General features: G+C 59.7%; 52 protein-coding genes (1 of these 52 only partly in view). 23 read left to right on the top strand and 29 right to left on the bottom strand.

The genetic code is table 11. The features are described from left to right. The 6 genes from ABAC402_RS31445 to ABAC402_RS31420 all read right to left on the bottom strand — a co-directional run. On the bottom strand, positions 1 to 710 hold the 5' portion of the coding sequence (locus ABAC402_RS31445; protein ID WP_023449771.1) for a tetratricopeptide repeat protein. The gene continues 406 nt to the left of window position 1, outside the view; 710 of the gene's 1,116 nt are visible here — the first part of the coding sequence; its start codon is at positions 708 to 710; its stop codon lies beyond the left edge, outside the window. A 57-nt stretch (positions 711 to 767) separates the two neighbouring features. Further along, positions 768 to 1,571 (bottom strand): RNA methyltransferase, encoded by an 804-nt coding sequence (locus ABAC402_RS31440; protein WP_023449770.1) that lies wholly within the window; start codon positions 1,569 to 1,571, stop codon positions 768 to 770. Between the two features lie 40 nt (positions 1,572 to 1,611). Next, a complete protein-coding gene (locus ABAC402_RS31435) occupies positions 1,612 to 3,108 on the bottom strand; it encodes an NAD(P)/FAD-dependent oxidoreductase (RefSeq protein ID WP_040409951.1) in 1,497 nt (498 codons plus the stop codon). Positions 3,109 to 3,170: 62 nt separating this feature from the next. Beyond that, positions 3,171 to 3,470: a hypothetical protein gene (locus tag ABAC402_RS31430; protein ID WP_023449768.1), complete on the bottom strand. Its 300-nt coding sequence runs from the start codon at positions 3,468 to 3,470 to the stop codon at positions 3,171 to 3,173. Between the two features lie 595 nt (positions 3,471 to 4,065). Beyond that, the gene (locus ABAC402_RS31425) at positions 4,066 to 5,526 is read right to left on the bottom strand and encodes a methyl-accepting chemotaxis protein (RefSeq protein ID WP_023449767.1); all 1,461 of its coding nucleotides are present in this window, start codon (positions 5,524 to 5,526) and stop codon (positions 4,066 to 4,068) included. 3 nt (positions 5,527 to 5,529) lie between these two features. Then, positions 5,530 to 5,883, bottom strand: coding sequence for a hypothetical protein (locus ABAC402_RS31420; RefSeq protein ID WP_023449766.1), 354 nt, complete (start codon positions 5,881 to 5,883; stop codon positions 5,530 to 5,532). Between the two features lie 203 nt (positions 5,884 to 6,086). On the opposite strand from ABAC402_RS31420, the gene ABAC402_RS31415 reads away from it, so the two are divergent. After that, positions 6,087 to 7,301 carry an NADP-dependent isocitrate dehydrogenase gene (locus tag ABAC402_RS31415; RefSeq protein ID WP_023449765.1) on the top strand — a complete coding sequence of 405 codons (1,215 nt, stop codon included), beginning with the start codon at positions 6,087 to 6,089 and terminating at the stop codon, positions 7,299 to 7,301. A gap of 182 nt (positions 7,302 to 7,483) precedes the next feature. Here the strand turns inward: ABAC402_RS31415 and ABAC402_RS31410 are convergent, their stop codons facing one another. Beyond that, on the bottom strand, positions 7,484 to 8,335 hold the full coding sequence (locus tag ABAC402_RS31410; protein ID WP_023449764.1) for a hypothetical protein: 852 nt from the start codon (positions 8,333 to 8,335) through the stop codon (positions 7,484 to 7,486). A 119-nt stretch (positions 8,336 to 8,454) separates the two neighbouring features. Between ABAC402_RS31410 and ABAC402_RS31405 the strand changes: the two genes are divergently transcribed. From ABAC402_RS31405 to ABAC402_RS31380, 6 genes are all read left to right on the top strand, one after another. Next, positions 8,455 to 9,561 (top strand): SGNH/GDSL hydrolase family protein, encoded by a 1,107-nt coding sequence (locus tag ABAC402_RS31405; RefSeq protein WP_235079954.1) that lies wholly within the window; start codon positions 8,455 to 8,457, stop codon positions 9,559 to 9,561. Between the two features lie 9 nt (positions 9,562 to 9,570). Further along, a complete protein-coding gene (locus ABAC402_RS31400; RefSeq protein ID WP_023449762.1) occupies positions 9,571 to 10,638 on the top strand; it encodes a putative zinc-binding metallopeptidase in 1,068 nt (355 codons plus the stop codon). A 62-nt stretch (positions 10,639 to 10,700) separates the two neighbouring features. Continuing rightward, entirely contained in the window at positions 10,701 to 11,771 is a 1,071-nt protein-coding gene (locus ABAC402_RS31395) for an SGNH/GDSL hydrolase family protein (RefSeq protein WP_023449761.1), read from the top strand. 91 nt (positions 11,772 to 11,862) lie between these two features. After that, positions 11,863 to 12,483, top strand: coding sequence for a DUF2939 domain-containing protein (locus ABAC402_RS31390; RefSeq protein ID WP_162148523.1), 621 nt, complete (start codon positions 11,863 to 11,865; stop codon positions 12,481 to 12,483). 139 nt (positions 12,484 to 12,622) lie between these two features. Then, on the top strand, positions 12,623 to 13,546 hold the full coding sequence (locus ABAC402_RS31385) for an AEC family transporter (RefSeq protein ID WP_023449759.1): 924 nt from the start codon (positions 12,623 to 12,625) through the stop codon (positions 13,544 to 13,546). Positions 13,547 to 13,755: 209 nt separating this feature from the next. Further along, positions 13,756 to 14,337, top strand: coding sequence for a TMEM165/GDT1 family protein (locus ABAC402_RS31380; protein WP_040409950.1), 582 nt, complete (start codon positions 13,756 to 13,758; stop codon positions 14,335 to 14,337). A gap of 377 nt (positions 14,338 to 14,714) precedes the next feature. Here the strand turns inward: ABAC402_RS31380 and ABAC402_RS31375 are convergent, their stop codons facing one another. From ABAC402_RS31375 to recA, 3 genes are all read right to left on the bottom strand, one after another. Then, complete coding sequence (locus ABAC402_RS31375) at positions 14,715 to 15,500, bottom strand: glucose 1-dehydrogenase (RefSeq protein WP_023449757.1); 786 nt, start codon at positions 15,498 to 15,500, stop codon at positions 14,715 to 14,717. 84 nt (positions 15,501 to 15,584) lie between these two features. Beyond that, positions 15,585 to 18,224, bottom strand: a complete 2,640-nt coding sequence (gene alaS / locus ABAC402_RS31370) for an alanine--tRNA ligase (RefSeq protein ID WP_023449756.1) — start codon at positions 18,222 to 18,224, stop codon at positions 15,585 to 15,587. Between the two features lie 623 nt (positions 18,225 to 18,847). Next, a complete protein-coding gene (recA, locus tag ABAC402_RS31365; protein ID WP_031235633.1) occupies positions 18,848 to 19,933 on the bottom strand; it encodes a recombinase RecA in 1,086 nt (361 codons plus the stop codon). A gap of 207 nt (positions 19,934 to 20,140) precedes the next feature. On the opposite strand from recA, the gene ABAC402_RS31360 reads away from it, so the two are divergent. Beyond that, positions 20,141 to 21,484: a gluconate:H+ symporter gene (locus ABAC402_RS31360; RefSeq protein ID WP_023449754.1), complete on the top strand. Its 1,344-nt coding sequence runs from the start codon at positions 20,141 to 20,143 to the stop codon at positions 21,482 to 21,484. A gap of 3 nt (positions 21,485 to 21,487) precedes the next feature. On the opposite strand, the gene ABAC402_RS40880 is transcribed toward ABAC402_RS31360, so the two are convergent. The 3 genes from ABAC402_RS40880 to typA all read right to left on the bottom strand — a co-directional run bounded on the left by ABAC402_RS40880 (position 21,488) and on the right by typA (position 24,521). Continuing rightward, positions 21,488 to 22,132 carry a UPF0149 family protein gene (locus ABAC402_RS40880; protein ID WP_023449753.1) on the bottom strand — a complete coding sequence of 215 codons (645 nt, stop codon included), beginning with the start codon at positions 22,130 to 22,132 and terminating at the stop codon, positions 21,488 to 21,490. Continuing rightward, positions 22,133 to 22,393, bottom strand: coding sequence for a hypothetical protein (locus ABAC402_RS31350; protein WP_023449752.1), 261 nt, complete (start codon positions 22,391 to 22,393; stop codon positions 22,133 to 22,135). Positions 22,394 to 22,682: 289 nt separating this feature from the next. Next, a complete protein-coding gene (typA, locus tag ABAC402_RS31345; protein WP_023449751.1) occupies positions 22,683 to 24,521 on the bottom strand; it encodes a translational GTPase TypA in 1,839 nt (612 codons plus the stop codon). Positions 24,522 to 25,004: 483 nt separating this feature from the next. Between typA and ABAC402_RS40230 the strand changes: the two genes are divergently transcribed. Then, positions 25,005 to 25,178, top strand: coding sequence for a hypothetical protein (locus ABAC402_RS40230; protein WP_023449749.1), 174 nt, complete (start codon positions 25,005 to 25,007; stop codon positions 25,176 to 25,178). Between the two features lie 63 nt (positions 25,179 to 25,241). Further along, the gene (locus tag ABAC402_RS31330) at positions 25,242 to 25,523 is read left to right on the top strand and encodes a hypothetical protein (protein ID WP_023449748.1); all 282 of its coding nucleotides are present in this window, start codon (positions 25,242 to 25,244) and stop codon (positions 25,521 to 25,523) included. A gap of 363 nt (positions 25,524 to 25,886) precedes the next feature. Here ABAC402_RS31330 and ABAC402_RS40225 read toward each other — a convergent pair whose 3' ends face one another. Next, positions 25,887 to 26,042, bottom strand: coding sequence for a hypothetical protein (locus tag ABAC402_RS40225; RefSeq protein ID WP_023449747.1), 156 nt, complete (start codon positions 26,040 to 26,042; stop codon positions 25,887 to 25,889). A gap of 359 nt (positions 26,043 to 26,401) precedes the next feature. On the opposite strand from ABAC402_RS40225, the gene ABAC402_RS31325 reads away from it, so the two are divergent. Next, positions 26,402 to 27,799, top strand: coding sequence for a protein adenylyltransferase SelO family protein (locus ABAC402_RS31325; protein WP_040409949.1), 1,398 nt, complete (start codon positions 26,402 to 26,404; stop codon positions 27,797 to 27,799). Here the strand turns inward: ABAC402_RS31325 and ABAC402_RS31320 are convergent. From ABAC402_RS31320 to ABAC402_RS31300, 5 genes are all read right to left on the bottom strand, one after another. Next, the gene (locus ABAC402_RS31320; protein WP_023449745.1) at positions 27,787 to 28,758 is read right to left on the bottom strand and encodes a hypothetical protein; all 972 of its coding nucleotides are present in this window, start codon (positions 28,756 to 28,758) and stop codon (positions 27,787 to 27,789) included. The two genes, ABAC402_RS31325 and ABAC402_RS31320, sit on opposite strands and share 13 nt — an antisense overlap. Positions 28,759 to 28,999: 241 nt before the next feature. Continuing rightward, complete coding sequence (locus ABAC402_RS31315; RefSeq protein WP_023449744.1) at positions 29,000 to 29,296, bottom strand: type II toxin-antitoxin system ParD family antitoxin; 297 nt, start codon at positions 29,294 to 29,296, stop codon at positions 29,000 to 29,002. A gap of 36 nt (positions 29,297 to 29,332) precedes the next feature. Beyond that, positions 29,333 to 30,256, bottom strand: coding sequence for a glutaminase (locus ABAC402_RS31310; RefSeq protein WP_023449743.1), 924 nt, complete (start codon positions 30,254 to 30,256; stop codon positions 29,333 to 29,335). A gap of 37 nt (positions 30,257 to 30,293) precedes the next feature. Next, the gene (gene bla / locus ABAC402_RS31305) at positions 30,294 to 31,181 is read right to left on the bottom strand and encodes a class A beta-lactamase (RefSeq protein WP_023449742.1); all 888 of its coding nucleotides are present in this window, start codon (positions 31,179 to 31,181) and stop codon (positions 30,294 to 30,296) included. After that, positions 31,181 to 33,256 carry a S9 family peptidase gene (locus ABAC402_RS31300; protein ID WP_023449741.1) on the bottom strand — a complete coding sequence of 692 codons (2,076 nt, stop codon included), beginning with the start codon at positions 33,254 to 33,256 and terminating at the stop codon, positions 31,181 to 31,183. Before ABAC402_RS31300 ends, bla begins: the two co-directional genes overlap by 1 nt. 218 nt (positions 33,257 to 33,474) lie before the next feature. On the opposite strand from ABAC402_RS31300, the gene ABAC402_RS31295 reads away from it, so the two are divergent. The 7 genes from ABAC402_RS31295 (at position 33,475) to ABAC402_RS31270 (ending at position 38,369) form a co-directional block, all read left to right on the top strand. After that, complete coding sequence (locus tag ABAC402_RS31295) at positions 33,475 to 34,032, top strand: hypothetical protein (protein ID WP_023449740.1); 558 nt, start codon at positions 33,475 to 33,477, stop codon at positions 34,030 to 34,032. Then, positions 34,029 to 34,367 carry a hypothetical protein gene (locus ABAC402_RS40690; protein WP_023449739.1) on the top strand — a complete coding sequence of 113 codons (339 nt, stop codon included), beginning with the start codon at positions 34,029 to 34,031 and terminating at the stop codon, positions 34,365 to 34,367. The genes ABAC402_RS31295 and ABAC402_RS40690 overlap by 4 nt, the downstream gene beginning before the upstream one ends. A 129-nt stretch (positions 34,368 to 34,496) precedes the next feature. Beyond that, positions 34,497 to 34,733: a hypothetical protein gene (locus tag ABAC402_RS40685; protein WP_023449738.1), complete on the top strand. Its 237-nt coding sequence runs from the start codon at positions 34,497 to 34,499 to the stop codon at positions 34,731 to 34,733. 435 nt (positions 34,734 to 35,168) lie between these two features. Next, positions 35,169 to 35,762: an ankyrin repeat domain-containing protein gene (locus ABAC402_RS0120245; RefSeq protein ID WP_082179940.1), complete on the top strand. Its 594-nt coding sequence runs from the start codon at positions 35,169 to 35,171 to the stop codon at positions 35,760 to 35,762. A 212-nt stretch (positions 35,763 to 35,974) separates the two neighbouring features. After that, positions 35,975 to 36,706: a transposase gene (locus ABAC402_RS31285; RefSeq protein WP_023449736.1), complete on the top strand. Its 732-nt coding sequence runs from the start codon at positions 35,975 to 35,977 to the stop codon at positions 36,704 to 36,706. 1,016 nt (positions 36,707 to 37,722) lie between these two features. Continuing rightward, positions 37,723 to 37,998: a hypothetical protein gene (locus ABAC402_RS31275; RefSeq protein ID WP_023449733.1), complete on the top strand. Its 276-nt coding sequence runs from the start codon at positions 37,723 to 37,725 to the stop codon at positions 37,996 to 37,998. A gap of 47 nt (positions 37,999 to 38,045) precedes the next feature. Then, positions 38,046 to 38,369, top strand: a complete 324-nt coding sequence (locus ABAC402_RS31270) for a hypothetical protein (protein ID WP_155847384.1) — start codon at positions 38,046 to 38,048, stop codon at positions 38,367 to 38,369. Positions 38,370 to 38,466: 97 nt separating this feature from the next. Here ABAC402_RS31270 and ABAC402_RS0120235 read toward each other — a convergent pair whose 3' ends face one another. Both ABAC402_RS0120235 and ABAC402_RS31265 read right to left on the bottom strand, forming a co-directional pair. Further along, entirely contained in the window at positions 38,467 to 39,087 is a 621-nt protein-coding gene (locus ABAC402_RS0120235) for a YdeI family protein (RefSeq protein ID WP_031235627.1), read from the bottom strand. A 252-nt stretch (positions 39,088 to 39,339) separates the two neighbouring features. Continuing rightward, positions 39,340 to 41,190, bottom strand: coding sequence for an SGNH/GDSL hydrolase family protein (locus ABAC402_RS31265; RefSeq protein WP_023449730.1), 1,851 nt, complete (start codon positions 41,188 to 41,190; stop codon positions 39,340 to 39,342). Positions 41,191 to 42,017: 827 nt separating this feature from the next. Between ABAC402_RS31265 and ABAC402_RS31260 the strand changes: the two genes are divergently transcribed. Further along, a complete protein-coding gene (locus tag ABAC402_RS31260; RefSeq protein WP_023449729.1) occupies positions 42,018 to 42,500 on the top strand; it encodes a GNAT family N-acetyltransferase in 483 nt (160 codons plus the stop codon). A gap of 164 nt (positions 42,501 to 42,664) precedes the next feature. Here the strand turns inward: ABAC402_RS31260 and ABAC402_RS31255 are convergent, their stop codons facing one another. Both ABAC402_RS31255 and ABAC402_RS31250 read right to left on the bottom strand, forming a co-directional pair. Further along, entirely contained in the window at positions 42,665 to 43,117 is a 453-nt protein-coding gene (locus tag ABAC402_RS31255; RefSeq protein WP_023449728.1) for an SRPBCC family protein, read from the bottom strand. Between the two features lie 174 nt (positions 43,118 to 43,291). After that, the gene (locus ABAC402_RS31250) at positions 43,292 to 44,788 is read right to left on the bottom strand and encodes an ATP-binding protein (protein ID WP_031235626.1); all 1,497 of its coding nucleotides are present in this window, start codon (positions 44,786 to 44,788) and stop codon (positions 43,292 to 43,294) included. A gap of 178 nt (positions 44,789 to 44,966) precedes the next feature. Here ABAC402_RS31250 and ABAC402_RS31245 point away from each other — a divergent pair, with 178 nt between their 5' ends. Beyond that, on the top strand, positions 44,967 to 45,437 hold the full coding sequence (locus ABAC402_RS31245; protein ID WP_023449726.1) for a response regulator: 471 nt from the start codon (positions 44,967 to 44,969) through the stop codon (positions 45,435 to 45,437). Between the two features lie 329 nt (positions 45,438 to 45,766). On the opposite strand, the gene alkB is transcribed toward ABAC402_RS31245, so the two are convergent. From alkB to ABAC402_RS31225, 4 genes are all read right to left on the bottom strand, one after another. Next, positions 45,767 to 46,390, bottom strand: coding sequence for a DNA oxidative demethylase AlkB (gene alkB / locus ABAC402_RS31240; RefSeq protein ID WP_023449725.1), 624 nt, complete (start codon positions 46,388 to 46,390; stop codon positions 45,767 to 45,769). Continuing rightward, positions 46,380 to 47,081 carry a 2OG-Fe(II) oxygenase gene (locus ABAC402_RS31235; protein ID WP_040409946.1) on the bottom strand — a complete coding sequence of 234 codons (702 nt, stop codon included), beginning with the start codon at positions 47,079 to 47,081 and terminating at the stop codon, positions 46,380 to 46,382. The genes alkB and ABAC402_RS31235 overlap by 11 nt, the downstream gene beginning before the upstream one ends. Before the next feature lie 5 nt (positions 47,082 to 47,086). After that, entirely contained in the window at positions 47,087 to 48,145 is a 1,059-nt protein-coding gene (gene ada, locus ABAC402_RS31230) for a bifunctional DNA-binding transcriptional regulator/O6-methylguanine-DNA methyltransferase Ada (protein ID WP_023449723.1), read from the bottom strand. A gap of 459 nt (positions 48,146 to 48,604) precedes the next feature. Further along, positions 48,605 to 50,233: an ABC-F family ATP-binding cassette domain-containing protein gene (locus ABAC402_RS31225; protein ID WP_023449722.1), complete on the bottom strand. Its 1,629-nt coding sequence runs from the start codon at positions 50,231 to 50,233 to the stop codon at positions 48,605 to 48,607. Between the two features lie 845 nt (positions 50,234 to 51,078). On the opposite strand from ABAC402_RS31225, the gene ABAC402_RS31215 reads away from it, so the two are divergent. Together ABAC402_RS31215 and ABAC402_RS31210 are read left to right on the top strand one after the other, a co-directional pair. Beyond that, complete coding sequence (locus ABAC402_RS31215) at positions 51,079 to 52,278, top strand: mandelate racemase/muconate lactonizing enzyme family protein (RefSeq protein WP_023449720.1); 1,200 nt, start codon at positions 51,079 to 51,081, stop codon at positions 52,276 to 52,278. Continuing rightward, the gene (locus ABAC402_RS31210; RefSeq protein WP_023449719.1) at positions 52,278 to 53,006 is read left to right on the top strand and encodes an SDR family oxidoreductase; all 729 of its coding nucleotides are present in this window, start codon (positions 52,278 to 52,280) and stop codon (positions 53,004 to 53,006) included. The genes ABAC402_RS31215 and ABAC402_RS31210 overlap by 1 nt, the downstream gene beginning before the upstream one ends. A gap of 49 nt (positions 53,007 to 53,055) precedes the next feature. Here the strand turns inward: ABAC402_RS31210 and ABAC402_RS31205 are convergent, their stop codons facing one another. Together ABAC402_RS31205 and ABAC402_RS31200 are read right to left on the bottom strand one after the other, a co-directional pair. Next, positions 53,056 to 54,603: a glycoside hydrolase family 28 protein gene (locus ABAC402_RS31205; protein WP_162148522.1), complete on the bottom strand. Its 1,548-nt coding sequence runs from the start codon at positions 54,601 to 54,603 to the stop codon at positions 53,056 to 53,058. Between the two features lie 228 nt (positions 54,604 to 54,831). Further along, positions 54,832 to 56,241 carry a glycoside hydrolase family 28 protein gene (locus tag ABAC402_RS31200; protein ID WP_304412593.1) on the bottom strand — a complete coding sequence of 470 codons (1,410 nt, stop codon included), beginning with the start codon at positions 56,239 to 56,241 and terminating at the stop codon, positions 54,832 to 54,834. 237 nt (positions 56,242 to 56,478) lie between these two features. Here ABAC402_RS31200 and ABAC402_RS31195 point away from each other — a divergent pair, with 237 nt between their 5' ends. Further along, complete coding sequence (locus ABAC402_RS31195) at positions 56,479 to 57,186, top strand: FadR/GntR family transcriptional regulator (protein WP_031235625.1); 708 nt, start codon at positions 56,479 to 56,481, stop codon at positions 57,184 to 57,186. Positions 57,187 to 57,488 lie beyond the last annotated feature (302 nt).

The following is a 57,488-nucleotide window of genomic DNA, read 5'->3' as shown; positions in this document are numbered from 1 at the left end:
GCGTTGACATAGAGCCAGCGCGCTTCCACCAGGTCGGCAGGCCCGCCCTCGCCGCCCTCAAGCATGCCAGCATAATGAAAAAGGCCGTTTATGGAACCGTGCATGGCGGCCTGGCGGAACCACTTACGCGCAGCGTCGGGTTTGCCCTTCTGCAGAGCCATCTGGCCTAAGGCATCGATAGCATCGCCGCTGCCCTTTTCAGCCGCCTGCACGTACAAGGCGGCTGCGCCGTCTTCGTCCTTGGGACCTCTCAGCCCGCGGGCATAGTCGAAACCATCACTGAACAGGCGTGTAGGATTGTCGAGCGCCAATTTGCCGCAGTAGGTGAAGCCTTTGTTGAGGTCGACTTGGCGCCCCTGCCCAAGAATATAGGCGAGGCACATGCGCTCCCAGCCATATGTCTCGTTGCCTTCTGCCGCACGTTCATAGAGGTCGTAGGCTTGGGCCATATCCGGTTGCCGACCATCGAGAGGCTGCTCGAGACTCCGCGCATAGTCCACCATGGCACGTGGCACATAGCCAGCTCGTTTGCGCAGCTTCTTTTCCGCTTCGTCCTTTTCCTTTTCGGACTTTGCAATCGCTGCCTTGTCGATCGATGGATCTTGCGGCCCAGTATACAGGCTGCCCGTGCCGTCATAGCTTTCCTGCGCCAAAGCCGCCGGCGCGGTTACCGCCAGCGCCAGTCCCCACAGCAAGATGCGAATTTTCATGCGGCCCCCCTCCCTGTTGTGCCCGGGATCAAACCATAAAGCCCGGACCGCCGCAACTCACTCCGGGGCTTTTTCCTTGGCCAGTTTGGCCAGAACGCGGCCGCGCCCCTTGGTCAGGGCAGTGACCACGCCGCGCCAGGTACGGATCTCCTGCTCGGTCATGCGGGCGCGGTTCAGCACCACGCGCAGGTTGCGCAGCATCGACTCTTTCTTTTCCGGTGGAAAGAAAAAGCCGGCCTTTTCCAGCTCGTCTTCCAGGTGGCCGTACAGGCCATGCAGGAATTTCAGGTCCGCCGGCTGGTCCATATTCTGGGTAAAGGCCGCCTTGGGCGCATCCATGACCAGCAACCGCCACTCATAGAGTATAATGTTCACCGCCTGGGCCAGGTTCAGCGAATGAAAGTGCGGATCGACCGGGATGGTGACAATGGCGTGGCACAGTGCAATGTCGGAGGTTTCGAGCCCCGCCCGCTCGGCGCCGAACAGCAGGCCGGTCTTTTCATGGCCCTGCGCCGCAACAAAGGCGTCGGCAGCGGTCTGGCGCGGCGTGATGACCGGCAGATGGACCTCACGGTTGCGCGCCGTCGTGGCGTACACGGTCTTCAGGTCAGCAACGGCGTCAGCAACGGTGGCAAAGACCCTGGCGCCGTCCAGCGGCCAGTTGGCGCCCGATGAGGTCGCCCAGGCGCGTTCCTGGGGCCAGCCGTCGCGCGGCGCCACCAGACGAAGTTCCTGCAGGCCGAAATTGGCCATGACCCGGGCAACGGAGCCGATATTGTCGGCCAGTTGCGGCCGGTCCAGGATCACGCACGGCAGGGTCAGGTTCGGGTCGAGCGGCGGAGCGGGGCGGGCATCTTTCATGGACCGCCGCTAACATGCTCCGGCTGTCAGGTCAAAGCTCTCAGACCTCGGCAGGGGCCAGAAACGGCATAGAGTCCTCGCGGCACAGGGCGGCTACGGCCGATCGCGCCGTCAGGACGCCCGATGGCAAGCCGCCACCTGGCTGGACCCATTGCCCGGCCATGGCGAAATGCTCGAGCCCGTGGAGCGTTTGCGGTAAGCCGCTGAGCGGTGTCCGCGGCGTCGGCAGCCAGCCTTCCATGCTGCCGTTCCAGTTGCCGGTGTAGCGGATGACCGAAGCCGGGGTGGAGATATCCATAACCTCCACCGCCTGGGCCAGCCCTGGCACGCGTTTGTCGAGCACGGCGACCACCGTCTCCGCCAACCGATGCTTGACGGCCTGATAGTGGTGCGGATCTTCCCGGCGCAGCCTGTCCCAATAGCTGACATTGTAGGTTGGCAGGAACACCGTCACGGCGGTCTTGCCGGCGGGCGCAAACGTCGGGTCAAAGTGAAAAACGCGGACAGTGACCGCCGACTGGATGGTCGTCGGATCGACGGCGAGCGGCCGGTCGAGGACCAGGGTCAGCAGTCCAGGGAGGTCGGAGAGATCGCGCCCCACGCCAAGGGAGACCTGGACATAGGACGGAAAGGTCTCAAAGGACTCATAAGCCGTATCGAGGGCTTCGCTGCGATACCGCCCTCCCAGCATAGTGTTGAGTGTCGTGTGACCGTCGGCCGCCGAAAGGACAGCGTGGGCGCGCAGAGTCTCGCCGTCAGCCAGTTCGACTCCGCAGGCCGAGCCGCCCTCAACCAGAATTCTGCCGACGCTGGCATTGCAGCGGACCTTTCCCCCGAGATCGGTGAAGCGATTGTGGATGGCCTGGGTAAGGGATTTCGCACCGCCGACAGCGTAACCGGCGTTTCCGGAACCCATCCATGCCATTGAGAACAGGAGCGCCAGGACGGAGATACGTCCCGTGGCGCCGTCGTCGAAAAATCGCTGCATCAGTGGATGGCGGAAGCGCCGGCCATAGTCGGCGGAACTCATCCGCGACAGGTTCCAGAGTAACGGAAGGTCAGGCAAGATCTGGACAAACTCGCCAAGCAACTCTTGCCAGGAATCGCCCGGCTCCGGTACGGGCAAGGACTTGAGGTGCTCGATGGCTGAGACCAACTGCCGGATGGCGTCGGCATCTTCGGGCGAGGCCGCCAGCCATTCCGCCTGAAGGCGGTCGGGGTCGGTAAAGACGTTCAGTGTTTCGCCGTTCTCCGCCTCCAGCCGAACGTACAGATCGTGATTGACGAAGCTTAGACTGTCGATGTCACAGACCTCACGCCACAGGGCGTTCAGATAACCACCACGCTTCGATCCCAGCAGCCAATGCAGACAGGTCTCAAAAGTATAGCCGCCGCGCCGCCAACTGGTGGCGAGTCCGCCCGTCTCGCTGTGCTGTTCCAGGATGGTGGCATCATAACCGCAGCGCTGGGCATAGACGCCGGCGCACAGACCGGCGATCCCGCCGCCGATTATGAGGATGTTGCGATCTCGGTTCATGGTCAGGCTCCTTTTGACGACAAACCTATCGCCCACAGCAGCACGACGCGCCTTGATTCCAGTCAAGACGACGGCCATGACATCGTCGTTGGATCAAGCAACAGCCAGAGATAGCCAATCAGGGCCACGAAGAAACCAAGGCCCAAAATCTGCAAGGCCCAGATCTGAATGCGTTTTTTGCCTGCGGGATATTTGCGCCGGCACTGTTCCATGGCGTGCCAATCGCGGTTCCAACGAAAACGTCCTGCCTTGCCGTCATCTGTGTCGAGCCACAGGGCCTGCGTCATGCCCGAGGTCACAGCCATACAGACCACGAAACCGAAAAACAGCGCAAGCCCGCCAATAATCTTCGCAATGAGCATGGCTATGTGCCTCCCCTTCCGATGTTATACCAACCCACTTTGACTTTGACAGTCTTTCCGCTAGGGGACCCCTCCGTCTCGAGCCTCGCCGGCAGGCAGCGCTACGATCTTCGATCTCCGCTTGCTCGCCATGTCCCCGGTCCATACAAAGGGATGGGGAGGAGAAAAAAGAATATGTTCAATGGTTTCTTCTCCTCCCCATTTCAAATGGGGAGGTGCCGAGCAAGCGAGCCCAAAGGGCGAAGCGCGTCGAGGCGGAGGGGTCTACCTACTGTCGATGCGTCAACTTTTCGTTGATAGGTATTACAACGAACAGGCGGTGTCGCGACGCGGCTCGATGCGTGCCAACCGTCCATCGCCGATCGCGGAACATGGTCGCGCGTTCGATCAGCAAGGGATCGAAGCCATGGTTGTGACCGCTGACAGATATAATGTTTTGGCCGTAACGCGATCCGGCGCCGCCTCGGTCAACAGCAGGAGCAGAGGGTCATACCCATACCCGGCAAGTCAGAGACGTCGGTGTTAAATCGCAACCTTCCTGATGTCCCGCTGGATTACAGCAAGACACCATTATAAGCCTCACGACAAAAGGGGACTACGCTGCCTTGAGCTGATCAACGAAATTCTCAACCTCGCCCTGAAGTTCGCGCGCCATGGCCTCAAGGTCCCCGCACAGCCGCGTCATCCCACGCGAGGCTTGATCGGAGGTTCGCGCATCTTCGCCGACCCTGGCGATATGGTCAGCCATCCCGGATGTGCCGATCGCGACCTGTTGCGTCGTGGCGGCGATGTCGGCCGTGGCGGCGCTTTGTTGGTGAACGGCCTGGGAAATGGCACCGGCAGTTTGGCACACACCATCCAGAGTCGCCACAATCCGGTCGATTGAACCCTCTGTCTGGCGGGTTGAGGCCTGTATGCCATTCGTGACAGCCGCAATTTCATCGATCGCTTTCGATGTCTGCGTAGCCAGTTGCTTGACCTCGGACGCCACGACCGCAAAACCCTTGCCGGCATCCCCGGCCCGTGCGGCTTCAATCGTGGCATTCAACGCCAACAGGTTGGTCTGGCTGGCAATGGCGCGGATCAGTTCGACAACGTCACCGATTTTTTGCGCTGACAACGCCAGTTCTCTAACCGAGGCCTGCGTCGCGGCAACCTCGCCCGTCGCCTGGCTTGCGACTTCCGTCGAATGGCTGGCAAGGCTGTTGATCTCGGAGATGGAGGCCGATAGCTCCTCGGTTCCGGCGGCAACGGCGTCGATATGCCCGCGCGCTTCATCCGATGCCGTGACCATGGTCTGGGTCCGGGCCAGCGACCGGCTCATCGCTTCGGCCAGTCCGCCGGCGGCACCCGATACCTCGACGGAGAAGCCGGCAAAGCGCGTCGAAAGGGCGTTCATGCGGCGAACGAATTCTGCGCTCAGAGCTTCGCGGCGACTTAGCGCTTCGATTTCGCGGCGTCGGCCGTCTTCCTGGGCATGGGCCAGTTCGCTGGCTTTCTGACCGGCGTCGCGTGCCGCCGCCAGGGACTCATCCGAACGCGCAAAAAGACCTTCGATATGCCGGGCCAGCCAAGCCAGAAAAAGCGTTTGCACCACAATAATTATGGCATGAACAACGACCCGACCGAGTTCCGGCGCAGCCGAAGGGAACACGGCTGCAGGCATGGCGTAGTTCAACGCCAGGTGATGAACAGCGACAAAGCCGGAATAGCCCAGCAGGGCTTTCCAGTCGCACCAGCCTGCACATACGGCCAGGCAGGCAAAGAAGTACATATGCATGTCGATCTGATAGGTATGGCCGCGCAGGGCGAACACCATCAGGCTGACGAGGCCGGCGGTCGCCAGCGCCGTCACGATCCGTGTCGCCGGTCCGGTTGGGTCGCGCCACCACACATAGGTCGCTGCCACCGCCAGAACCAGCGCACCGACGGTGGCGGTCAGGTTAACACCACCGCGCCCGAACAGGCTGATGATCGGGACTAGGGCCGCATTGACCCAAAGGAACCCGATGAAGAAGCGCGAAAAGCTGAGGCGAAGCGACTGAAGACTGTCCACTGTTTATACTCCGGAAATAGGTGATCTGCACCCGGTCAAACCGCCGGCATCGATAACCAGCCATGCGCCAGAGGCATAAAGATGCGACACAAAATCGTCGTCGCCGTCCCCGGCAAACGCGATAAACGACCAACGACCTGCAGCGGTGGGCTGCCCGCCCGCGCGAATAATGGCCAAAAGCGCGTCGGGCCGGCTTGCCCAGGGAGATACAATCACCGCCATATCATTGCCCGGACGCGGCACGGCCCATGCGGCGAAACTCACGGCTGACAACAGGACACAAAACAGCGCAACCGTTACACCCCCGGGACGACCACGGCTGTGGATTTCAGGATGATATGGCAAGGCGCGCGACATACGTAACAACGTGGCTGAAACTGTTAACCCAACTCTTCATACGTCGTTCAGCATAATAAAGAATTAAGCCTGTGATCATGGCGGCGATCAGCAAGGTAACGGCATTTGCCGACAGGGAAAAATCCGTCTATAGGGGGCTCGTTCGCGGCGGCTGTGAGCCTGTGTATCCTTCCGTCAGCGCCCGTAGCGATAAGGAATTTTCAATGGCTAAAATCAAGGTGGCAAACCCGGTCGTCGACATCGACGGCGACGAAATGACCCGCATCATCTGGCAGATGATCAAGGACAAGCTGATCCATCCCTATCTCGACATCGACTTGCAGTATTTCGACCTGGGCATGGAACACCGTGACGCCACCGACGATCAGGTCACCATCGACGCCGCCAACGCCATCAAGGCCTGCGGCGTCGGCGTCAAGTGCGCCACCATCACCCCGGACGAAGCCCGTGTGAAGGAGTTCGGCCTGAAGAAGATGTGGAAGTCGCCCAACGGCACCATCCGCAACATCCTGGGCGGCGTTGTCTTCCGCGAGCCCATCATCTGCAGGAACGTCCCGCGCCTGGTTCCGGGCTGGACCCAGCCGATCGTTGTCGGCCGCCACGCGTTTGGCGACCAGTATAAGGCGACTGACTTCCTGGTGCCGGGCCCCGGCAAGCTGACCATGAAGTTCGAAGGCGATGACGGCAAGGTCATGGAATACGAAGTGTTCCAGTTCCCCGGCGCCGGTGTCGCCATGGGTATGTATAACCTGGATGACTCGATCCGCGACTTCGCCCGTGCCTCGTTCGAATACGGCATATCGCGCAACTATCCGGTCTATCTGTCAACCAAGAACACCATCCTGAAGGCCTATGACGGCCGCTTCAAGGACATCTTTGCCGACATCTTTGCGGCGGAATATGCCGACAAGTACAAGGCTCTGGGCCTGACCTACGAACACCGCTTGATCGACGACATGGTCGCCTCGGCGCTGAAGTGGTCCGGCGGCTTCGTCTGGGCCTGCAAGAACTATGATGGTGACGTCCAGTCGGATACGGTCGCGCAAGGCTATGGTTCGCTGGGCCTGATGACCTCAGCCCTGGTCACGCCCGACGGCAAGATCATGGAGGCCGAAGCCGCCCACGGCACCGTCACCCGCCACTACCGTCAGCACCAGAAGGGCGAATCGACCTCGACCAATTCGATGGCCTCGGTCTTCGCCTGGACGCAAGGGCTCAAGCACCGCGCCAAGCTGGACAGCAATGCTGAACTCAATCACTTTGCCGAAACCCTGGAAAAGGTCTGTATCGAGACCGTCGAAGCCGGCGCCATGACCAAGGATCTGGCCCTGCTGGTCGGTCCGTCGCAAGGCTGGCTGACCACCGAAGGCTTCCTCGACAAGATCGCCGCGAACCTGGACAAGGCCCTGGCGGCTTAAGGCGCCCAGAGGCCCAAACCGAAAGCCGCCGGTTCACCCCGGCGGCTTTTTTTATGCCTGAACCGTTAGGCGCGATATCTTCTTACGTCTCCTCCCCATTTCTTCTATGGGGAGGTGGCGAGCAAGTGAGCCAGGCCGAAGGCCAATGGCGAAACGCGTCGAGACGGAGGGGTCCTCTTCAATCAAACTCCGTCAGCCGGATGTGCCGTCGCCTTGGCCACGCCTTTGCGGACCTTATGCTTGAACACCGAGTAGATGATGGTCGAAATCACGAACAGCAGGATGAAATTATAGGCCGTCACCGCCGCCACCATGCGGGCATTCTCGCGGTTATAATCGACCCGACGCAGATAACACCCCGACGTATCGAACGCATTGAAGGTGATCTGGTTCAGGGTCGCATCCAGCCAGTATTCCGAGGTCATCACCGCATGGTCCGGCGAGTAGGCTCCGTCAAACGGCAATTGCACCGCGCCGACCTGTCTCAGCCACTTTGAACAGGCAGTGGGCCGCGGCAAGAGATAAAAGTTGGTCTCGCTGCTCACCGTCACCGGCGGATTCCACAGCGAGTCCACGCCGCCGCGCTCCGGGTTCAATACTACTCCGGCCATGACAAACACGGTCATCATCCCCGGCAGCCCCAGTATATAGAGCAGGTTCTTGCCGGCCAGGCCGAGCCGGCGCGGGCCATCCTGGTTGACCGGCTTTTCCATGTCGACGACCCGGATCTCCCAGATGGCGATCAGCAATGGCGAACAGATAGCAGCGAACAGCCCGGCCCAGATCAGGACCTGCGGTAACAGGCCCGCCGGCCGGACGGCCATTGTAATGCCGGCTACCGCTGCGCCGATGATGACAACAATCACCCGTGCCGCCTTCCAGCCGTCGAACTCACGATGATACCTGGCCCTGCCGCGCCTGTTAGCCAGGACGATATGAAACAGCGACCTCAGGATCAGGATGGCGATCAGCCAGAGCGCCAGGGCGACGCTGCCCAGCGCCAGGACGGTGAACCAGTTGTCGATCTCGTGCACCCCACGTCTCCCCGCAGCTTTGCGCTGTTAACCATTGCGGGGCATAGACGGTAAATTGTCAAGACGTTGACCTTGCGTAGCTGAGTCGCTTAGATCATGCCAACGCCAAGGAGACACCTATGCCCGAACCCGGACCGTGGAAAAAGATTATGCGATTGCTTCCCCTGCTTGCCGCCCTCGCTCTGACCACCACCGCCGCCCAGGCCGAAGTCCAACTGCCGATGAAAGTCGGCGGTCGTGTCTTTCCGCAAGCCAATGCCACTGATGGCTATGTCCACCAATGGCCGGGCACCTATTTCGAAGCCCGGTTCAAGGGGACGTCGGTGACCGTGCGCCTGAAGGACACGGCCAATATCCTCAACTTTTATCTCGACGGCAAAAAGGTCCATAGCGAGACCAAACCCGGCGAGGGCGACATCGAACTGGGCCCCCTGCCCGCCGGCGAACACACCATCCGCGTCGAAAAGGTCACCGAATCGGAATGGGCCACAGCCAGCTTTTCGGGCTTCTTCGTACCGTCAAACGAGAACGTCCTGCCGGCACCCGCCGCCAATCCACGCCGCATCGAATTTATCGGCGATTCCTTCACGGTCGGCTATGGCAACACGTCGACGACGGTCGACTGTACGACCGAACAGGTATGGGCGACCACCGACGCGACCCGCGTCTACGGCACCCTGACCGCCAAACATTTCAAGGCCGACTACCGCTTCAGCGCCATTTCCGGCAAGGGCATTGTCCGCAACTACAATGGCGGCGACGGTCTGCCCCTGCCCCAGGCCTACCCTTTCGACGTTCGGCTGAACGGCGTCACCCTGACGCGCAATGCCGACGACTGGCAGCCCAACATCATCGTCATTGGCCTGGGCACCAACGATTTCTCGACTTCGCTCAATCCGGGGGAAAAGTGGGCGACGCGCGACGCCCTGCGCGCCGACTATATCGCCACCTACACCAAATTCGTCCAGGATCTGCGTGCCCGGCACCCCGGCGCCTTTTTCATCCTGACGGCCACCGATCAGATGCAAGGCGAATATCGCGAACAGGTCCAAAACGTTATGGCCGACTTGCAAGCCCGGGGCGAGAACCGCATCGCCTTCTTACCGCTGAATTCCCTAACCTATACCGGCTGCCATTATCACCCGTCCCTCAGCGACAGCCAGACCGTGCGTGATCTCCTGATTGGCTGGATCGATGCACATCCGGAGGTCTGGGACGGGAAATAAGGGGACTCCATGCGCCTGTTTCGCTGCGACAACTGCGGCAATGCGATCTATTTCGAAAATCGTTCATGCCTGAAATGCGGGATGCAGTTGGGGTTTGTGGCCGAGGAGACCTGCCTGCACACCGTCCAGCCCGACGCCGCCCAGTCGGATCGCTGGCGCCGCGTCGACCAGCAGCAGTTCCTCTACCGGTTTTGCGGCAATGCTGCCTGGGACGTTTGCAACTGGCTGGTTCGCGCCGAAAGCGAAGACGCCTTCTGCGTCGCCTGCCGCTACAATGGCCTGGTCCCCAATCGCAAGAGCGAAGATGGCCTGCGCCGCTGGCGCGCCATTTCCGATGCCCAGCGCCACCTGTTCTATACCTTCCTGCGCTGGGACCTGCCACGGCCTGGCCGCACGGAAGACCCTGTCGGCGGGCTGAGGTTCGACCTGAAAGACGATGAAATCCTTCCCGACGGCAGTTGCAAGCCGGTCCTGATCGGCCATGACGAGGGCCATATCGTCATACGTGCCGCAGAAGCCGACGATCCGACGCGCGAGCAGCAGCGCGCCATGATGAACGAACCCTACCGCACGCTGCTTGGCCATTTTCGCCATGAAACCGGCCATTTCATCTGGAATCATATGGTCCGCAACACCGGCAAGGTCGACAGTTTCCGCGCCGTCTTCGGCGATGAAAGTGTCGACTACGGCCAGGCCTTGCAGAAGCACTATCGCGAGGGGCCGGCGCGGGGCTGGGGTTCCAACTATATCAGCTTCTATGCCACCTCCCATCCCTGGGAGGACTTCGCCGAGTGCTTCGCCCACGTGCTGCACATCGTCGACAGCCTGGAGACGGCCCATATGTTCGGCATCAACCTGGCGCCGGCACGTTCCGGCATAATGCCCGGCGATGCCGGTTTTGATCCCTACTCGGTGCTCGATTTCGAACGCATCGCGGAGGTATGGATTCCATTGTCGCTGGCCTTGAACACGATCCACCACTCCATGGGCGAACGTGATCTCTATCCGTTTATCCTGACTCCGGTCATCAAACAGAAGCTGGGTTACGTTCATGGCTTGTTGACGCGCCAGGTATGACGGCTTGCCATGGCGGCAATTCGGGCCTTAGATCGCGGGAACGATAAACGAGAGGATACGCCATGTTGACCGCCGCCGTGCTGGGTTTCGCCCTGTTCCTCAGCCCTGTGCAACAGCCCGTCCCCCAGCCGACCGAACCAGCGACGCTGCTGCCGCTCAAGGTCGGCGGCAAGGTCCTTCCCCACGTGCAAGGCCATAGCCATCAATGGCCCGGCGTCTATTTCGAGACCCAGGCAAAAGGCCCGGTCGTCAGCCTGGCATTCCATGACTTCAACAGCAATTTCAATGTTCTGGTCGACGGAAAGCCGCTGCTGATCGTGAAGAAGCCGGGCGCCACCCAGGTCAACATCTCCCTGCCGGAAGGCTCCCATACCGTCCGCGTCGAAAAACGCTCGGAAACCCAGTACGGCACAGGTCAGTTCCTCGGATTTGTCGGCTGGCCCGGCACGCCGGCCGCCCCACTAGTCCGCCAGATCGAGTTCATCGGCGACTCCCTGACCGTCGGTTACGGCAATACCTCGCCCTACAGCGACTGCACGCCGGAAGACATTTTTGAAACCACCGACGCCCAGCAGGGATTTGGGCCCATTGTCGCCAAGACCTTTAACGCCGACTACCAGATCAATGCCTTTTCCGGCCTGGGCATGGTGCGCAACTACGGCGGCTTCGAGCATCCGAAGTATCGCCTGCCGATGCTGTACCCGCGCGCCCTGTTCGACGACCCGACCCCGGCGCCGCGGAACGGCTGGGCGCCCCAGGTGATCGTTATCGGCATCGGCGGTAATGACTTCTCCACCCCGGTCAAGCCGGAAGAACCGTGGAAGAACGAAGCAGGCCTTCAGGCCGACTTTGAGGCGACCTATATCCGGTTCGTCAAGGATGTCCGCAAGGCCAATCCCGGCGCTTTCCTGATCCTGACCTCACCCGAAGAACGCGACGGCTATTCCCAGGGCACGACCGCCGTATCTGAGGCACTGAAGGCTGGCGGCGAAACGAAGATCGCCCGGCTGACCATCCCGCCGACGGTCAGCGACGGCTGCAACGGCCACCCCAACACCCGCGACGACGCCAATATTGCGAACATGTTCATCGCCTGGCTGGAGACTCATCCGGAGGTCTGGCAGGGCAAATGAGGCACAGTTGCCGCCGAAATGGCGAACACGCCTGACAAGTGCAAATCGGCGTGTTAGGAAGGGTTAACAATGGTTTTTCGGGGTGGTTGCCGTGTGGCGTTTTCTGACAGTTGTCTTTCTGGTGGCCGTGGTGCTGGGCGGCGGGCTGTTCTATGCCGCACCGCTGATCACCTTCTATGATATCCGCAGCTCGGCCAAAACCGAGGATGTCGCCGCCCTGGCCAAGCTGGTCAGCTTCGATTCCGTGCGCACGGGCCTTAAAGCGCAACTGCTGGCCGGCAAGGAGGGCGTCGCCGCGCCGCCGCCGTCCGCGATCAATGATCCGGTCGGTGCCACCGGCAATGTGCTGAAGGACGTGTCCAAGACGGTCGGCAAGGCGTGGGACCAACTGACCAATCCGAAGGCTCCCAAGGCCCCGCTCATTCCGGTCGTTGACGTCGACTCCTACCTAAAGCCCAAGTCGCTGCTGGCCCTGACCTACGGCGCGGGCGAGGACGCCCCCAAGTTCGATCCGGCGTCCTTCGAGGGCAAGCCACCCATGCCGAAATACACCTTCATGAGCCTGGAGCGGGCGCGGCTGACGGTGGATGACGCGGAACGTGGCACGACGACCTTTACCTTCGAGCGCAAGAGTTTGACCCACTGGGAACTGACCCATATCGCCCTGCCCAAGACCGGCGAAGAAGCTGCCGCGGCCTCCCCGGCGGGGTAGTCTCATTCCCTTGTCCCGTTTACGGGGACAGGGTGAGTGGCGCTTTCTGTTGATCCGGCAGCGCCCAACGCGCGCAATGCCCCTCATCCGGCCTTCGGCCACCTTCTCCCCGTAAACGGGGAGAAGAAAGGTTAAGGCCATGCTCGATACCCTCTCCAGAGTCGTTATCTTCTTCGGCTTTATCGCGGCCGGTATCGTGCTGGCGCGCTCCGGGCAGCTGACCTATCAGGGCCTGGACGGGTTGTCGGCCTATTTCTACTGGCTGGGCTTTCCGTGCTGGCTGGCCGTCAGCTTCTCGCAACTCCCGCATTTCGACAGTCAGAACGCCGTCCTGTTGGCCGGCTACGCCGCCGCCATGATCGCCACAGGGGCCATCGTCCTGGGCACAGCGCACCTGCTCAAGGCGCCGCGCGAACAGGCCGCCACCGCCGGCATGGCGGGTTTCATCAACAACTCGGCCTTCCTGGGGATTCCCATAGCGTTCAGCCTGTTCGGCCAGGCGGCGCGTGATATTGGGCCTTTGGTGGTCGCCGTCGACTTCCTGCTTCTGTTCAGCCTGGGTTGCGCCGCCATGGCCAAGGCCTCGGGCCACACCTTCAAGGAAGCCCTGATCCGCACGGCGAAAAATCCGACCGTGATCGGCGCCCTTGTCGGCGTGGCGCTTCTGCTGATGGGGCAACGCTTTCCCGCGCCCATCGAAACCGCGCTCGATCTGCTGGGAAAATCCGGTCCACCGGTCGCACTGGTGGCGCTGGGCGGCATGCTGGGTATGATGGAATGGCGCAGTCTCGCCAGCTTCGATCCCCTGAGCGGCCTGGCTGTCGCCGCAAAGGTCCTGCTGGCCCCTGCCCTGGTCGCCCTTGTACTCTGGCTGCTCAAGGCCGACCCGACCACCTTTCGAATCTGCGTCTTCCTGGCCGCGACGCCAACCGCCGTCAGCGTTTTCATCCAGGCGCGAATCTACCAGGTTTGGTACGAAGGCGCGGCCAAGACCGTGGCGCAATCGACCGTCTTCAGCCTGGTCACCCTGTCGGTCCTGGCTTTGCTGTTGACGCACACCTAGCCCCACCCTATAAGCACCCCATCCTTCAGGGGAGTAGCCGCGCAGTTTAGACTGCGGCTGTCCGTCAACATACTTGTCCGGCATGGGCATGGCGGTAGCACTGATCAAAAGTCAGAGAGGCAAGACCTGCGGTGCATCTGGCGTCCATCGATCAGGCGGCGCCCGGACGCGCCGTTTGTCATGAGCCGCCTGATCAGATCGCAAACACCTTGGACGCCTTCCTGCATTCCACGCTTCTCGTCGCCATCAGCGAAATGGGCGATAAGACGCAGATTCTCGCTCTGATACTGGCGGCGCGGTACCGCAAAGCTGTTCCGATCATATTCGGGATCCTGGTTGCCACCCTGGCGAATCACGCGCTTGCGGCCCTGGGCGGCAGTCTGCTGATGCACACCGGATTGAAAACCTGGATGCCGCTGATTCTGGCGGTTTCGTTCATCGCGCTGGGCCTGTGGATTTTGATCCCTGACAAGGCGGATGACGATGACGCCCCGAAAAAGGACTACGGCGCGTTCGTCACCACGGTCGTCGTCTTCTTCCTGGCCGAGATGGGCGACAAGACCCAGTTCGCCACCATTGCGCTGGGCGCCCAATACAGCAACCTGATCGGCGTCGTCGCCGGCTCCACGCTCGGCATGATGATCGCCAACGTCCCGGCCGTGCTGTTCGGCGACAAGATCATGAAATGGATCCCGCTGAACGCCGTCCGCTACGCCGCAAGCGCGCTGTTCGTCGGCTTCGGGTTATGGAGCCTGCTGACCTGGTTCAAGCTCATCCCGGCCTTTTCGTAAGAAGAGGCATCCACAGATAAGCCAGATAAGTCAGATGGTTAGAGCGCAATCCGATAAAGTGTGAAACGCCTTCTCCAGACTTTGAGATTATCCTGTTGGTCCAGGTCAGCCGAAGCAGAAAAATTTCACGCGAAGGCGCGACGACGCGAAGAAGAATTTTCCGATCTTCTACGACATCAGCCACACGCACAGTTCATCTGACTTATCGGGCTTTTCTGTGGACCTCACGCTTTCCAGCGGTTCCGCTGCCTAGAGCGGGATGAGTTTTGATGGAATCAAAATCCCGCTCTAAATTTTTGTTTTGTCGCGCAATTTATCCGAAAAGTGCGTCACACTTTATCGGATTGCGCTCTGGAAAGGTCCTACACGAAGACAGGCTACTTCGGTGAGGTCGACGTCCCGGCCAGGATACCGCCGTCGATATTGAACTCGGAACCGGTAATATAGGTCGCCTCGTCCGATGCCAGCAGAATGGCAACGGCGGCGACCTCGTCCGGCCGGCCAAAACGATGCAGCGGCATGGCGTCGATCAGCGCCTGTTCGTCCTCGCGGCTGTCGATCATCGACTCCCACATCGGCGTGCGAATCGAGGCCGGATACAGCGAATTGCAGCGGATGCCCAGGTTTTCCCCGGCGCAATACAGTGCCACCGTCTTGCTGTGATTGCGAATGGCGGCCTTGGACGCAGCATAGGCGGCCGTCTTGGGCACACCGACCAGGCCCGAGCGCGACGACATATTGATGATCGACCCGCCCCGACCGGTCGCCCGCATGGCGGCAATCGCATGCTTGCATCCCAAAAAGACGCTGTCCAGGTTGATCTTCATCACCCGGTGCCATTCGTCCAGGGTGGCGTGTTCCGGATCGTGGGCGGCCCCGCCTTCAGTACCCATGACACCAGCATTGTTGACCAGGACGTCCAACCCGCCGTGCTGTGCGACGATCGTGGCCATGACGGACTGCCATTGCGCTTCGTCGGTGACGTCGTGACGCAGGAAGAAGCCCTTGCTGCCCAGCGCAGCCACCGTCGCCGCGCCCTTCTCGGCATTGATATCGCTTATCACCACGGTGGCGTCTTCCGCAGCAAAGGCCTTCGCTATGGCCGCGCCGATGCCGCTGGCGGCACCGGTGACCAGACAGACTTTATTGGACAGTCGGTTCATTGAACCTCCGAAATTTTTGGAAGACGCCTCATGTTTATCCAAAACGTGCACCAGAACATGTCCAGACACTTTTTGGCATGAGGCTTAGATGAGCGCCTTCACCGCTTCGAGACCGGCATCGGCCTTGCTGTCGTCGGGGGCACCGCCCTGGGCGAAGTCCGCCTTGCCGCCGGCGCCCTGACCGCCCATGGCAATCACCGCTGCCTTGGCCAGCTCGGCCGCATTGTAACGCCCGGTCAGGTCCGCCGTAACCGTCACGGTGACCGCCGCCTTGCCGTCCAGCTTGCCGACAAGGGCGACAATGCCCGAGCCAACCTGCTTGCGGAAATCCTCGGCCAGGGGACGCAGGTCCTTGCCGCCGACGCCTTCCAAAACGCGCGCGATCAGCCTGGTGCCGTTGATCTCTTCCGGACCCGAAGCCGCGCCACCGCCGCCACCGACGGCCAGGGCGCGCTTGGCTTCACCCAGTTCTTTTTCCAGCCGCTTGCGCTCGGCGATCAGGGCTTCGACGCGGGCCTCGACCTGGGACACCGGCACCTTGAACTGATCGGCCAGCGACCTGGCGACACCGGCCTGCTCCAGCAGGAATTGCCGCGCCGCCTCGCCGGTCACCGCTTCGACGCGACGAACACCGGAGGCAATGCCCGCTTCGGAAACGATCTTGAACAGGGCGATATCACCGGTGCGGGCAACGTGCGTGCCGCCACACAGTTCGACCGAATAATCCCCCGGGCCTTCCAGGGCCTGACCCAGGGCCAGGACACGCACTTCGTCGCCGTACTTTTCGCCGAACAACGCGATGGCCCCGGCCTCGATGGCGGCTTGCGGCGTCATCAGCCTGGTCGCCGCGGCCGCGTTTTGCAGGATGACGGTGTTGACCTCCGATTCGATACGCGCCAACTCCTCTGCCGTTAGCGGACCCCCGTGACTGAAGTCGAAGCGCATGCGCTCGGCATCGACCAACTGGCCTTGCTGCGAAACGTGCGGGCCCAGGACGTGACGCAGGGCGGCGTGCACCAGGTGCGCCGCCGAGTGATTGGAACGCGTCGTCTTGCGCTTGTCGGCATCGACATGCAACTCGGACTTGTCGCCGACCTTGACCCGGCCTTGCGTCACCTCAACCAGGTGAACAATCAGTTCGCCAGCCTGGCGCTTGGTGTCCAGGATGTCACCTTTGCCGTGCAGGAAGTCGACCGTGCCGGTATCGCCGGCCTGGCCTCCGCCTTCCGGGTAGAAGGGCGTCTTTTCAAAGACCACCTGAATGAGGTCGCCGGCCACAGCGCTTTCCACGCTCTGGCCATCCAGCACCATCGCCTGAACATGGCCTTGCGCCGACAGGTGGTCGTAGCCGACAAAATCCGAAGCGCCGACAGCGTCCTTGATGGCGAACCATTCCGTCGCCGCGGCTGTTTCGCCGGAACCGCCCCAGTTCTTGCGGCCGCGTTCCTTCTGTTCTTTCATGAGTATGTTGTAAGTGTCGACATCAACCGTCAGGCCCTTGGCGCGGACGGCGTCCTGCGTCAGATCCACCGGAAAACCGTAGGTGTCGTGTAGCTTGAAGGCCACGTCCCCGCCCAGCACATCCCCGGACTTCAGGTCGCCAACGGCTTCGTCGAGCAGGGAAATGCCGCGGCCGAGCGTACGGCGGAAGCTTTCTTCCTCCTGGCGCAGGGTCTCGACGATGGTGGCTTCGGCGCGCTTCAGTTCGTCGTAATGGCCACCCATTTCGGCCACCAAGGCCGGGGCCAGGCGGTGCATCAGGGGTTCTTTTGCGCCCAGCAGATAGGCGTGGCGCATGGCGCGTCGCATGATGCGACGCAGAACATAACCGCGACCGGCGTTTGACGGGGTCACGCCATCGGCGATCAGGAAGGCCGACGAACGCAGGTGATCGGCAATGACCCGGTGCGACGGCAGGCTGTCGCCTTCGGCGGCAACGCCTGTGGCTTCGACCGAAGCATCGATCAGTGTCTTGAACAGGTCGATGTCGTAATTGTTGTGCACGCCCTGCAGCACGGCAGCGACCCGTTCCAGGCCCATACCGGTGTCGATCGAGGGCTTGGGCAGGTTAAGGCGGGTGCCATCGGGCTGCTGGTCGAACTGCATGAACACGAGGTTCCAGATTTCGACGAAGCGATCGCCGTCTTCTTCCGGCGTGCCCGGAGGGCCGCCCCAGATATGGTCGCCGTGGTCATAGAAAATTTCGGTGCATGGACCGCACGGGCCGGTATCACCCATCGACCAGAAGTTATCGCTGCCGGCGATGCGGGCGATTCGTGATTCGGGCAGGCCGGCGATTTTCTTCCACAGCTCGAAGGCCTCATCGTCGTCGATATAGACAGTGGCCATCAGGCGGTTGGCGTCGATGCCGTAGTCCCTGGTGATCAGGTTCCAGGCGTGCTCGATCGCCTCGGCCTTGAAATAGTCGCCGAAAGAGAAGTTGCCCAACATCTCGAAGAATGTGTGGTGGCGGGCGGTATAGCCGACATTGTCCAGGTCGTTATGCTTGCCGCCGGCGCGGACCACCTTCTGCGAGGTGGTAGCGCGCGTGTACGGACGCGTCTCGGCGCCGGTGAAGACGTTCTTGAACTGCACCATGCCGGCATTGGTGAACATCAGGGTCGGGTCGTTCTGCGGCACCAGCGACGACGAGGCGACAACCTCATGATCCTGGCGCGCGAAGTAGTCGAGGAAGGTCTGACGTATCTGATTCAGGCTGGGCATGACGGTCCGGTAAATCTGGTGCGAATACGGCGGTATATAGATGGGAGTTCAGACAATCGCAAAGATCTTTGCGACATCAGGGACATCAAAATGAGTCTTGTGACCTGTTCCCACGTTCAACGTCGGGAATTCCTGAATTCTTATACTCCCCCGTTATACGGGGGAGGTGTCTGCTGGCGGAGCGCAACAGACGGAGGGGGGATTTCTTGGCGCAGCCCTCTTATACCTATCAACGAAGAGATTGACACATCGACAGTAGGCAGACCCCTCCGCCTCGACGCGCTTCGCCCTTTGGGCTCGCTGGCTCGGCACCTCCCCATTTGAAATGGGGAGGAGAAGAAACCATTGAACATATTCTTTTTCTCCTCCCAATCCCTTCGATGGGGAGCGGGGTGGCCCGTGCCATGGCGAGCAAGCGGAGATCGAAGATCGTAGCGCTGCCTGCCGGCGAGGCTCGAGACGGAGGGGGCCCCTTTGCGGAAAGAATGTCAAAGTCAAAGTGGGTTGGTATTAGCGCGTGAGCGGCTGAGATACAAAAAAGGCGCCCTGTGGTGAGAGGGCGCCTTTCGGATGATTTGGGGGATCGGGTTTGTGGGGCAAACACCCCAAATCATCCGGTTTGATTACAACGACTCGTCGCCCTCGTCGGCGTCGAGTTCCGGCGTACCCAGCAGTTCTTCCGACAGCTTGTCGGTCTTGCTGCGAATGGCCTTTTCGATTTCGGCGGTCATCTCCGGATTGGCCTTGAGGAAGTCGCGGGCGTTTTCACGGCCCTGGCCGATACGGGTCGAATTGTACGAGAACCACGAGCCCGCCTTCTCGATAATGCTGGCCTTGACGCCCATATCGATGATCTCGCCCAGCTTGGAGATGCCCTGACCGTACAGGATGTCGAACTCGACTTCGCGGAACGGCGGCGCCACCTTGTTCTTGACGACCTTGACCTTGACGTTGTTGCCGATGATTTCGTCGCGCACCTTGATCTTGCCGATGCTGCGGATATCCAGGCGAACCGAGGCATAGAATTTCAGTGCGTTACCGCCGGTCGTGGTTTCCGGCGAGCCATACATGACGCCGATCTTCATGCGGATCTGGTTGATAAAGATAACGATGCACTTCGACTTGGAGATCGAGCCGGTCAGCTTGCGCAGGGCCTGCGACATCAGACGGGCTTGCAGGCCCGGCAGGCTGTCGCCCATGTCGCCTTCGATTTCGGCGCGCGGCGTCAGGGCCGCGACCGAGTCGACGACGACGATGTCGACGGCGCCGGAACGAACCAGGGTATCGGTGATTTCCAGAGCCTGTTCGCCGTTGTCGGGCTGCGAGACCAGCAGCTCCTCCAGATTGACGCCAAGCTTGCCGGCATAGGTCGGATCCAGCGCGTGTTCGGCATCGACGAAGGCGGCGGTACCACCAGCCTTCTGAATCTCGGCCACCGTATGCAGCGCCAGGGTCGTCTTACCGGACGATTCCGGACCATAGATTTCGATGACGCGGCCTTTGGGAAGGCCACCGATCCCCAGGGCGATATCCAGCCCCAGCGAACCCGTCGAAATGCTTTCGACTTCGGCGATCTTGCCGCCGGCGCCGAGCCTCATCACCGAGCCCTTGCCGAAGGCGCGATCGATCTGCGCCAGGGCGGCCTCGAGGGCACGTTGTTTTTCGGATTCGTTCTTGGTCACGAGTTTCAAAGCCGGTTGCGACATGATTGGCCTTCCCTATGTCACGATTCCCCTGCGCGGGGCGATCTGTTCCAAATTCACCTGAGGATAAGTCGTACACCGTTTGTTCTCTGTTCGCAATATGTTCTCACCTCAAAACGGAACAAAATTGTTCGGATTGCCCAACGTCCTGTTCTCGCTTACGGTTGGCGTTAACAAGTCCGGCATGAGACCGGCATCTGCGAGAGGATACACATGTCGATTATGTCCACAGGCGATCCCGCCTGGGCGCTAACCGCTGTTGCCATAGCCGTTATCGGCCTGGTCGTCATGATCGCCTGGGGCAAGATGCAGCCCCTGCTGGCCTTCGTCATTGCCGCCATCGCTGCCGCCCTGATGCTGGGCATGCCGTTGGGCGCCATCCCCAAATCGGTCGAAAAAGGCATAGGCGACATGCTGGGCTCGCTGGCCGTCCTGCTGGCCCTGGGCGCGGTGTTCGGCAAGGTCATCGCCGATTCCGGCGCGGCGCAAAAGATCGCTAAGGTCCTGGTCCGGCTGTTCGGCGCCTCGCGTATGCCGATCGCGCTGAGCCTGACCGGCTTCATCGTCGGCATTCCGCTCTTTTACAATGTCGGCTTCGTACTGATGGTGCCGCTGATCTTCTCGCTGGTGCGCCAGTCGGGGAAGGGCGTGGTCTATATCGCCATCCCTCTGATGGCCGGCCTGTCCATCGCGCACGGATTCTTGCCGCCCCACCCCTCGCCCACCGCCATCGTGCCGATGTTCGGCGCCGATATGGGCCTGACCCTTATCTACGGCCTGATCGTCGGTATCCCGACCCTGATGGTCGCTGGTCCGCTGTTCGCCATGCGGGTCAAGAACATCCAAGGCAACCCGCCCGACCTGTTCGTCTCCCCGCCCAGGGAAGACCACGAGCTGCCAGGCGCCTTCAACAGCTTCGCCACTGCCCTGCTGCCTGTGGCGCTGCTGGCCGGCGCGACGGCTTTCAGCTTCTCGGGCACCGTGCCGCCCGAGCACAAGCCCCTGGTCGATTTCCTCAGCCACCCGATCCTGGTTCTGCTGATCGCCCTGCTGGTTGCCGTTTTTACCGTCGGCATCGCCCGCGGCCAAAGTTTCCAGGCCCTCATGGAGTCGTCAGCCTCGGCGATTCGCGAAATCGCCCCCATTCTGCTGATTATCGCCGGCGCCGGTGCCCTCAAGCAGGTCTTCATCGACAGTGGCGTCAGCGCGCAACTGGGTGAAAGCTTGCGCACCCTGCCCGTCCCGCCCCTGGTCCTGGGCTGGCTGATCGCCGGTATCATCCGCGTGGCGCTGGGTTCGGCGACGGTCGCCGGCCTGACCGCCGCCGGCCTGGTGGCGCCGCTGGTCGCGGTATCGGGCGTCGATCCCAACCTGATGGTCCTGGCGATCGGTGCCGGCAGCCTGATGTTCAGCCACGTCAACGATTCGGGCTTCTGGATGTTCAAGGCCTATTTCGGCCTCAGCATCAAGGACACGCTCAAGTCCTGGACCCTGATGGAAGGCGCCGTCGGCATAGCTGGCCTGATCAGCGTGCTGGTGCTGGATATATTCGTATGACGGCTACGCAGGCACCCCGCAGCACTTTTTGTACTTCTTGCCGGAACCGCAGGGACACGGATCATTGCGCCCTATCTTGACCGCCCGGCGGGGTATCAGGCGCTCTCCGTAGCGGCTCTCGAACAGCGCATAAACAGACCTGATCAAATGGGTCGGCGCTTCAGCCATCAGTTCGTCGGGTTTACCGATATCCTTACGAAACTCATCCTCGTTTACGACCAATCCGGCCAGGGCCAGAATCAGGTTCAAGGCCGCGACCGCTTCTTCGTCCGGACCGCTCACAACCTCGTCGATAAAGGTCGGGTGATAAGCCGCCGCATTGCCGAAACCCACGGCCCACTCCTGCCACAAGATCTCGTCGTGCTCCTGCATGAACTGCGGGACATAACTTCTGTACCCGAGTTCCTGGAACGTGGCCGAGGAATGAACCATGACCAGGCTTTCCAGCACCAGACGCGCCGCCGGGTCCGCTTCCGGCGCCCCGAGAACATAGGAAATCCAATCCTTGTGCGGAAGGAGCGGCATGACGCATAGGGCCGCGACAAATCCGTCCAGTTCCGAAAGTCCAATGCCGCCATGCGCTTCAAGCGCGTCATACAGCATCTCCAGCCGCTCTTCGCGTTCCCGGTCTTCCCTGGAGAGCACCATCTACCGCCCCCGCATCTGCTGGCGCACACGGCGATAGCCGATGAGCACGATAATGGCGCCAATCCCCCAACTGCCCATCATCAGGATCAGGTCCATATTGGAGACGAATATATCTCGGTCGCCGACATACATGGGAATGGTGTGGGTGAGATCCGGTTGCCCGGGCCGCGTCGGCCACACGACAGCGATCTGGTAGATAAACAGACCGATAAACGGCATGGCGCCCAGCGAATAGGGCCAGATGAATTTGAAGGCTTGCATGGGTGGAACCTATCCGGTCAGGCCGGGTTCGACAACATATTCCCGGCGACCTGCAGCCAAACAAAAAAGGCCCTATTTTACCTCTCCCCGCCGGCGGGGAGAGGACGAGAGCGGAACGAAGTGAACGCGATCGGGTGAGGGGCTTGTAGGAGCCGGAGTACTCTGAAGTCGCCCCGCCCCTCAGGCTCGCCGCCCCGCGCCTAACCTCTCCCCGGCCTCGCCGGCAGGCAAAAGAACCGGGAGGTTTACAAACAAAAACGGCCCCGTCTCCGGAGCCGTTCTTTCAATCTTATGCGTCTTCCTTGACCCGCTTCTTGCGGAAACTCGGGTTCAGCGTCTTCTTGCGCAGACGGATCGACTTCGGCGTCACTTCGACTAGCTCATCGTCCTCGATATAGGCAATCGCCTGTTCCAGGGTCGGACGGCGCGGCGGCGTCAGACGAATCGCTTCGTCCGTGCCCGAAGCGCGGATATTGGTCAGTTGCTTGGTCTTCATCGGGTTGACGTCCAGATCGTCCGAACGCGAATTCTCGCCGATGATCATGCCCATATAGGTCTTTTCGTTGCCGCCGACGAACATGGTGCCGCGTTCTTCCAGCTTCCACAGCGCAAACGCCGAGGTTTCGCCGTCGCCATTGGACACCAGCACGCCCTTGCGGTTCTGGTCGATCACGCCCTTGTAGCTCTCATAGTGCGAGAACACGCGGTTCAGCACGCCCGAACCACGCGTGTCGGTCAGGAACTCGCCCTGGTAACCGATCAGCGACCGCGACGGCGACTTCAGGATGATGCGGGTCTTGCCGGCGCCCGAGGGGCCCATGTCCTTCAGCTCGGCCTTGCGCGCCGACAGCTTTTCAATAACGATGCCGGTATAGTCATCGTCGACATCGATCATGACGTCTTCGATCGGCTCCAGCTTTTCACCGGTTTCCGGATCGTTCTTGAACACCACGCGCGGACGCGAAATGGCGACTTCGAAACCTTCGCGGCGCATGTTTTCGATCAGCACGCCCAGTTGCAGTTCCCCGCGGCCGGCGACTTCGAAAGCGTCCTTTTCCTCGGTCTCGGTGACCTTGATGGCGACGTTCGATTCGGCTTCCTTGAACAGGCGCTCGCGGATGATGCGCGACTGAACCTTGGTGCCTTCACGGCCGGCCAGGGGCGAATCATTGACCGACACGGTCATCGAGATGGTCGGCGGATCAATCGGCTGGGCCGGCAGGGCGGTCGTCAGCGACATGTCGCACAGGGTGTCGGCGACGGTGGCCTTGCTGAGGCCGGCGATGGCAACGATGTCACCGGCTTCGGCACCCTCTTCGACCGGCTGGCGCTTCAGCCCGCGGAAGGCCAGCACCTTGGTGATACGGCCACGTTCGATCTCCACGCCGTTACGGTCCAGGGCCTTGATGGCCAGGCCAGGGACGGCCTTGCCCGACTCGATACGGCCGGTCAGAAGGCGGCCCAGGAACGGATCGGATTCGATGAGGACAGCCAGCATCTGGAAGGGTTCGGCGGCCTTTTCGACCACCCTGGGGGCCGGCACGTGCTCGACGATCAGGTCGAACAATGGCGCCAGGGTGTCGTTGGGCACATTCATGTCCATCGTCGCCCAGCCGTTCTTGCCCGAAGCGTAGATGTGCGGAAAGTCGAGTTGCTCTTCGGTCGCGCCCATGATGGCGAACAGGTCGAAGGCGTCGTTGTGGACGCGGTCCGGATCGGCGTGGGGACGGTCGACCTTGTTGATGCACAGGATCGGACGCAGGCCCAGCTTCAGCGCCTTGCCCAGCACGAACTTGGTCTGCGGCATGACGCCTTCTTCGGCGTCGATCAGGATGACGCAGCCGTCAACCATGCCTAAGATGCGTTCGACTTCGCCGCCGAAGTCGGCGTGGCCCGGGGTGTCGATGATGTTGATGCGGGTGTCGCCGGCCTTGCCGTGCCACAGGACGGAGGTGCACTTGGCCAGGATGGTGATGCCGCGCTCGCGTTCCTGGTCATTGGAGTCCATGGCGCGTTCAACGGTCGCTTCGTTGGCGCGGAAGACCCCCGACTGGGCCAGGAGTTGGTCGACCAGGGTGGTTTTGCCGTGGTCAACGTGGGCGATGATGGCGATATTTCGCAGGTTCATAAGAGGCCTTTAGACGCACAAAAGCCTCTCAGCATGAGAGGCCGGACGGTTGTTTCGCTTGGATTTGCGCGGGTTATAACCGAATCTGTGGCGAAAGACCACCCCCGCACCCGCATTATTTTTCGCGGGTGCGAAAGAATGTCTCTGTATTCCTCTTAAACGCTTAAACCATCGTTGACCAAACGATAGCGCCCTCTTCCCACAAACTGCAGATATCTGCATTCAGGTGAGTTCATTCAGCATGAGGACTGCCAAATGGCGATCAGGATTATCTGCGCGGATTGTGGCTCTGATCGAATTCTAAAGGACGCCTACGCCGAATGGGATATCGAAACCCAAGAGTGGGTTCTCAGCACCACGTTTGACGACAATCTTTGCGATGCTTGCGGGGGCACGACAGTCCAAGAGGAAGGCATAGCTGTTGCGGAATCCGCTTACAGGGAGCATCTTGACCCCTTGTCCGTGTCCTGACAGTCGTAGCGCATGACACCCGACGATTTCGACATCACCCTTCGCCTGCTGGCGGCCACAGTGGTCGGCATGATCATCGGCGCCAACCGCGACCTGCGCGGCCGGCCGGCATCCGCACCATGGGGCTGGTCTGCCTGGGCGCCGGGGTCCTGGTCAAGGGCCAAGGCGGCTCGGTCAAGGGCATGACCACGGCGGCAGCGATCGGAAATCGCGCCCGGGCTGGCGTCGTGGGCGGTATTTCTCATCGGTTTGGCGCTGGCGCTGTCGCTGATTGTGGGTCTAAATCCGGTCGAGGTCTGGCGGGAGACGATGGACAACCGTAAGGTACTAAAAATCCTGGATAAGCCCGGCGGGAATGAGCGTGTCTTGATCCTCCGGCGGGCGGACGGCGCTTTCAGCTATGCCCTCCAATGGCGTCAAGACGGTGAATGGAGCAAAATCGGCTTTGATGTCGGCATTTATGACAGCGCCGATACCGCCGAAACCGAAGCCATGCAGCGGGTCGCCTGGCTCAAGGCGGGATTTCACTAACCGCCAGGCCGTGCATCCGTTATCATTTCCGTGATGCGGCACCTACCCAAAGGGGTTGTCCACAGATCAGCCAGATAAGCCAGATGAACGGCGTTTACGCACCAACTCCGGCCGCCTTCCCTTCGCGTCTTCGCGTCTTCGCGTGAGACCTCTTGAAGGCCTTCATCCACTGTCGCTGGGCGTCCGAACCTACGCAATGTTTCACGCGAAGGCGCGAAGACGCGAAGAAGAAAAGGAAAAACCGGCCAAGGCCAACGGGTTGGACCGGTTAAAAGCTGCGCTTCGCGCGGTGCCAGGTAAACGCCGAGCTTTGCCGCACGCGCTGTTCATCTGGCTAATCTGGCTGATCTGTGGACCATACCTTTACACGTCGCGGCCCTTAGCTACTGACGCCTCAGGCACACCCTGATGCTTCGGATGGATCATCGGCAAAATCTCGACGTCACCCGGGGCCACCTGAATGTTCGCCTCCATCAGATCGCTATTGTTCAGATAGTTGTCCGGCGCATGGGACGTCACAAAAGCCTCTCAGCATGAGAGGCCTGACGGTTGTTTCGCTTCGATTTGGGCGGCCGAGAACCGAATTTGCGAAGAAACACTAAAGCGCGGTGGGATTATCTTTCGCACCTGCGAAAGGAAGTTCGCTCCGCAATGCGATTAATCTGCGGTTATAGCACATGTTCTTTTTTCTCCTCCCCATCCCTGCGATGGGGAGGTGCTGAGCAAGCGAAAGCCAAGGGCTATAGCGCGTCGAGACGGAGGGGGCCTCTTGGTCCCGATGTGTCACCCTTATCGTTGGCTGAGACGGTTCCAAAAGCCGAAAGCAACTTTCATTGATCGGACTGGCACAAACACCCAAAAACCCCTATCTGCGCGCCATGTCCGATTACCTCCCCGACCCGCGCCTGGCGCAATCTCGTCTGCCGCTTTACGATCCGGTCAAGGCCGCCGACTTCCCGCAAGTCATCCTGCGCTACCGCAACAACCGGGCGGCACAGTCTGTCGGGCTGGAAACTCTAACCGATAGCGCGTGGATCGACCACTTTGGCCGCTTCGCCCCCCTGCCCGCCAACCAGTCCGAGCCCCTGGCCCTGCGCTATCACGGTCACCAGTTCCGCCACTATAACCCTGACCTTGGCGACGGCCGCGGCTTCCTCTTCGCCCAGTTGCGCGACGACAAGGGCCGCCTGCTCGACCTCGGGACCAAGGGCTCGGGCCAGACGCCGTGGTCGCGCGGCGGCGATGGCCGCCTGACGCTGAAAGGCGGCGTCCGCGAAGTTCTGGCCACCGCCATGCTCGAAGCCCTGGGCGTGCCGACGTCGAAGTCGTTTTCCCTGGTCGAAACCGGCGAAGCGCTTCATCGCGGCGACGAACCCTCTCCCACCCGGTCGTCGGTCCTGGTGCGGCTGTCGCACGCGCACCTGCGCTTCGGTACCTTTGAGCGCCTGGCCTGGCTGGACGATGCCGACACCATGCGCGGCCTGTGCGATTTCATCCTTGCCAACTACCACCCGGACGCCAGGGACGTGGCTGGCCTGTTCGACGCGGTCGTGTCCGCCAGCGCCAGACTATCGGCGCGCTGGATGGCGGCCGGCTTCGTCCACGGCGTGCTCAATACCGACAATATGAGCATGACCGGAGAGAGCTTCGACTACGGCCCCTACCGCTTCCTGCCGTGGTATCAGCCGGGCTTTACCGCCGCCTATTTCGATCACGCCGGGCTTTATGCCTATGGCCGCCAGCCGGATACTGTCCTGTGGAACCTGGGCCAGTTGGGCCGCAGCCTCACCCTGATCAGCGACAGCGAAGCCCTTGTTGCCGCCTTCAACACCTGCCCGGAGCGTTACGACCGTGAATTCGCTCTGGCCGTCTGCGCCCGACTGAACATCGCCCCGCGCGATGACAATTCGCCCCTGCTGACAGCCCTGTTCCCGCTGCTGCAAACCCTGGCCTTCGACGGCAGTTTCGAGGGCCTGTTCTACGACTGGTTCGGCGGAAAAATAAGCCAACGCCGCGCCATGGCGGGTCCGCGCGGCCAACACTATCAGGGGGACGCCTTCACAGCGTTTCGCGCGGCGCTCGACGCCTATGACGCCGCCGATCCGTCAAAACTCGACCACCCGCGGTTCGCAGAACCCGATCCGGAAACCCTGCTGATCGATGAGATCGAAGCCATCTGGGCCGATATCGCCGGGCGGGATGACTGGTCAACCTTCCATGCCAAGCTGGCGGCGATCGAGATCTACCGCCAGGCGCTCAATCTTCAGGCCGAATAACGCGACGGCGCCAGCTGCTCGCGGCGGATAAAGTTCATAAGCTGGGTTTCCAGCACGTCCTGCGCGCCATCGGCATCGATCCGGGCGTCCAGCCAGCTTCGTTCGCCCTGCGTCACCACCGAATCGGCGATGACCGCAGCGTCATCGCTGACGCTATTGTCCAGCACCGTCTTCGACAGGCGGGCATCGGGCGCGCGGCGGCCGAACACCCGGCTGGCGAACCGCAGGACACTGACGCTGGTATCGGCGGCATAGGCGTCGAGGTTCTGCTGCTCTTCGCGCGTCAACGGCTGGTAGGCGGCGTGGGCCATCATGTGGTTGGCGATCGCCTTGACGAACAGGTCGGGCCACTGCGCGCTGTGGCCGGCGTTCAGATTGGCGTCCTTCAGACGAAACAGCAACTCGGCTTCGTCGCGTGACACGACATAGGTGCCATCGCCGACCTGGGCGTAGATGACCCGGCGCAGCAGCTCGACCTCGGTATCGTAGATGGCACCCTTGTCCAGCAACCCATTGCCGACCACCAGGCCGGTCTTGCGGGTCGGCCCCTCGCCCGTCAGGATGGCGGCCTCGATCTGCTTCAGAGCATAGGTTTTCAGCGTTTGCGGCACGGCGTTGGCGGTTTCCAGCACCTTCACCAGAAGTTCCAGTTCGGCCAGGGAATCGACCTTGCCGTCGCGATCGATCGCTTGCATCAGCCACTGCGCCTTGGCCTCATCGACATAGCCGGCGGGCTGCTGCTGATGGACGACGTAGTCACACATGACCTCGACGAAGTAGTCGACCCATTCGATTGCGCGCAGGGGACAGGCTGCGTTCAGCGCCATCAGGGTATCGGCTTCTTCGCTATTGACGCCACCATCGTGCCAGACCAGGCGGCGCAGGGCCAGGACATCCTCAGCGGTGATTTCAGCGCCTTGGGTCAGTTCGGCGGCAAGGGCGGCAAGGCTGGCGGTCATGGTCGGTTTCTCCGATTTCGATGCGGAGGACCTTACCACGCAGGGATTAACGCCTTGTAATTGGCCGCTCCATGCTTTGCGGTTTACGCTCCCCGACGGAGGTAGTGGTCATGAACCTGGCTCTGATAAGCGCGCTTGTACGGGTAGCTGGCCGGGCGCGAAAGTCTACGCCACCGGCGGCAACAGCCCTTGGTGTAAGGGTTAACTTATCCTCCCCCGTTTGCGGGGGAGGATAAGTTGCTCAATCGGAATCTCGCGGAGGCAACCCAGCCTTTTCCCGCGCCCTCGCCAGAAATTCATCCGCGCCCGTCCATTCGACGTAGCCGCTGGCATGGCCCTCGGCCACCAACTGTCGCAGTTCCGCCAGTTTCAGCTCACGTTCCATACGTTTGCTTTTCCAGTCTCCCAGCGCGTCGCGGACAACCTCGCTGGAAGACGCAAACTCGCCGCTGTCAACGGCGTCACGCACCATCGCCGCCATATCCTGGGTCAGGGCAATGCTGATCTTTTCGACTTTGGGTCTGGTTGTATCGGGCATGCCAAAAAAGTAGCAATTTTTACCACCAGCGGTAATTCACAACACCGAACAATTGGTCAACTGGCTGAAATGCTCCAGGGCATAGGCGCCGACCACCGAGGTGCCAAACCGGTCCAGTTCCGGCGACCACACCGCCACCGCCGCCTGGCCGGGAACAATCGCCACAATTCCCCCGCCGACGCCGCTCTTGGCCGGCAGCCCCACGCGATAGGCAAACGACCCCACCGAGTCATAGATCCCGCAGGTCAGCAGCAGCGCGTTCAACCGCCGCGTCAGGCGTTGCGGGAACACTGTCTCCTCGACCACCGGCGAGAACCCGCCAGCCGCCAGTGGCAAGGCCGCTCGTGCCAGTTGCCGGCAGGTCACCGTAATGGCGCACTGGCGGCAATAGGCGTCGATGACCGTTTCCGGATCATGCTGGATCGTGCCGAATTCGCGCATCAGATTGGCGATGGCGCGGTTCTTGTGCGCCGTCGCGATCTCCCCGCCAGCCACTTCGTCGTCGATCGTCAAGGGCTCGGTCGCCAGCATCCCCATAAAGTCGCGCACCAGTCTGTACGGTTCGCGCACCGTATCGAGCAGGATGTCGGTCACCGCCAGGGCACCCGGATTGATGAACGGATTACGCGGCACGCCCTGCTCGTGCTCCAGCTGCGACAGATAGTTGAACGGCGTCCCCGACGGCTCCTTGCCGACCCGCGTCCACACCTCGTCACCGATCCGGTTCAGCGCCAGCCCCAGGGCGAACAGCTTGGTGATGCTCTGGGCGGAGAAAGGCTCATCGGCATCGCCGGTAACATATTCCTCGCCACGCACCGTCACGATCGCCATGCCGAACTTGCGCGGATCCACCGCCGCCAGTTGCGGGATGTAATGCGCCGTCTGGCCCTTGCCGAAATGCGGCCGGACCAGGACGCTGATTTCGCCGAGCACATCGGCCAGGGAGATTGACTGTTTCATGGCCCCGACAAAGCCGGAACCCCCGAGTCTGTCAAGCTCAGGCAAACACCTCACACACCAACCGCGCGATATCGGCCACAACCTGCTCCTTGGCGTCCGCCTCCAACGCCCCACCCGTCGTGAAGATCGACAGGAAGATCGGCCCCTCGGTCTTGTCACGCTTCGGCCAGATCACCGCGACATCATTGACCGCGCCATTGGCCGTGCCGGTCTTGTTGGCGACGGTCCAGCCCGACGGCACGCCGGCACGGATACGCTTGTCGCCGGTCGTCGTCGCCACCATCCACGCGCGCATCTGCTTGATGCTCTCCGGTTCCAGCGCCACGCCAGTGAACACGATCTGCAGCAGTTGCGTCATGGCTTGCGGCGTCGTCGTGTCGCGCAGGTCGCCGTCAGTGTTGGCATTCAACTCCGGCTCCTTGCGGTCGCAACGCGTGACCTCGTCCCCCAGCGAGCGGATCCATTTCGTCAGCCCGTCCGGCCCACCGACCAGCGGCAGCAGCAGGTTGGCGGCGGTATTGTCGCTCTTCGACACCGTCGCCGCACATAGCTCACCCACGGCGATCTTACCGTCCTTGACCTTTTTCTCGGTCACCGGCGACCAGGCGATCAGGTCCTTGGCGCCATACCGCACGACCTGGTCCAGCTTCAGCTCGCCCGCATCGACCCGCGCCAGCACCGCCGCCGCCAGGATCCATTTGAACACCGACATCATGGCAAAGCGGTCCTGCGACGACACCGACAGCCGCGCCCCGCTGTCGGTATCGACGGCCGACACCCCGATGCGGCCGCCATGGCGCTGGGTGATCTCCAGCATGGCGGCGGCAAAATCGACGCCCGCGGCAAGGTCTTTCGCCGTCTGCCGATCGCACCCCGCCAATGGCAAAACGGTCAGGCCGGCCAGGACGAGGCGTCGCGACAGCACTACCTGGTTTCCGCCGTATGGGTCTTGAGCCAGTCAAACACGGTAGCGTGCCACTTCATCGAATTCTGCGGCTTCAACACCCAGTGATTCTCATCCGGGAAGCGCAAAAAGGCCGACTCGATGCCCTGGCGCTGCAAGGCGGTGAAGGTGGCAATCCCCTGGCCCGGAACGACGCGGTAGTCCTTGTCGGAATGGACGACCAGATGCGGCACCGACCACTTATGGGCGTGCAGCGCCGGATTGAATTCATCCATCCTGGCCATATTGCCATAGGGCATGCCGCCGTTTTCCCACTCCGAGAACCACAGTTCCTCGGTCTCCTGCGCCATGGTGCGGGTGTCGAAGATGCCGTTATGGTTGACCAGGCACTTCCAGGGTTCTTTCCAGTTGCCGGCGATCCAGTTGACCATATAGCCGCCATAGGATGCCCCCAGCGCACAGGCGCGGTCGCCGTCCAGGAATGTGTAGGTCGACAGGGCGTGCGCCCAGCCCTTTTGCAGGTCCTCCAACGGCCGGTCGCCCCAATGCTGCGAGATCGAGTCCGTGAACGCCTGACCGTAGCCGGTCGAGCCGTGGAAATCGATCATCACGACCGCAAAGCCTTCGCCGGCATAGGTCTGCGGATTCCAGCGGTAGGACCAGGAATCGCCGAACGATCCCTGCGGCCCGCCATGGATCAGGAAGGCCACCGGATAGGTCTTGCCTTCTTCGTAATTGGCCGGCTTGACGACATAGCCGTGCACCGTCTCGCCGTTCCAGCCCTTGAAAGTAAACTGCTCATACGCACCCCAGGCGCGTTCCTTCAGCACGGGATTGAGCCCGGTCAGGTTGCGCGCCCCCATATCGACGTACATCGCCTTGGAATTGGCGGCGTACAGTTGGGACGGCGAATTCATTGCGCTCTTGAGGTACACAAAGCTGCCGCCGGTCTCGGCAAAGCCGTCGATATGGCCGTCCTGCGACATCGCCATCGCATTGCCGGACTTGAGGTCGATACGGAACAGCCGTCCCAGGCCGACATCACCGGCGGTGACCAGCAAAGACTTGCCGTCCTTCGACCACTTCAAATCGTCGACGCTGCGGTCCCAATCGCCGGCGACCGCGGTCACCTTGCCGGTCTTCAGGTCACGCAGGACGATATCGAACCGATCAGCCTCGAAGCCCGGCCGCTTCATCGCCTTGTAGGCCAGCGTCTTGCCATCGGGCGACAGCCGCGGCGACGTATCCCAGGCCAGGTTGGCCGCCGTCAGATTGGTCGCCTCGCCGCCCGTCAGCGGCACGGCATACAGGTCGAAATTGGTGCTCCACGGCTCGGTCTTGCCGGCGATGCGCACCGAATAATAGACAGTCTGGCTGTCAGGCGAGACGGTGAATTCGGCCTCGTCGCCGAAGGGCTTGGACGGCACATCACCATCAACGCCGTCCGTCAATGACACCGCGGCCCCGCCGAACGGCACATAGAAGAGGTGGTTGCGCGTGCCATCGGCCCACGTATCCCAATGGCGCACGAACAGCTTGGTGTAGACCACGCCGGTCGATTTCTGCGCCTTGACCTCGGCCTGTTTCGTCACCGTGCAGTCGATCTCGGCGCCCTTGCACTCCGGAAACACCGCCAAGGCCACGACGACGCCCGTGCCATCCGGCGTCGGCTGATAGGCCTGGACGTCCAAGGCCAGGCTGGTCACCTGGGTCGCGACAGCACCCAGGGCGTCGGTCTTCCACACCTGGTTCGATCCCGACCGCGACGACAGGAAATAGAGCGTCTTACCATCGGCCGACCACTGCGGATTGCTGGCCCCGCCTTCGGAAATGGCCAGCCTGCGTTCCGCCGTCGCGGGCGCGCTCAGGTCCTTGATCCAGAGCGAGGTGACGCCCTTGTTCTTGTCCATGTCGGTGGCGCGCACCTGGAAGGCGGCATATTTCCCCGAACTGTCAACCTGGAGCCCACTGAGCCGGTCCAGCATCAACATGTCTTTATAGGTGAAGGGCTCGGCCGCATGAGCAACGCCAGCAAGGGCGGCGACGGACACGGACGCCGTCAGGCACAGGGCTTTCAGGGAGCGGGACAAGAACATGGGGCAACCGTCTCAACTGTTACGAAGTTGCGTTCGGTTTTAACCCCTTTACCGCCGATGTCGAGAACCGAACCGCGTTATGACGAAGAATTAATGGCGGGACTGCATGAAGGATTGCTCCAGAGGATGGTCCCGAAACGACGCGCTTTGTATTGACAAACAAGCGCTACCTGTGGCTTCTGTCCGCAGTCCAAGGACGGAGGACAAGGATGCCCGCGATGAAAAGTCAGGATATTGTTATCCTTCTGAAGCTCATATGTCTTCAGGAACGTGAAGACCTGGCGCCTGAACCGGCGCGCCCGGGCGAGTCTGCTTACGCGGTGCGCAGCCTTCAAGCGCTTCTCAACATCAGCAAGTCCGAGATTAATGGCTCTATCCTGCGCAGCCTGGCATCGGGTCTTGCCATAAGGGATCGTCAGACCGGCAGACCCCAACCGAACCGCCGCAGTCTTCTTAACTTTATCGTTCATGGCCTCAAATTTGTATTTCCGGCCAAACCCGGCGCCATGACGCGCGGTATGCCCACCGCCTTTGCAGCCCCGACGCTTCGCCAACGCTTGATAAGCGGGGGTGACTACATCTGCGTATGGCCATCCGCCGAGGGCAATGACATGGGGCAGTCGGTCGAGCCTCTGTTCAAAAGCGTCCCCTATGCGGCTCAGCAGGACGAGCGCCTGTATGAATACCTGGCGCTCGTCGACGCCATCCGCTTAGGCAATCCACGTGAGGCCGGCCTGGCGGCGCAATGCCTTGAGGAAAGGTTGCTGCCGCGATGAAGCCGCTCAAGAGACAGTTGATCGAGATGCTGCAAACCGTCGCGGAAGCCTTGGGCCCCGACCTGCGTCAGCGTTTGGTGTTCGTCGGTGGCGTTACAACCGTGCTTTTCATTACGAATGCGATAACGCGCGAGGGCGTTCGGTTCACCGACGATGTCGACCTGATCGTGGATCTGGCAGGATATCCGGAATGGACAAGGTTGCAGGAAGAACTGCGCAGTAAGGGTTTTGCCGAATCCCAGGAGGACGAAGTCATCTGCCGCATGCGCCTTGGCGGGCTCAAGGTCGACTTCATGCCCGACGATCCTGAAATTCCGGGGTTCAGCAACCGGTAGTACGCGAAGGGAATCCAAACCGCGGTCACCTACCCCCTCACGGGCGACCTCGACATCAAAATCCTGACACCGGCCTGTTTTGTCGCCACCAAGCTGGAAGCCTACCTTGGCCGCAGCAAGGGCGACCTGTTGGCCAGCCATGACCTGGAGGATGTGTTGCTTATCGTTGAAGGCCGGCCACAGTTCGTCGACGAAATCTTGGCCGCCGATCCGGAAGTGCGGACCTTTGTGGCCGAAGAGGTTGCCAGGTTGCTTACAAACCCTGAATTTGAGTATTTCATCGCCGGTAACATCAAAGGGCCCGGGGGCCGCGTCGAAATTGTGTACAAGCGTTTGGAGACACTGGCCGGGGTCGGGAAGGTCTGAGCGCGGATGGCCTTGGTCGTAAATGTCGCAGCAGGAAGGCAATTACAATTAGAGATTTAACAACCTGTCATCGAAACTCACCAAAACTCTACTTGCATCTAAAACACGGCGGCTAATGTCTCTGACCCCTTAAATTCACTGACCCCTTAAATTCAATTCCAAAATTCAATTCCAAATTCCCATCCTCTCCAAGGTTGGCATTGGGGCTAAACAGCAGGCATTGGTGAAAGAGGGGCAGGGCTATTTAAGAGCTGTGGATATTGATCCGATTGTAGGGATAGAAAACCTTGTATGGGCGCCCAACAAGGGACATTCGTTTGACAATCTGAAGCCATTAGTCATTGACTTAAGAGAGGCTAGCAAAATGGGGGCTAGCCGTGAGGATATTGTTCAGATACTGGCGGATCACGGTGATCTGGCACGTCGGAGGTAACTATGGAAACCGAATTGCGTCCTTATCCGTTGATATCGGCTGCTATTACTCAACGCGATTTGCAAAGAACCTCCGAACTATTTGAAATGTTTCCTGATGCTGCTGCGTTGAAGATACCCTCTTTCGGAACGTGGATGCACTACGCTGCTGCTTTCGGAAATGTTGAAATTGTCAAATACCTTATGGTATCGGGCCTGGACATAAATTCATCCGAAAACCGAGACGGCAGAATGCCGCTTGACTATGCTTCGTCAAATAACAACATAGAAGTTGTGAAATATATCATTGATCAGGGTTGCAAATTTGATACTAGCACGTCAGTGAGAAATCCGCTGTTTGCTGCTATCATTGGTGGAAGCGAAAAAATTGTCTCAATGCTCTTAGCTGCAGGTATCGATACAAGTAAGCGCTATGTAATTGGTTCAGAATACAATCAGCCCCTTGATGCCGTAGCATTTGCCATGTTGCAGGGGCAGAGGGGCATTGCGCGCTTAATCGCTCTTCGAAATTCAAGCGGCGATGAAGTTATTGCAGAAGCTATTATGCTGGAGGGCTTGAATCTTGCGATAGCGATTACGACTAAGTCAAATCAGTAAAGAGAGAAAGGCTGGTGTCAAACGTGAAGTGCAACACTCGCTTCTGCGGTTAGAGTTGCATTCAGGTAATGGTTGTAGACCTCGCGAGGGGTTTGGAAGTTGAGGATTTTTCGGGGTCTGTTGTTGAGTTTGGAAGAAAAGGGGTCAGAGTCATTTATTGACAAATCTTTCGTTTTCATCCAGATATCGGGGGATAACCTGGAGATGGTCCCATGCCGCGTGCACCACGTCTGACTCTGGCTGGGCAGGCCCACCATGTGATCCAGCGCGGCAATAATAAACAAGCAATATTTTTCTGCGATGCCGACCGGCGCATGTTCCTGGCCGACCTCGGCGAGGGCCTGGCAAATCACGGTTGCGCACTGCATGCCTACGTCCTGATGACCAACCATATCCATCTGCTGGTTACGCCCGAGAAAGACGAAGCTATCGGCCAGCTTATGCAGTCGTTGGGCCGCCGCTATGTCGGGCACATCAATCGCACCTACGGCCGTACCGGCACCTTGTGGGAGGGGCGGTTCAAATCGACGATCGTCGATGCCCAAGACTATGTCATGGCCTGTTATCGCTATATCGAGGCCAATCCTGTGCGGGCGCACATGCTTGCTGAGGCAAGCGACTATCGCTGGTCGAGCTTTGCTGCGGCCAATGCGTTGGGACATGCCGATCCGTTGATCATCCCGCACGAAGTCTATCGCGAGCTCGGGCCCACGGCGGAGGCGCGTCAGGTGCAATACCGGACACACTTCGACGAAGGGATTGATGAGGAGGTTATGTCTGTTCTGCGCGACACGGCACAACGCGGATGGGTGGCGGGCAGCGACCGGTTCCGCCGGCAGATCGAAGCGGCCCTCGGGCGCCGGGTCGATCGGCCGGTGAGGGGGCGTCCGCGTAAAAATCTCGAGGGTGATGGGCCTGCGGCGGGTCAAACGTCGTTGCTGTAGTTGCCGTAAATGAATCTGACCCCACTATCTTTTTGTCCCGTATCTTTTTGTCCCGCGGGTGCTCACAGATTGTTCGCCTTGGGGCGAGCGCAGTGCGATATATTCAAGAACTTCGGCCAGCTCTTCGGTAGCCTTCTTCGTGTAGCGTAATCTCACAAGCCGTGCTTTGCCCAGATGGCGCGAACCTGTTCGTCCGAGGCAAAATCGCCGCGTTCGGCTTGCGCCAGAGACTCGTCAAACGACGCGTCTTCTTCGGCGCTCAACTGTACGCCTGTTGCTCTTCGCCTACGACCTGCAACACCATGCGAGCAAGACTGTCTTGCATGTCGGGCGACAGGTTGCGAAGGGTTTCGACGGCGTGTTCAAGCAGTTCGGTCATGCCGGCCATCCTATGCCGATCTCGTCGAAAAGTCATTCAATTCTGCTTTTTGGGCCTCAAGGAGATTCCCGGTGATATGATATCATTTTCGGTATTTGTAAGCGAAGCGCCACTTCTTTGGCGCTGATTGAGCAAGCCGCTGCTCACCTGAAGAATTTTCACCACGAACCTCACGAACAGACACGAACTTTCGGGCGGACACGAACTTTCGGGTCGTCCTGACGCCGCGAAGCGGCCTTTCCTGTCATAAAAGAAGCGCGCTACGCCCATTCAAGCTTATCACCGTCAGGACGGCTCAATCCGTCTTAATCCCTCTAATCTGTGTAATCTGTGGACCCACTTAGCGTTAGTTGCCGCTGCGCGGCGGTTTCCAGCGCCTCATAAAGTTCGTGTCTGTTCGTGAGGTTCGTGGTCAAAACCCTTTCTAGATACCCGAGTTTCCGAGTTTCGCGAGCAAGGGCGATAATGGGTCAGAATCGGTCGCGACACCCAGTCCGACCAGCAGGCCTGCTTTTAGTGACAGGTTATGGAATGTATAATTTTTGTAAGACCTAACCGAGTGTGCATTCAACGCGCATCAAATTGACATCCAGCGCGCATCTGTGTGACAATCCTTTACATCTGGAGATTCCCGCACATGTCACAAGCCCACGATACGAAGTTGGTAAAACGGCTCAACACCACCCTACCTGATCCCCTTGCGGCCTATGTCGGCGAAATTACCGGCAAGGGCGCACTATACGAGTCACCGGGCGAGTTCATTCGTGATCTGGTGCGCCGTCACATGGAACGCAGCCAGACTCGCGAACGCGCCGACGTCCAGGCCCTGCTGTCCCAGTCCCTGCGGGAAAATAATTACGAGGAATGGACCTCGAAAGACCTGGATGATGCGCGCCGCGCCGCCACCGAATAACGTGAATGGTCAGAATTCTCCGAAGCCACCTCTTCAAACGGCAGGTCTTGGAACTGACCGCGGATTATCGTCAGCGGGCGGGATCGCCTGTCGCTCTGAAATTCGTCGGTCAACTTGATGACGCAGTAAATTTCATCGCAAAGCGCCCCACTGCATGCCCAGTCTATATCTGGCTGGAAGGCAAAGAATTTCGAAAATGGGTGCTAAAAGACTTTCCTGTGTCCGTATTCTTCCGGCTGGCCGACGATGCCGCCATAACGCTTGAAGCCTTGTATGCACAACGGATGAACATTGCCGCAAGGTTGCCCAAAGACATGGAATCATCGTCTGTTGCACTCGATTATGGAACGCGCCGCATCTTTCGGCTATAAGGGGTCAGAGACAATTGTTCCCCTTGCACCCCGCGCTACGCCTTTCTTTCAAGTTTGCTCCCTGACAACAGAGTGCGGCTTGGTACGGCCTGTTGTCTTAGCGTTCGTTCGCGCCTTTTCCTGCGATGATCTTCACACGGAGCTTTCCAAGACGCCTTAACCGTGCCTGGCTCGACTTGATCAACATTAGATTGATGACGTAGCTCCTTTGCCGCCCCGGCGTGAGGCTGTGAAATGCCTCAGCAAGCTCGGGATCGCAATCAAGGGCCTCCAACAATTCAACCGGCAGTTCAATTTCGCCTGTCTCTTTTGGCGCCTTAATGCCCGCGTCAGCGTAGCCGATCGCTTCCTTCAGATAAGACAAGATGACGGGCTTCATTTCGGCCACTTTAGAATTGTCCGTGAAGCGGATCATGTCGGCGTGACGCGTGTTTGGTCCTTGCTTTTCGAGGAGGCCGTTGAGGTCTTTCATGAGTGCTGCGTTGAAGAAGCTCAGCCGGAAGTCGCCGCGAAGCGCACCGATGATCACAATGTTGCGTCCCGCATGCATATAACACGGATGCCCCCACTTCACGGTCTCTACAAGTCCAGAGTTGAGACAGATGCGGCGGAGATCGCTCAAGCCTTCGGCCCACTGCTTTGTTGAGCATTCTGGGGTTCCGAAACGCGCGCAGCGACCGCACCCGTTCGCAAAATAGTCCTCGATATCTGTGATCATGACTAAAACTCGCCGGCCTGCGGTCAAGCTCCATTATGCCAGAAAATCCCAAAATCTGATAACAGCGAATTGTAACCCGAATTTCGGTGGCAGGTCATTGAATGCACAATCGCTGCAAGGACTACCGACGCAAGTTCTCCCGGTCAGAGTTTGAACATCCACGTTTGCGGTTTGAAACATAAAAAGCCGCGCCACATGTAACTGAGGCGCGGCTAGTTTTATAGAGGCTGGTACGATTGACGCGTACGCTGATTAAAACGCCTTGTTGAACGAAATCATGCCCTGCTGGCCGGTCTGATTATCGCCAAAGTTTCCGCTGTACTGTGCCCTCACCTTGAAGCCGCCTAAATCGGTCGCGACACCCAGTCCGACCAGCAGACCTGGCGTGCCGACCTCGCCCATATCGGTCGCAAATGCACGGGCGGTGTTGTTGAGCAGTTTGCCACGCAGTTCGCCTTGGTCTCCGCTCAGCACGGCTTCGTAACCGACCAGGCCATTGATCGCCAGTGCGCCGACCTTGCCCGAGGTATGCAGTTCGACGGCGCCCGAGGTCGCCGAAACCGTACGGTCCTCGAACCTTACGGTGGCGACATCGCCCATTTCCGAGAAGCCCGACATGGTCGCCGAATTGTACGACACCCGCGCCAGCGGCGTCATTGACCAGCCGCCCATTTCGCTGGTCCAGCCGGTCTGCAGGCCGCCCGACCAGGACTGGCTCTCGATCTGGTTGCGATGGCCATCGAAACCCTGGACGAGCATGCCGCGCTTGTATTCGCCGTAGGAACCCAGGCCGAAGCCCGCCATGGCTGACAAGAACAGCTTGTCGCCATGCCAGGTGATGCCGGCATCGACGCTTATATCTGTCGGCCGTGCCTCGACCATGAAGGCCTTGGCGTCACCTGTCAGCGCCGTCGCGGCGATACCGAAGCTGGTGTTTTCGCCCATCGGCGCCACGGCGCCGGCACGGAAGCCGCCCAGGCTATAGTCATAGGCCTTCTGGCTGGTCAGGGTGGCAGTGGTGCCGATCTGGCCCTGCAACGCGATATCCTTGTCACGCGAGCCTTGCGCACCAACCACTTCGACGAAATAACCATGGCTGCCGGCCATACGCCCGGCCAAGTCATTGGCATTGCTGCGACGCAGTTCATAGGACTGGTCGGCCAGCATGCCGACGCCTTGCGTCAGGGTCGGCGAATAGAGATATTGCGCCGTCAGGCCGGCGACCAGCTTGTGGCCCGCCGCGGTCGGGTGGACACCGTCCCAGAACAGGTTGGCGTTGCGCACGTCCTGGCTGCCGGTGACGCAGGCGGTCACATTGACGCAGGCTCGGGTGACATCGGTCAGGCCAAAGCGTGCGGGATTGCTGATCACGGCATTGAAAGCCGAATACATATCGACCTGGACGATATTGGTGTCGGCACGGGCCGCGGCGGCAGTACCCAGGCCCGTGTTCAACGCCGAGTTAAAGATGGTCGTTGTCAGGCTGGTCAGTGCCGAGGCCGATGGATCGACCGAGAATTGCGGCGTTCTTCCAAGGTCCGGCAGGTTCATGACGACGATGGTTTTCGCCCCCGCCGTGGCCAACTGGTTGACCTGTGTTGTCACATTGCCGGCCGCTGTGGTGGCGACACCGCCCATGACCGTGCTGGCGGTCAACGGGTTTAAGGACGCGCCCGGCAGGGCCTGAAAGATGTCATTGGCGCCGGCCCAGATGCTGGCGACATCATTGGCGCCGAAGGTCCCACCATTCCCCAGATAGGCCGCGATCTGAACAGGGGTGCCGGGAGGTGACGCGACCACTGTATCAGAGCGCGCGCCCCCGAAGGCGGCGTTGTAGTTTCCGGTCGTATAGGACGTCGCCGTGAAGAAGCCCTGCATCGTGCCCGACAGATACTCCGCCCAGACCAGGTCATTGGTGAAACGGCGATTGTAGGGCGCGGGTGGCGTCGTGCCGCCGGTCGCCGTATACAGGTTGCCATTGTCAGACAGGCTGTCGCCGAAGCTGATCAGGCGCGAATAGGATTGAGCGTGCGCACCGGCAGCCAGGACCAGCGGCAACAGTGCGGTGCCGGCGAATAGCGCCAGCGAACGGAATTTTGTCATGATTTACCCTGCGGATTTGTGTTTTTTCGTTATCTTTCGGCCTGCTCTGCCCGGGGCGGTCGCGACGGCTTTTATTGCAACGCAACAAGTCGTCGGTCAGCCTTGACGCTCAAACCTTAGCTTTGGTGCGGCGCAAAATGACCACATCGCCTCTGAAAATAAAGGAATTGCCGTCAATGGCAATATTTCCGCAACGTCAAGGGTCAATAAAAAAGTAATAGGGTGTCAAAAAAGCAATACGGTGTCCTGGACAATTCTGATCTCCCGCAGGGGTGTCTGATTTAGTGGGCAGGATTACCATCGCATTGTTTTCAGGCAGCTCTGTCAACCTAACCCGATGACAGCGTTGCGCAATAACGGTGACGGCGTGCACAATGTAAAAGTCTATGCCAAGCAGACTATTTCCGCTTGGGTTCGGTTTCGCTTCCACGGTTCATATTGGAGCCGCTATGTCTGCAAACTTCACGCAGTGCGCATTTGACGCGCGTAAAACTGGCACGCAGTGCACATCTGGGTATTTCAGCGGCACGATAACCATTGCGTTATTTTTCCAGAGGGGCTTCAGCCAAAGCGCAATCCGATAAAATTGCGCGACAAGACAAAAAATTAGAGCGGGATGAGTTTTGATTCCATCAAAACGCATCCCGCTCCAGGTTTGCTGAGCGAAACGGAGATGATGTCGCCCCCGTCCCACAGGGAGGACGGCAAATAGAGATCGCTGTTATCCCCCGTTCCCGACGTCCCCGATGCCCGAAATCTAGGATCTATGCCGGCGTCCCATCCGCGCTGCGGCTTGTCCGCAGCAGGGTGAACCGTTACACGGCGGCATGATCCTTCGCCCTGCCACTACTGCCGACGGCGACGCCATCTGGCAGATCATGGAGCCGGTCCTGCGCGCCGGCGAAACCTATACCCTGCCCGACGCCTGGCGCCGCGACGAAGCGCTCGATTACTGGTTCGCCCCGCCGCACCAGGTCTTCGTCGCCGAAGACGAGGGTCGGATCCTGGGCCACTACTTCCTGTCGCCCAACCGCCAGGGACGCGGCGACCATGTCGCCAATTGCGGCTACATGACCGCTCCGAAGGCGACCGGAAAAGGCGTGGCCACGGCCATGTGCCGTCATTCACTGGACCTCGCCCGCGCCCAGGGCTTCCGCGCCATGCAATTCAATTCGGTCGTGGCCACCAACACCCGCGCCATCGCCCTGTGGCAGCGTCTGGGCTTTGACGTCGTCGGCCGCCTGCCCGGCGCGTTCCATCATCCGGCGCAGGGCTATGTCGATCTTCTGGTCATGTATCAGACGCTGTGAAGTCCCAAGAAACGTTTGCCGGGCGCAGTTCGGTGACCCCCGCCAAAGGCCATGCAAGACGGCGTGCCGACGCGCAAGCAGAAGGGCCGAACACACAAAACCCGCCGGAAAATACACGAAACCGGCCACACTACTGAGACCACATCCGATATCGCGGCCGGCCCTCAGGCCGCTGCAGATTCCCGCGCCAGCAACGCCCGCAACGCTTCCATGGCGGCCACGGTCTGCCCGGGCAGCTTCATGCGGAACATTGGGCTCATCAGCTTGGCCATGAAGGAATGCGGCGTGATCTCGATGCGATGGGTCAACCGCGTCCCCGTTCCGTCCGGCTCCAGCCGGAAATCGACAAAGACCTGCATCATCTTGTCGTAGTACTTGTAGCTCAGCCGGCTGTCCGGGTCCTGGGTCACAATGACCCCGTCCATCAGCCCGTGCTTGCCGTGTTCGCAATAGGCATAACGCAGCTTGTCACCGACCTTGTTGGGACCCGTGCCCTGTTTGGCGACGCCTTCACAGCGGTTCAGCCACAGCGGTGTCTTCTTGTAGTCGTCGAGAACGCCAAAGACCTCAGCCGGCGACTGCGGCAGGTCGATACTGTGCTCGAAGGCAATGGCCATGCGCAGCTCCTCAAGGCGCGGGTCAGGGAAAACCCGAGGAGTCAAGCCTAGCATAGCCTCACCAACTGACAAGACCCTGACACCATAACGCCGCAATTCGTGGCGGTTTACGATCGGTGGATCAGCCGAGTTTCAGCCGCCCGGCACTCACGGATCAGCACTTTGCCCAGGGTCTTAAACCTTTGCGATTTTTGGCAGGGTGAAGAGGAAGGTACTGCCCTTGCCGGGCTCCGATTCGGCCCAGATCCGGCCACCGTGATTTTCAATGATCTTGCGGCACACCGCCAGTCCCAGACCGGTACCGCGGATCGTATCCCAGGTATGCAGCCGCCGGAAAGGTTCAAACACCTGTTCGATAAAGGCAGGTTCAATGCCGAGACCATTGTCCTTGACCGAGATCAGCCAGTTGTCACCTTCGTCGGAGGTATGGATATGGATGCGCGGCGCCTGGCCCCTGGGCTGGTACTTGACCGCGTTGGCGATCAGGTTCTGCATCAGCCGCATGATCTGGACGGCGTTACCGCGGATCTTGGGCAGTGCCAGGCAGGCGATCTGCGCATGGCTCTCGCTTAGCAGTGCGGCCAGATTGTCCTGGACGTGCCGCAGTTCCACCATCAGATCGACCTCGGCGAAACGGATACCGTCGCGGCCGAGGCGGGCATAGTCGAGCAGGTCCTGGACCATGTCGCGCATGCGATGGGCGCTGTCGCCGACGATCTTGAGATACTCCCGGCCCTCGTCATCCAGGCGGTCGTGATAGTCCTTGGCAATAATCTGGCTGAAATTCATCACCATGCGCAAGGGCTCCTGCATGTCGTGCGACGCGACATAGGCGAAGCGTTCCAGTTCGGTGTTCGATTCGGTCAAACGCGTCAGCAGGCGGTGGCGGCTCTCCTCGGCCTGGCGGATACGGGTAATGTCGCGGATGATGCCGGTGTGGTGGCGCTTGCCGGCGACCTCGAAGGCGGTAATCGACAGGTCGGCCGGGAAGACCGAACCGTCCTTGCGGCGCGCCTGGACCTCCTCGCCCGAGGCGCCGATCGCCAGCCAGACGCGATGGCGGTCTTCGGCATCCGGTACCAGGACCGACAGCGGCTGCCTCTGGATGTCGTCCGGTTCGTAGCCGAAAATGGCCTCGCAGGCGGCGTTGAAACTTTCGACACGGCCGGTCTCGTCGAGGGTGATGATGCCGTCTCCGACATTGTCGACGACCGACCCCAGGACCACCCGGCCCTCCTCCTCGGCGGCGCGGTAAAGCTGTTCCAGCTTTTCATTGGCCTCCTGCAGCCTGGCATTGGCCTGCGCCATCTGGGCGTGACTAGGCAGGCTGAGGGCATGGGGCAGGAGCTTGACGCTGACCACCAGGGTCGCGATCGAGACCAGGGCGGTGGCCGCCTTGACGGCACCTTCGGTATAGTAGCTGGGTATCCACAGCACCCAGATGTTGAACAGATGGGTCGTGCCGCACAGCAGAATAAAGGCGGCAAACAGCAGAAAAATCTTCTTCAACGGAAGATCCGTCCGTTTACGGACGAAATACCACAGAACGATCGGGATACCGAAATAGGCGGCGGCGACACCCAGGTCCGACAGGACATGCAACCACAATATGCCGGGTTTCCACAGGAAACAGTAGCCGTGCGGCATGAAGGCGGTCATATCGTGAGTCATCGCAACGGCCTCATAAACGGAACGTAGAGGGCCTATATCACGATTGCGATTTCTCGTCCGGCGGGAAAACCAGTCAGGCTGTGATCCATTTTCGGCAAACGGGCGTTATGTGAATTTGCCTTGCCGTAAGGTGAAAATTGGTGTCAGTTTAGGTTGCAAAGACAGGCGACAAACACATATGACCAGGCTTTCGGAGCAGGGGCGAAGCGCTCAGGTGCTGCTGATTGAGGACAATCACGGCGATGCTGTCCTGACACGGCGCGCCTTTCGGCGGGCGCGCATGCCCAGTGAAATTACCGTGGCCGAATCGGGTGAGGCCGGGCTGTCAATTCTGCGCCGCGAAGGTCCGTATGCCGATGCGCCGCGACCGGACCTGATCCTGCTGGACCTTAACTTGCCGCACATGCACGGCCATGATTTCCTCAGCACGGTAAAGGACGACCCGGCGCTGAAACGCATCCCGGTTATCGTTTTGAGCTCATCGGTGGCCGCGAGCGATGTCCGCGGCGCCTATGACCGTCATGCCAACGGCTATATTTCCAAACCGATCACCACCGACACCTTTGACGAGATCGTCGCCAAGATCGAGGACTACTGGTTTGGTCTGATGCAACTCCCACCCGAAAGCGAACCGAAACAGTTTTCGTAGTGTGCTTATACCTCCCCACGTGTGGGGAGGGGGACCGCACGAGGACGAAGCGCAGCGAAGGACGAGATGTGGTGGTGGGGCGACTTTCTTATACCAACCCACGAAAAGACTGACACATCTTGCAAGATAAGGTGCGCTTGGTATTCACATTTTTTCAGCTCAAACGCCGCATGGCTCCTCGCAAAAGCTCGGGCGCGCAGTCGCGCTTGCCAACCCGCGGTGTGTCAAGAATTTCGCGGGTTGGTATTATACCTCCCCACGTGTGGGGAGGGGGACCGAACGAGGACGAAGCGCAGCGAAGGACGAGATGTGGTGGTGGGGCGACTGTCTTACAACGCCTTCCTCAACGTCAGATTATACCTCACGCCGCCCGTCGCCGGATGCTCGCCCACCTTTAGCGGCGCCACACCGTGATAGGCCAGACGCGCCGGACCACCCCACACCACGACATCACCGTGCGCGAGCGGTATTTTCATCGCCGGGTCGCTCCGGTTCAAACCGCCGAACAAAAACACCGCCGGCAAACCCAGTGACACCGAGACGATCGGCGCCGACATGTCCGCTTCGTTGCTATCCTGATGCAACCCCATGCGCGCACCAGGGATATAGCGGTTGATCAAACAGCCATCCGGCTGAAACCCCGCAAAGCCGGCAGCCTCCGCCGCCCCCTCCCCTAGGGCGCGCACCACCGACGGTAGCTCTGGCCAGGTCAAACCACTCAGCGGATCCTCCGCCGTATAGCGATACCCCCGCCGGTCAGTCACCCAGCCCAATCCGACATTGGTCATGGCCGCCGACATGGCATGGCCGCCGGGCGTCACCATGTTGCGGAACGGCGCTACCGCCGCCACCGCGGCAACAGCCGTTAGCAAAGCCTCTGCCTCAGCCAGGGCGAAACCGCGTAACACCGCCAAACCGGGCGGATATGTAATGCCAAACAGATCAGCTTGCATCGTGGAATATGACACCCATGGCGTAGCGGCGGCCACTGCGCAATCGACTGACCCCATGACGCATGTTGACCCGATAGTCGCCGCGCGAACCCCGAACCGGCCGGTGATGAACGGCGAAGACCACGGCGTCACCCCGTTGCAGCGGCACGACCTGCGGCCGCGACTGCATGCGCGGACGCTGTTCCGTCAACACGAACTCGCCGCCGGTAAAGTCCGCCTCCGGCTGGGACAGCAGCACCGTCACCTGCAGCGGAAACACCTTCTCGCCGTACAGGTCCTGATGCAGGCAGTTGTAGTCGCCGACGTCGTACTTCAGCAACAGCGGCGTCGGTCGTACTTGGCCAGCGGCATGGCACGTCGCCAGATAGTCAGCATGCCGTTCGGGATAAAGGATATCCACCTCCATACGTTCATTCCAACGGTTGGCGATGGCGGCCAAAGGCGGATACAGCGCCTCACGCAGTCGCGCGACGACGTCGGGCAGCGGATAGGCGAAATACTTGTATTCGCCTTGCCCAAAGCCATGCCGCGCCAGGTGAATGTGACTGCGGAAACGGCCGGTATCATAGAGCTCCGTCAGCTCGGCACAGGTGCGGGCACTGACCAGTCCGGGCAGGACGGCGCAACCGTCCTGGTCTAGGTCCCTGGCGATCACGTCCCAGTCCAGGTTGCTCTTTCGCAGGGCGGTCATCTCGTTCACGCCACCCGCTCCCGTTCCAGCAAATCGCGCTTGCGCTCGACGCCCCAGCGATAGCCGGACAGGGCGCCGTCAGTGCGGACAATACGATGGCACGGCACGGCTACAGCCAGGGTATTGGCGGCGCAGGCCCCGGCCACCGCGCGCACCGCGGCGGGCGACCCGATGGCCCGCGCCAGTTCGGCATAGCTCAAAGTCTTGCCGGCCGGTATTGCCCGCAAAGCCTGCCACACCCTTTGCTGGAAGGCGGTGCCGCGGATATCGAGGGGCAGGTCCAGCCCCGTTTGCGGCGCCTCGACAAAGCCGATCACCTGGGCGATCCGGGCATTGAAATCCGCATCGTCGCCGGTCAGCCGCGCCCTGGGAAACCGGTCCTGAAGTTCGCGCACCAGGGTATCGGGGTCATCCCCCAGCGAAATGGCGACGATACCCTTGTCGCTCTGCGCCACCAAAACCGCGCCTAAACGGCTCTGACCTATGGCAAAACGAACATCGGCATCGCGGCCGCCGGCCTGGTACTGCTTCGGCGTCATGCCCAAAATGGCATTCGACTCTTCGTAAAACCGGCCATTTGAGCCATAGCCGGCATCATAAAGCGCGTTGGTGACGGTTTCTCCGCTGGTCAGTCCCTCGCGGACCCGGCGGGCACGGTGAGCGGCGGCATAGCCCTTGGGCGTCACGCCGGTCGCCGCCTTGAACTGGCGATGGAAGTGATAGGCGCTCAACCCGGCCTGCCGTGCCAGATCGGTCAAGCTCGGTTCTGTCTCGGCGGTTTCGATGGTCCGGCAGATATCGGCGATGACGGCGGCCATCTTCGCCTTGGGCGACTCGCCACGTGGGCTACAGCGCTTGCAGGCCCGGAACCCAGCCGCTTCGGCGTCCTCACAGCTCAGATGAAACCCGACATTCTGCGGCCTGGGCGTGCGGGCGGCGCACGACGGGCGGCAATAGACGCCGGTGGTAACGACGGAAAACCAGAACTGGCCATCGAACGCAGAATCGCGGCGGACGACGGCATCGTATCTGGCATCGGGGGTCAGGTCGGGCATGGCGTTCATCGCGGTCTCTCCTGCATGTATGACATCTCGATGCCAGCACACTAGGTGACGCCGCAAGCCTGCGCGCTCCGGCCCTTGCTGTCAAATTAAGTCGCGCGGCAATGTCTGCTTTTCTTTCCCTCTCCCCTCGTGAGGGGAGAGGACGAGAGCCGAGCGAAGCGTGGGCGATCGGGTGAGGGGCGGCGAGCCTGAGGGGCTATCTAGAGAAAGCCATGCGCGCCGATGCCGTGAGATTCCACGCGAAGACGCGAAAGCGCGAATGTTGCGCGTCAGGTTTGATACCAATCCACGATGACCTTGACTCATCGTGGATTGGCAAGGGCGACTGCCCGCCCGAGCTTTTGCGAGGAGCCATGCGGCGTTTGAGCTGAAGAAATGCGAATACCAAGCGTCATTCTTTATGAGGCTTGGTATGACACGGCCCTTTGCAGACCAGCCTCACCCATGTGCAATCAGTCTTTAACCCCTCGGATGCAGCCCCGGCGCTTCCTGTCCTGTGCGGGCAACATACTCCGTATACCCGCCGCCATACACATGCACCCCCTCGGGCGTCAGCTCCAGTACCCGGTTCGAAAGCGCCGCCAGGAAATGGCGGTCGTGCGACACGAACAGCATGGTCCCTTCGAAATCAGCCAGCGCAGCGACCAGCATTTCCTTGGTCGCCATGTCCAGGTGGTTGGTCGGCTCGTCCAGCACCAGCAGGTTGGGCGGATCGAACAGCATCTTGGCCATGACCAGCCGCGCCTTCTCGCCGCCGCTCAAGACCCGGCAGGGCTTCTCGACATCGTCGCCCGAAAACCCGAAACACCCGGCCAGGGTCCGCAGCGCGCCCGGCCCCGCCTGTGGGAAAGACCCATCCAGCGACTCGAAAATCGTGTCTTCGCCGTCCAGCAGATCCATCGAATGCTGGGCGAAATAACCCATTTTGACGCTGGCCCCAACGCTTACCGTTCCTTTGTCGGGCGCCACATCACCGGCCGCCAGTTTCAGCAGCGTCGACTTGCCGGCGCCGTTGGCCCCCAGCACGCACCAGCGTTCCTTGCGCCGCACCTGGAAATCCAGCCCGGCATAGATCGCCTGGCTGCCATAGCTCTTATGCACGCCGCGCAGGTTCAGCACGTCCTCGCCCGAACGCGGGGGCGTGGGGAAATCGAACTGCACGGACTGGCGCCGCCTGGGCGCCTCGACCCGTTCGATCTTGTCGAGCTTCTTCACCCGGCTCTGGACCTGGGCGGCGTGCGACGCCCGCGCCTTGAAGCGCTCGATGAACTTGATCTCCTTGGCCAGCATCGCCTGCTGGCGTTCGAACTGCGCCTGGCGCTGCTTCTCGCTCAGCGCCCGCTGCTGTTCGTAGAAATCGAGATCGCCCGAATAGGTGATCAGCGTGCCGCCGTCGATCTCCACCACCTTGCCGATGATGCGGTTCATGAAGGCGCGATCGTGCGACGTCATCAGCAGGGCGCCGTCATAGTCCTTAAGGAAGGCCTCCAGCCAGATCAGGCTTTCGAGATCCAGGTGGTTGCTGGGTTCGTCCAGCAGCATGCCATCGGGGCGCATCAACAGGATACGCGCCAGCGCCACGCGCATCTTCCACCCGCCGGACAGCAGCCCGACATCGCCGTCCATGCGTTCCTGGCTGAAGCTCAACCCGGCCAGAACCTCGCGCGCCCGTGCGTCCAGCGCATAACCGTCCAGTTCTTCGAACCGCGCCTGAACGTCGCCATAGCGCTCGATGATGGCGTCCAGTTCGTCGGCCTGGTCCGGATCGACCATGGCGGCTTCCAGCTTCGTCATTTCGGTGGCCAGCGCGCTGACGGGGCCGACGCCGTCCATCACGGCGGCGACAGCACTCTGGCCTGACATTTCGCCGACATCCTGGCTGAAATAGCCGATCGTCATGCCGGTATCGACGGCCACCTGCCCGTCGTCGGGTTGTTCCTGGCCGGTCATCATCCGGAACAGCGTGGTCTTGCCGGCGCCATTGGGCCCGACCAGGCCGACCTTCTCGCCCTTTTGGATGCCCATCGACGCGTCGATGAACAGGATCTGGTGGCCGTTCTGTTTGCTGATGTTATCAAGACGGATCATGCGGTGCTTACTGACTGGAAAACAGGTGACACGGGATTGCGCAGGGCTCTACAGCAGCGCGGCCGTTTAGGAAAGGGCGCTCGCACCTCATCCTTCCTCGCTTGCGGGGGAGGTGTCGGGCGAGCAAGGCACCCTATGGGCCGAAGCGCGTCGAGACGGGGGCGTTACAGGCTTAACAACTTAAAAACGAAACGGCACATAAGCCTGTTAGCCTGGCCTTGAGGCGCTTGATCACCGGCTTGATCCGCTTTTCACGGACGCGAAATACCAATCCACGATGACCTTGACTCATCTGGATTGGCAAGGGCGCCAAAGAACACTTCTTGGCCGCCCGAGCTTACGCGAGGCGCCATGGGGGGCGCCTGGTCCGGCGCTTGAGCTGAAAAAATGCGAATACAAAGCGTCATTCTTTATGAGGCTTGGTATAAGTCAATAGCTGGCCGCCACGGGCCGGGATCGGGTCCCAGGAAATTCCATTTTGACATCTGCGCACCGTCTTGACTCGTGAAAGCCAAAAATACTAAACCTGTATGACAGGTTTTTGCAATATTGTAGATAATGTACTCCGTGATACATCAAAAGAAGAACGAAGTGCGGCCGTCAACGCCGCGGCTATCGCAAAACACGCTTGGGAAGCCAAGTTGTCAGGCCACCACAAACGTCTTGGCCAGGGCCAGATTGCCGCACATGAAGGGAAGACCCGATCAGCGGCAAAGAGGCGCATTCGACTCGCTTGATGACAACGCATTCGACGAAGGTATGCGCCCGATTGAGCTGGCTTTTGAAAGACGGCCGAAGTTGCCAGTTCGGTTGAACATCAACACTGAATCGATAGCGTTCAAAGAATGAAAATCACATCACTAGAGACCATTAGACTCCAGGAGTTTCCCAATCTGTTGTGGGTTAACTTGGAAACAGAGGACGGCTTAACTGGTCTGGGGGAAACCTTTTTCCTACCCCAAACCGTCGAGGCCTGCTTACACGAACTGGTTGCACCAAGATTGATTGGACGCAACGGTCTCGAGATTGAAAAACTGTCCCGAGATCTCAATTTCTACTTGGGTTTCCGCTCAACGGGCGCGGAAACAAGGGCAGCCTCAGCAATCGATATTGCCCTGTGGGATCTCTACGGAAAAGCCTCAGGTCAGCCTCTGGCGCAATGCCTGGGCGGGTTCACGAAAGACTCCGTGCGGACCTATAACACCTGCGCCGGAAACACTTACATGCGTAGCTCTGGCGGACAAAAAACAGCCAACTACGGTCTCGCAAGCGGTGCGTCTGACTATGATGACCTGAATGGCTTTCTGACCCGCGCCGACGATCTCGCCGAGGACCTGCTGTCCCAGGGCATCACAGCCATGAAAATCTGGCCCTTCGATATGGCCGCAGAGAAGACAAACGGTCAGTACATATCTGCGGAGGATTTGCGCGCCGCGTTGTTACCGTTTGAGAAGATCCGTAAGCGTGTCGGTGACCGCATGGATATCATGGTCGAGTTCCATTCCATGTGGCAACTGCTCCCCGCCATGCAAATTGCCCGTGCCCTGAAGGATTACAACACATTCTGGCACGAAGACCCAATTCGCATGGATAGCTTGTCTTCTCTCAAGCGCTATGCCGAAGCTTCAACGGCGCCGATCTGTGCCTCTGAAACACTGGGGAGCCGCTTCGCTTTCCGCGACTATTTGGAGACCGGGGTTGCCGGCGTGGTTATGTTGGATATTGGCTGGTGCGGGGGCATCACCGAAGCTCGAAAGATCGCCATTCTGGCAGACGCGTGGCACTTGCCGGTTGCGCCCCATGACTGCACCGGACCGGTCGTGCTCGCCGCCTCGACGCATCTTACGCTGCACGCACCGAATGGCCTGATCCAGGAGAGCGTGAGGGCATACTACAATACGTGGTACCGCGATCTCGTTAACGGACTTCCCATCGTTAGCGACGGCCACATCACGGTAACCAAAGCGCCGGGCCACGGCGTGGTGCTCCGCAATGACCTCGAAACCAATTTTACCGTACATCGCCGCAGAACCGGAGAAGCGTAATGATCCTGCCTGAAAAACACGTCTTGCTCACAGGTGCACTGGGCTCGCTGGGCAAAGCTCAGGCCCAGCGCCTCTATTCAGCCGGCGCGCGGATTACACTGCTGGATCGGCCAGACCTGGTCTCCGATGGCGAGACGTTCGCGGATACCTTGGGTAACGCCAAGTATCTTGGTATCGATCTGAACAGTCTCGATTCACTTAAGCCAGCTGTTGCGGCCTTAGGTCCTGTGGATGTGCTGATCAATAATGCGGCACTGATAATAAACAAGCCGTTCAGGGACTTCAGCATCATCGAGTACGAGGACCAGATCCGGGTCAACTCGTCCGCGGCGTTCGTCCTGGCGCAGGCTGTCTCGCCTTCGATGATTGCCAAAGGCTATGGCAAGATCATTAATTTTTGCTCTTTGACGCTTAACGGCCGCTGGGACGGTTATGTCCCCTATGTTGCGTCCAAAGGCGCCATGCTCGGACTCACAAAAAGCTTGGCACGTGAATTGGGGCCTTACGGCGTACGCGTGAATGCCATCTCCCCCGGCGCTGTGGTATCGGATGCCGAAGCGCGCGTTTTTGGCGATCGTTTGCAACAATACAACGATTGGATTCTGGAAAATCAGTGCCTGAAAACGCGTATCCAACCGAACAATATCGCAGATCTGGTTCTCTTCCTGGCATCGCCAGCTTCAGATCTGATTTCTGGCCAAGAGATAAGAATAGACGGTGGGTGGTAGCTTGATGCATTGGGGCCAATAAAATCAAGACCAGTATCTAAATCCCGTTTCATGGAACATCGCAGACGTTATCTACACCAATATTTCCCATGTATCTTGGTCTTTTATCATCTTCAGGAACATTAAAGACAACTTCTTTCATTTTGAGCCCCTTTATGTGCCTTACCCAAAGGCCGTGGGCCGGCGCGTCACCTATTTTGTCAATATTGTGCGCGTCTGGATAACCTTGGCGGTTTTCAGGGTATTGGTCCTCGTTGAGAATGGGTTTAGTGCTTGGTTGGCTCGATAGATTTACCCTGAACAGCACAACATCTTCGATCTGCTTTTCAGGGATTCCAAGGAAGTGGGAGCCGCGCGGGCCATTGTTTTCTCCCGATATGCGCTCAAATACGACACGCCGTAGAACGCCAATTGGCGGCCTTGGTTGCTCTGGGCGAACACGGGCGCGATCTGCGAGACGTAGATAAAGAGGGCTGCGCGCACGAACGATGCGTATGTCCGTTACAAGAAGATTTTGAGCCGTTCCGCCGTCAACAACCTCCCACGAAATGCCCGAATCCGCCCCAACGCGTTTAACGCGTCGCATCTCCTCAGTTACTCCACCAATCTCACAGTTCCGAATTAAGACGTTTTCAAAAAGGCTCTGCGAATCTGTACCGAACTTCACAGCATTGCATGATGTATAAAGTCGACAGTTCTCCACAAGTATATCTTTCCCAGGCATTTGTGATGCTCCTTTAAAGCACAAGGCGTCATCACCGGAACTCACATAGCAGTCGCGAACTATGACTCGACGGCACCCATCAATATCAATCCCATCATTATTGTGGTTGGACTGATTTTCAACGCGGATGCCTTCAATGAGGAGATCCTCGCAATTCAAATAGTTCTGCATCCAGCATGGAGAATCCAACATGGTGATATTCTGGATATGTACCTTCTGGCAATCCAAAACACGAATAACAAATGGACGACCTGGTGTTGACCCTACTGTTTCCTTTCCTGGAAAGTTAACTTTCGTCCCTCGCCCGTCAATAGTTCCCCGGCCCGCAATGGATATGTTTTCGCAACCTTCTGCAAATATAAGCGATTGGTTCATTCCCATATTACTGTCCATCACAGTAGGGCGCTTGGCCACCCGGTCAGGATAGTCTTTCAGGTCGAGAGAACCGAGGAGACGGGCACCTTTAGCCACCTCAAGTCGAATGTGACTTTTGAGGTCCAGCGTGCCGGAAACGTAATCGCCGCGTCCGAGTCTGACGATACCGCCACCGGCCAAGGAAGCCCTGTTTATCGCACTTTGAATATAGGTCGTTGCAATTTCGTTTTTTGAGGAGTCAAAGCCCTCCTGCTCAGGCGTGAATATTTTACTTGGACCATTCCACGGCTTTAAGCTACCGCTCAGTTCAAATGCCATTTTGTTGAGCTTGCTTCGCAGTGGTTCAACCCACTCAGGCAAGGAACTGCTACATGCAGATGAAAAATAATCTGCTTCCTTTGCTTTGGCATTGGTCTTTGCTGTAACCCCCAGCCCCACGAGACCGACAGCTAAATCTCGGCGACTAATTACATCTCGCATGTTTCTTCCTTTACTCATGTCCATTCTTTCAGAGACCGTAGTACTGAAAGTCGCGAAAAACGATCTCGCCTTCTCCCAACGACACCCGCACTGGCACTACGCCTAAAAAGTAGCGCACGACATTGAGACGGTAACCAGAGCCAACTCCCATTTCACAGAAAAGTTTGGAACAGCATCGAAGAAAACGGCTGTCTTACCTTTCCAAGCATCTCCTCATGGCCGGCTTCTGAGCGGAAGTACGGGCGTTCAATAGGGCGCTTCGTCAACGGTAAAGTTTTCCTTGTAAAGCCCAGTCGTGCGAACAGTACTCAAAGCTGACCCCATATAGTCTGGCCTTTGTCCAAGATATCGGATGTTCACATCCCGAAGGCTCAGCCCTCTCACGCCTTCGGCATGGACCGCGGCAATGCTCGCCTTGATCACTTCAGGGAAGGCAGTTGACGGTCGCAGATCGTAGAATCCACCCGAAACCTTGTTCCGTTTTTCAATAGTGACCATGACATTGTCGAACACGATGTTTTCCAATTCATCGCCCGGCTGACCGTAGAGATAGATACCTGCTTCAGACCGGCAAATAATGTTCGCGAACATAACATTGCGCACCTTGCCCGCACGCACCTGTCCTGCGCGCCTTGAAAGATTCGTTATAAAGATGGGTTCCGACGCCCCCCACCATTCGGGCTCATGATACTCAGTCTCGATGACCAGATTCGAAAACACTATGTTTTCCCAGATGGCACCGTCTCTGTTCTGGATGCCGACGCCTCGGTTGGAGCCGGAGATGGTGCATCCTGTAACGACGACGTTTCGGATAGGCTCAGGCCCGGCCGAACCAAGCTTTATGGCCGTTGACGCGGACGTCACATGGCAATTCACAACCGTAAGGTCCTCGCAGGGGCCCCACCCTTCAAACGCAGCTGTCGTCTTGAAACAGATACCGTCGTCACCGCAGTTTATATTGCAGTTCTCCACGCGCACCCGACGACAATGATCAATGTCGAGGCCGTCATTGTTGGGCACCCTCAGATGATTATCAATCGTGATACCGGAAATACGAACATCCTGGCACCCGAGCAAATGGACCGTCCAGGTCGGAGCGCGTTCGATATGCACATTTTCAATGACAATGCGACTGGACTTGACCAAATAGATGACACGCGGTCGACCTTTTCCTGACTGCGGGTTGTGTGGCGGCTCAGGATCAAACTTGCCCATACCCGTCTGCCCACCCGCGAACCCTCCATCGGGCCGGGGCGTCACGAAGGCCATATCGTTACCGTTTATTCGTCCGGTTCCCGTTATGGAAACATTCTCCGCTTCATAGGCGCAGATCAACGCACCAAAATCCTCGAAGTCGGCCACATTCTTTGACAGTTCCAGTGTGGCACCGGCCGACACATGCAGCTCCACATTGGACGCCAGATAAATTGCGCCACTGACATAAGTTTTGCCCGCGCTAAGCACAACACGGCCGCCGCCAAGCCGGGACGCCGCGTCGATGGCAGCCTGAATCGCTTTGGTGTCTTTGGCGCGGCCGTCGCCAATTGCGCCAAATGCCTCGACAAGCTGATCCGTAGACGCCGCAGCCCCCGTACTTGCAAACAAGGCCAGCAAGCCTGATGACGCTCCCGCGATAAGACCACGTCTCGACGTCATTTGTTTCTCCTGCAGCAAAAAAAGCATGGGGCGGAGTACATTGGGGGGACAGCCCGCCACCATGCTGAGGTAAACCCTCAAGGTTCAAACACAAGCGCGGTGGCATCGCTACCAAGCCGCGGTAAACATGTCCTGCCCGAGTCTGGAGAGCGTTGGGAAGTTCACCAAGACCACGGCTTGACATGTATACAAACGAGCTTATCCTGTCATACAGGTTTATGCAACAAGGAACACAACATGTCCCGAGCGAACAGTCCGGATCGCGACACAGTGTCTGAGATTGCGGCAGCACTCGGCCGCCACATTGAAACCAACGGCTTAATGGTGGGTGACAAAATGCCGAGCGAATTGAGCTTGGCCGAACAATATGGAGTATCTCGGACGGTCATCAGAGAGGCGTTCCGCTCGCTCGCCGCGCTGCAAATGATTTCATTGAGCCCCGGAAAAAGAGCATCTGTTTCGCTTTCGAATGGCGAACCGGTCGCGAGAATCCTTGAGCACAGTGTGCGCATGGATGCTGTGGCAATCCAGGACGTCTACGATGTCAGACGAACCGTCGAAGCCCGAACAGCGACTCTCGCAGCAATACGACGCACGGACAAGGAGGCAGAAAACATTGCCTGGCATGCGAGCCAAATGAAAAGTCTGTTTCATGACCCGGCTGCAGGGATGGAGCATGACATCGCGTTCCATCATGCCATAGCCCGTGCGTCTCGCAACAAAGTCTTCGAGATGATGATCACCAGCTTCGAGGGCATAACCCGCGAAACCTGGCCGGTCGGATGGCGCAGCCGAAACTCTGATGCTGAGCGCCTGGCTATGGTGGACCTGCATATGGATCTCGCTTCAGCAATATCGCAAAGGGATGCAATCCGCTCTGCCGAGATTATGTCCCAACATTTTGACGTCTCCACGCGAGCACTTCTGTCCGCTGGCATTCGGTGAAACGACACTTTAGGCCCCTGTATCAGGCCCCTCCGAAACCAACAGGGAGATCCCAAAAGACGTGCAGGACCAAACTCGCTAGCTCTGTGAAGTCAGCCGTCTGCAATAGTCTCGCCGAATAGATCTAAAGCGTGACTTTACGCGTTCAGTTATTCATCGGCTTTTTTGCAGTTGCGAATACTGCACACTCAAGCCGCCAGGACACGGCAGAACATGAGAGCGCAATCCGATAGATTGGACACCACCGCACGGGCGCTCCCGTTTTCGCAAAAATTGCGCGACAAAACAAAAACTTAGACCGG

Origin of the sequence: Asticcacaulis sp. AC402, assembly GCF_000495835.1 — a bacterium.
In the GTDB taxonomy this organism is placed as follows: Bacteria; Pseudomonadota; Alphaproteobacteria; order Caulobacterales; family Caulobacteraceae; genus Asticcacaulis.
Note: the sequence above shows the minus strand (reverse complement) of the source record. Positions and strands in the feature narration are given on the sequence as shown.

What these genes read in the sequence shown, in the direction of transcription:
- ABAC402_RS31205 (WP_162148522.1), bottom strand. Translation starts at nt 54,603, where the DNA reads ATGAGTAAAGGAAGAAACATGCGAGATGTAATTAGTCGCCGAGATTTA.
- ABAC402_RS31260 (WP_023449729.1), top strand. Translation starts at nt 42,018, where the DNA reads ATGATCCTTCGCCCTGCCACTACTGCCGACGGCGACGCCATCTGGCAG.
- ABAC402_RS40690 (WP_023449739.1), top strand. Translation starts at nt 34,029, where the DNA reads ATGAAGCCGCTCAAGAGACAGTTGATCGAGATGCTGCAAACCGTCGCG.
- ABAC402_RS40880 (WP_023449753.1), bottom strand. Translation starts at nt 22,132, where the DNA reads ATGGTGCTCTCCAGGGAAGACCGGGAACGCGAAGAGCGGCTGGAGATG.
- ABAC402_RS0120235 (WP_031235627.1), bottom strand. Translation starts at nt 39,087, where the DNA reads ATGATCACAGATATCGAGGACTATTTTGCGAACGGGTGCGGTCGCTGC.
- ABAC402_RS31215 (WP_023449720.1), top strand. Translation starts at nt 51,079, where the DNA reads ATGAAAATCACATCACTAGAGACCATTAGACTCCAGGAGTTTCCCAAT.
- ABAC402_RS31430 (WP_023449768.1), bottom strand. Translation starts at nt 3,470, where the DNA reads ATGCTCATTGCGAAGATTATTGGCGGGCTTGCGCTGTTTTTCGGTTTC.
- ABAC402_RS31375 (WP_023449757.1), bottom strand. Translation starts at nt 15,500, where the DNA reads ATGAACCGACTGTCCAATAAAGTCTGTCTGGTCACCGGTGCCGCCAGC.
- ABAC402_RS31275 (WP_023449733.1), top strand. Translation starts at nt 37,723, where the DNA reads ATGTCACAAGCCCACGATACGAAGTTGGTAAAACGGCTCAACACCACC.
- ABAC402_RS31265 (WP_023449730.1), bottom strand. Translation starts at nt 41,190, where the DNA reads ATGACAAAATTCCGTTCGCTGGCGCTATTCGCCGGCACCGCACTGTTG.
- ABAC402_RS31320 (WP_023449745.1), bottom strand. Translation starts at nt 28,758, where the DNA reads ATGACCGCCAGCCTTGCCGCCCTTGCCGCCGAACTGACCCAAGGCGCT.
- ABAC402_RS31310 (WP_023449743.1), bottom strand. Translation starts at nt 30,256, where the DNA reads ATGAAACAGTCAATCTCCCTGGCCGATGTGCTCGGCGAAATCAGCGTC.
- ABAC402_RS31420 (WP_023449766.1), bottom strand. Translation starts at nt 5,883, where the DNA reads ATGTCGCGCGCCTTGCCATATCATCCTGAAATCCACAGCCGTGGTCGT.
- ABAC402_RS31255 (WP_023449728.1), bottom strand. Translation starts at nt 43,117, where the DNA reads ATGGCCATTGCCTTCGAGCACAGTATCGACCTGCCGCAGTCGCCGGCT.
- ABAC402_RS31200 (WP_304412593.1), bottom strand. Translation starts at nt 56,241, where the DNA reads ATGACGTCGAGACGTGGTCTTATCGCGGGAGCGTCATCAGGCTTGCTG.
- ABAC402_RS31440 (WP_023449770.1), bottom strand. Translation starts at nt 1,571, where the DNA reads ATGAAAGATGCCCGCCCCGCTCCGCCGCTCGACCCGAACCTGACCCTG.
- typA (WP_023449751.1), bottom strand. Translation starts at nt 24,521, where the DNA reads ATGAACCTGCGAAATATCGCCATCATCGCCCACGTTGACCACGGCAAA.
- ABAC402_RS40230 (WP_023449749.1), top strand. Translation starts at nt 25,005, where the DNA reads ATGACACCCGACGATTTCGACATCACCCTTCGCCTGCTGGCGGCCACA.
- ABAC402_RS31235 (WP_040409946.1), bottom strand. Translation starts at nt 47,081, where the DNA reads ATGACCGCCCTGCGAAAGAGCAACCTGGACTGGGACGTGATCGCCAGG.
- ABAC402_RS31385 (WP_023449759.1), top strand. Translation starts at nt 12,623, where the DNA reads ATGCTCGATACCCTCTCCAGAGTCGTTATCTTCTTCGGCTTTATCGCG.
- ada (WP_023449723.1), bottom strand. Translation starts at nt 48,145, where the DNA reads ATGAACGCCATGCCCGACCTGACCCCCGATGCCAGATACGATGCCGTC.
- ABAC402_RS31360 (WP_023449754.1), top strand. Translation starts at nt 20,141, where the DNA reads ATGTCGATTATGTCCACAGGCGATCCCGCCTGGGCGCTAACCGCTGTT.
- ABAC402_RS31225 (WP_023449722.1), bottom strand. Translation starts at nt 50,233, where the DNA reads ATGATCCGTCTTGATAACATCAGCAAACAGAACGGCCACCAGATCCTG.
- ABAC402_RS0120245 (WP_082179940.1), top strand. Translation starts at nt 35,169, where the DNA reads ATGGAAACCGAATTGCGTCCTTATCCGTTGATATCGGCTGCTATTACT.
- ABAC402_RS31435 (WP_040409951.1), bottom strand. Translation starts at nt 3,108, where the DNA reads ATGAACCGAGATCGCAACATCCTCATAATCGGCGGCGGGATCGCCGGT.
- ABAC402_RS31325 (WP_040409949.1), top strand. Translation starts at nt 26,402, where the DNA reads ATGTCCGATTACCTCCCCGACCCGCGCCTGGCGCAATCTCGTCTGCCG.
- ABAC402_RS31210 (WP_023449719.1), top strand. Translation starts at nt 52,278, where the DNA reads ATGATCCTGCCTGAAAAACACGTCTTGCTCACAGGTGCACTGGGCTCG.
- ABAC402_RS31245 (WP_023449726.1), top strand. Translation starts at nt 44,967, where the DNA reads ATGACCAGGCTTTCGGAGCAGGGGCGAAGCGCTCAGGTGCTGCTGATT.
- ABAC402_RS31315 (WP_023449744.1), bottom strand. Translation starts at nt 29,296, where the DNA reads ATGCCCGATACAACCAGACCCAAAGTCGAAAAGATCAGCATTGCCCTG.
- ABAC402_RS31295 (WP_023449740.1), top strand. Translation starts at nt 33,475, where the DNA reads ATGAAAAGTCAGGATATTGTTATCCTTCTGAAGCTCATATGTCTTCAG.
- ABAC402_RS31350 (WP_023449752.1), bottom strand. Translation starts at nt 22,393, where the DNA reads ATGCAAGCCTTCAAATTCATCTGGCCCTATTCGCTGGGCGCCATGCCG.
- alkB (WP_023449725.1), bottom strand. Translation starts at nt 46,390, where the DNA reads ATGCAAGCTGATCTGTTTGGCATTACATATCCGCCCGGTTTGGCGGTG.
- ABAC402_RS31415 (WP_023449765.1), top strand. Translation starts at nt 6,087, where the DNA reads ATGGCTAAAATCAAGGTGGCAAACCCGGTCGTCGACATCGACGGCGAC.
- ABAC402_RS31395 (WP_023449761.1), top strand. Translation starts at nt 10,701, where the DNA reads ATGTTGACCGCCGCCGTGCTGGGTTTCGCCCTGTTCCTCAGCCCTGTG.
- ABAC402_RS31405 (WP_235079954.1), top strand. Translation starts at nt 8,455, where the DNA reads ATGCCCGAACCCGGACCGTGGAAAAAGATTATGCGATTGCTTCCCCTG.
- ABAC402_RS31250 (WP_031235626.1), bottom strand. Translation starts at nt 44,788, where the DNA reads ATGACTCACGATATGACCGCCTTCATGCCGCACGGCTACTGTTTCCTG.
- ABAC402_RS31285 (WP_023449736.1), top strand. Translation starts at nt 35,975, where the DNA reads ATGCCGCGTGCACCACGTCTGACTCTGGCTGGGCAGGCCCACCATGTG.
- ABAC402_RS31400 (WP_023449762.1), top strand. Translation starts at nt 9,571, where the DNA reads ATGCGCCTGTTTCGCTGCGACAACTGCGGCAATGCGATCTATTTCGAA.
- ABAC402_RS31195 (WP_031235625.1), top strand. Translation starts at nt 56,479, where the DNA reads ATGTCCCGAGCGAACAGTCCGGATCGCGACACAGTGTCTGAGATTGCG.
- alaS (WP_023449756.1), bottom strand. Translation starts at nt 18,224, where the DNA reads ATGCCCAGCCTGAATCAGATACGTCAGACCTTCCTCGACTACTTCGCG.
- ABAC402_RS31300 (WP_023449741.1), bottom strand. Translation starts at nt 33,256, where the DNA reads ATGTTCTTGTCCCGCTCCCTGAAAGCCCTGTGCCTGACGGCGTCCGTG.